This window comes from Micromonospora sp. NPDC005163 (genome assembly GCF_053599835.1).
Window position 1 is genome coordinate 1 of sequence record NZ_JBSFYP010000051.1, and the last position, 48,428, is coordinate 48,428.

Sequence of the window (48,428 nt, forward strand, 5' to 3'; positions counted from 1 at the left end):
GACGGTGCGGGGTTGCTGGTGTCGGGGCGGGCGATCCGCGCGGAGCACCGCATGCACCTGGCTGACACGAAAGCCCGCCGCCGGGCGGTCGCCCGGCGGGCGCCGAAGCCGGGTCAGCGGGGTTCGCGGCGGTGGCGCAAGTACCGGCGCCGCGCCCGTATGGTGGAGGGTCGGCATCGGCGCAGGGTCCGTCAGGCCCAGCACGAAGCCGCCCGTTCGGTCGTGTCTTGGGCGGTAGAACAGCGTGTCGGTGAGCTGCGGGTCGGGGACCCGCGTGGGGTGCTTGACATCGAGGCGGGGCGGCGGCACAACCTGCGGTTGCGGCAGTGGCAGGTCGGCCGGCTCTTGCAGGTCCTCACCGACAAGGCCACCCTGGCCGGCATCACGCTGCGCCTCGTGAACGAACGTGGCACGTCCTCGACCTGCCCTGCCTGCCTGCGGCGGGTACCGAAACCCCGTGGACGGACCCTGTCCTGCCCCCACTGCCGGTTTTCCGGGCACCGTGACCTGGTCGCGGCTGCCACCATCGCCACCCGTATCCCGGGCGGCGGACCCACCACCCCGACAGCCGTTGTGCTGCCGGAGGTGCTCACGCACCGTCGAGCCGGACGGCACCTTCCCGGTGCCGGCCAGTCCCGACGTGACCCCCGCCGCCCACGGGCGGCGCGAGGATCAGTTGGCCCGCGCAGGCCCGCCCCACCACCCGGAGGGGAGTCGCTCGCCCACAAGGCGAGGATCCACAACCACCACCGGACACCCGGTGAACGTTCGTGGACACCGCACTAGGTGACTAGAGACCACCTGGCGACAATCTGCCCTCGATCGGCCGGAGGCTTTTGAGCGGCGGTGATGGTGTGGAGGATTTTGTGCGGTTTTGGTAGAGGTTCAAATCTTCTGGGTGGGCCCGGATGGCGGCATCATCACGGCCTGCCCGGGTAGGCCGGAGAAAATGACAGGCCGGTCCTTCGGAGAGGAAGAACCTATGCGTGGTGTTGTCATGCATGCCCCTGGCGATGTGCGGGTGGAAACGCGGGAGAATCCCCGGATCATGCTCCCGACCGATGCGATCATTCGCCTGTCCGCGACCTGTGTCTGCGGTTCGGACCTCTGGCCGTATCGGGGCGTCGAAGCGGTCAAGGGGCCGTCCCCGATGGGCCACGAGTACGTCGGGATCGTCCAGGAGGTTGGCAGCGAGGTCAAGAACGTCAAGCCGGGCCAGTTCGTCATCGGCTCGTTCTTCGCCTCCGACAACACATGCCCGATCTGCCGCGCCGGCTACCAGTCGTCGTGCATCCACCGGGAGCCGGTCGGCGGGCTCGGCGCCCAGGCCGAGTACCTGCGTGTTCCGCTGGCCGACGGCACCCTCGTCGCCACGCCGGACATTCCCTCGGACGACCTGATCCCAAGCTTCCTTGCCGCCTCCGACGTGCTCGGCACCGGCTGGTTCGGTGCCGTGGCGGCCGAGGTCGGCCCGGGCAAGACCGTCGCGGTGGTCGGCGACGGTGCGGTCGGTCTACTCGCCGTGCTGGCGGCCAAGCAGCTCGGCGCGGAACGCATCATCTCGATGAGCAGGCATGAGCCGCGCCAAAAGCTCGCAGCGCACTATGGTGCGACCCACATCGTCACCGAACGCGGCGACGACGGCGTCGCACGGATCAAGGACCTCACCGACGGCCTCGGGGCGCACTCGGTCATCGAGGCGGTCGGCACCCAGGAGTCGATGATGCAAGCCATCAGGGCCACCCGTGCCGGCGGCCACGTCGGCTACGTCGGAGTCGCCCACGACGTCGAACTGCCCGGTGAGGAGCTGTTCTTCTCCCACGTGCACCTGCACGGCGGCCCCGCCCCGGTACGCCGTTTCCTGCCCGAGTTGATCGACCTGATCGGGACCCGGCAGATCGACCCGGGCAAGGTCTTCGACCTCACCCTTCCCCTCGATCAGGCCGCCGAGGGGTACCGGGCGATGGACGAGCGCCGCGCCATCAAGACCCTCCTCAACCCCTGACGAGCTGCGCCCCCCGGAAGGCCGCCGCCCTGGCAGCGCACACACCGCGCTGAGTGAGCTCAACCCGGAACGAACCAACGATGGACAGGACGGCCGGCGGCAGCTTCACGGGCAGGGTCGCATTCGTGACGGGTGCGGCGAACGGGATCGGTCGCGCCACCACGCTCGCATTCGCACGCGAAGTTGTGCCGGTGACTCCGCGACGGCGTACGCAGGCACGGATGGCTTCCCGCCAAGGGGAGGGCCAACGCCCGGCCTCGTCGTCGAGTTCGGCGAGGGTGCCGGTTAGCGCGTCCTGGGGCCGCATCGAGTGCTGCACCACGTGATCGGCTACGCAGCCGGTGTCGCGCAGCAGGTCGTTGCGGCGCCGGTCGAACCATGCCCAGCCCAGCCCAGCCCAGCCGGCGTGCTGCCGGCGCAGCTAGACGTGACGTCGTCAACGAGCACCGGACGGTCTCCGACATGGCTCCGGGTTACCTGATGGGGTTGGCGGGCCGCGCGTCGGTCAGGATGCTCGATGGTGGCGGCTCGTGTAGCCGTCGTCGTAGCTCGGCGGCGCGGTGGGAGTCGGTCATCATGACGGCGGCGGTGGTGGCTGTCAGGATGGTCAGTGCCCACAGCGGTGGCAGTGGGCTGGTCATCGGCGCGAAGATTGCCACGAGCAGGATTCCGGTGGCCCGGATCCAGCGGATCTCGCGCTGGGTGCGCCACCAGAATGCCTGGTTGGCGAGGAGATAGACGAGCACTCCGGCGAAGAGGGTGGCGTGCCCTAGCGGGGTGCGCGCTGGTCCTGACGGGTCGCTGATCACGTCGAGGGTCTTCCGCAGGCCGAAGGCGAGCAGTATCAGTCCGACGATCATGGGCAGGTGCAGGTAGGTGTAGGCGTCGCGGGCCAGCGCGGCCCGCTGGTTGCCGGTGCGGTCTTGCATGACGCGCTCTCCGACGATCGCGTCCGTGTCGAAGTACGCCCACCAGAGTGTGGCCAGTAGGACCATGCTGGTGGCGATGGCGACGATGACCGACCAGGAGATCGCGCGGCCGAAGACGGCCACCCCTGCCGAGATGATCGATTCGCCCAGTGCGACAAGGATGATCAGGGCGTACCGGTCGGTCCAATGCTTGGCCGAACTCACGCGCCAGAACTGCCGGACGACGAGGTAGCCCCCGGCGAGGTCGACGACGATGGCCATCAGCCAGAGGCTTGCCACGAGCTGGTTCAGCCCTTCGGGGGCATGCGGCCGCGAGGATGCCAGCGAGGCGAGCAACAGCAGGATGAGCGCCGCCACGGTCGCAATGCTCGCCCGCAGCAGTTGGGCCTGTGGTAGCCGGTCCGGGCGGACGACCAGCCGAAGCGTGCTCAGGTGCAGCACGCGCAGCACGATATAGCAGAGCACGACGATCATCGGGCCGGGCAAGCCGTCGGGTACCACGTCGAACGCCTGTGGGATGGCGATGCCGATCGTCAGGGTCAGGGCGACGACCAGTAGGACGCTCAACCGCACGGGGATGGACTCGCTGCGAAGGACGTTTCCCACCTGGGTGTAAAGGGACCAGGCGACCCAGAGCAGGGTGAGCACCGCCAGGGCCTGGGCGACCCCAACCCCGGTGGGGTGTCGGGTCATCAACACGGTGACCTGGATGAACGTGTAGACGACCACCAGATCGAGGAACAGTTCCTTTGGTGTGACTCCGGTAGCGGCGGCGCGGACCGACGCCTCCGCCGCCTGCCTGTGCAGCACATGATGCCGCTGGCGGAAGACGGTGAGGTCGGCCAGGACCATGCTGGTGAGAACGGCGGCGAGCAGGCCCACCGCGCCTACCGGCGGTAGGCGGACCGCAACCGGAACCAAGGCGGTCACCAGGACGATCCCCAGCAACGGGCTACGACCCAGCAGGCGGATGGTGCGGTGCTCGAGCGCCACCAGACCGAGTAGGTAGAAGAGGACACCTCCGTAGAGGACGAACGTGCTCAGTTGGTCCCACCGGTACGCGGTGGCGGGCTCGACGGAACTGAACGCGCGTTTGAGCCCCAGCGCGATGAGGACGAGACCGACGATCATGACAACGTGCAGGACGCTATACGCGTCCCGGCCCAGTCGTGATCTGGTGGCTGTCGGCTGGTGCTCCAGCGCCTGCTCCGCGGCGAATCCGGCGATGTCGAAGTAGCGCCACCAAAGCACGGCCACGACGACGAGGCCCAGGGCGGAACCTCCGATGACCGACCAGGTGATCGGAGGGTCGCCGATGAGGCCACGGCTGGTGCCGATCGAGATGATTGTCTCGCCAAGCGCGATGAGCATGATCAGCCGGTGCCGCTCGGCCCAGTGCGGCACGGACGCGATCCGCCAGTTGCCAGCGCCGAGCGCGCGCACGCCGATGAAGTCGACGACGGTGGCGGCGAAGAAGAGGGTCAGTCGGACGGTCCCATCGTCGACGTCCGGCGGCAGGTGGAGAGGGAGCAGCGCACCGCACAGCAGCAGGACGGCGCCGCCGGAGAACGGCAACCATGCGCGTAGAAGGGGTCCTCGAGTCCCGCCTGAAATGGTGTACGTCAAACTCATCAGCGCGCCGAACTGGGCCAGCAGGAACGCGACGACGAAGATCAACGGCCCGAACAGGCCACCTGGCCGATCGGCGAAGATCACCGGCGCGGCAATCCCGATCACCAGGATGGTCGCGGCTGCCCCGAAAATGAGTGGCCGCATGAATCCCCGATCCAACCTGACGACGTTGCCGAGCAACGTGTAAGAGCTCCAGCACCGCCAAAGCAACAGGACTACCAGCACGCCCTGGAACAGGCCCTCGATTCGGAAGTTCTCCGCCATGAGGTCCGTCACGCTCAGGAACGCGTATACGAACACCAGGTCGAGGAACAGCTCCAACCGGGTCACCCCGACGCCCCCGGTGGATAGCTGAATGCCTCCGAAGAATCGCGCAGCCACATGCAACGCCGACCGACCCCTGGTCACTCCTCACACTGTGCCATCCGGTCCGAGCCGGAGGACGGGTTTCGTCCGCCGGCTGCAGGTGGCCGGGATCGCATCCGCCAGGTACCTGCACAGACGTGACAACGCTCGCCCGCGCAGACGAGCAACATCAGATCCGACTCGGACGGGAACTCCAGCCCTCGCAGGTCAGGTCCAGCTCTCCCACGTGCAGCTGATTCTTCGACCGTCGCCACGCCGGCCGAGGTCGAGCTGCTCCTCGCCGGGCTGCCCCGGCCAGTCCAGGACCTCGTACCCGATGCTGCGCAAGCAGGCCGAGGCGTCCTTCGCCGCACTCCGCGCCGCCTGAGCGACCATCCCCCACGGCGGGGCGCAGGCCCCGTCCGTCGACGTGAACGAGGAGCAATGACCGACGACATCGGTTTCGTGGTCGGACGACGCCCTGCAGGTGATTCTAAAAGACGACTCGGATCGGGTGCCGTTCGGCGGGGCGTCCATCGTGATGTGTCGGGTCGGTCAAGATCCTGCCCGTCTTAGGGCGATGTGCCCCCGCGGTCTGACAAACCGCCCCTGACCCGGGGATCGCTGCCGGGCTGCTCGCGGTCGAGCAGGGCTCCGACTGGAGGGGCCCCGATGATCGAGTCACTGGTCACCTGGCCCTTCAGGCCTACGCCCGCCGGCCCAGGGGCAGGACGACGATACCGTCGTCGTCACTGTGAACCGCGGCGCCGGGATCGAAGGTGCAGTTTCCGAATGCCACCGGCACGTCCCGCTCGCCGGCCCCGGTCTTGGCGCTCTTGCGCGGGTTGGTGCCGAGTGCCTTGATGCCGATCGGAAGGGCGCGCAGGGCAGCGACATCGCGGACGGCGCCGTTGATCACCACACCCGCCCAGCCGTTCTCCGCCGCCATACCGGCGATCACGTCGCCCATCAGGGCCGTGTGTACGGACCCGCCACCATCCACCACCAGCACCCGCCCCTCACCCGGTGCGGAGACGACCGACTTCAGCAGGGCATTGTCCTCAAAGCACCGCACGGTGACTGCCGGTCCGCGGAAGGCGTGGAAGCCGCCGAACTGGCGCAGCTGCGTGTCGCACGAGCCGAGTTCGTCCATGTACCGGTCATAAAGGTCCGCGGTGGGCGTCCGCATGGTTCGTCCTTCTCTCACTTCGGGTATCGGATTCAGGGGCGGTGAACGGGCGTAGGCCGGTGGCGGCGACGGCCGCTGGTGCGGTTCGAGGCTGGCACGGGGCACCCTTCCGCTCCGGCTGGTTCGGGAAGGTGCCCCCGTGGACGGCAGGAGACGTCACACCCCGTCGATCTTGACGGCGAGCACCGGGCAGCGGGCGCCGAGCAGGATCTCCTGCGCGGTGGAGCCCATGATCAGCTTGCCCACCGGCGTCCGGTGCCGGATCCCGATCATCACCAGCGACACGTCCTCGGACTCGGCCAACTCGACGATCTCCTCGGCCGCGTCACGGCCCCGCACCAACTGCTGGACGCTGTGCCGCACGCCCAGCCCGGTCAGCTCCCGGCGGACACGCTCGAGGTCGTGGTCCTGAGCGAACCGCGGGTCGACGTACGCGTCCCCCGCGCGAGGTGTTGACCACGAGCACCGGCTCATCGCGGAACCGGGCCTGCTCAACCGCCGCGCACCGGACCGCCTCGCCCAACTCCGACGGCACGTACCCCACCAGCACGGTCATCCGGTCGCCAACCTTTCACGAAGCGGTCGTACGAGGAACCGGCCGAGCAGCGGCCAGAGCAGCACCACCAGCACGGTGGCGTAGATCAGCCAGGACACCCAGCCACCGAGCAGACCGGAGAGGTCGCCACCGGCGAGCTGCAGCGCCCGCCGGCCCTGAAGTTCCGCCCGGGGGCCGAGGATCACCCCGACGATCAGCGGCAGGATCGGCAGCCCGAAGCGCCGCATCCCGAACCCGATTAGGCCGAGGGTCAGCAACAGGAACAGGTCGAACGGCTGAGCGTTGACCGCGTACGCGCCCATCGAGGCGAAGAAGATGATCCCGGCGTAGAGGTACGGCCGCGGAACCCGCAGCAGCCGGGCCCAAGCGGGCGCGAGCGGCAGATTGAGCACGAGCAACAGCAGGTTGCCGACGAAGAGGCTGGCGATCAGGGTCCAGACCAGGCCGGACTCCCGCTCGAAGAGCAGCGGACCGGGCTGGATGCCGTACTGCTGAAAGGCAGCCAGCATGACCGCGGCTGTGGCATTGGTCGGCAGGCCGATCGCCAGCATGGGCACCAGCGTCCCGGCGGCGGAGGCATTGTTGGCCGCCTCCGGCCCGGCGACACCCTCAATCGCGCCCTTACCGAACTCCTCCGGGTGCTTCGACAGTTTCTTTTCGGTCGCGTATGACAGGAAGGTCGGGATCTCCGCCCCGCCAGCCGGCAGCGCCCCGAACGGGAACCCATACGCGGTGCCGCGCAGCCAGGGCTTCCAGGACCGCTTCCAGTCCTGCCGGCCCATCCAGGGGCGGCCCACCGGGATCACCTCGGCGGCCTTGCGCCGCAGGTGCGCGGCGATCCAGAGCGCCTCGCCGACGGCGAAGATGCCCACCGCGACCACCACCACGTCGATGCCGTCGGCGAGTTGCGGGATACCGAAGGTGAGCCGCTGCTGGCCGGTCTGGTCGATCCCGATCACGCCGATGGCCAGGCCGATCAGCAGCGAGGCGAAGCCGCGCACCCGGGACGCGCCGAGCACCGCGGTCACCGCCACAAACGAGAGCAGCATCAGCGCGAAGTAGTCCGGCGCGCCGAGACTGATCGCGAATGCCACCACCGGCGGGGTGACCACGACCAGCAGCAGGGTGGCGATGGTGCCGGCGACGAAGGAGCCGATCGCGGCGGTGGCCAGCGCCTGCGCGGCCCGACCCGCCTTCGCCATCTTGTTGCCCTCGATCGCGGTCACCACGGAGGACGACTCGCCGGGGGTGTTCAGCAGGATCGACGTGGTCGAGCCGCCGTACATGCCGCCGTAGAAGATGCCGGCGAACATGATGAACGCCTGCGTCGGCTCCATCCCGTAGGTGACCGGCAGCAGCAGCGCGACCGTCATCGCCGGACCGATGCCGGGCAGCACACCGACGGCGGTGCCGATGGTCACGCCGAGCAGCGCGATCAGCAGGTTCATCGGGGTCAGCACATTGGCGAACCCGTCGAGCAGGTGGCCGAAATTGTCCATCAGAGGATTCCTTGCAGGACGCCGGCGGGCAGGTTGACACCCAGCCCGATGGCGAACGTGTAGAAGGTGATCAGCGACAGGGCGACGGCGATCAGCAGGTTGCGGATGTAGTGCCGGTTGCCCAGCGCGAATGCCGAACCCCAGAACAGCAGGGTGCCGCTGATCACCCAGCCGAGCCGGTCGATCAGCACCGCGTTGACCAGGAAGGCACCGATCAGCAGGAGGACCGTCCGCCAGTCGATCGGGCTGCTCAGGTCGACGTCCTCGCCGGCCTCCGGCTCACCCGCGCCGCCGCGGGCCACGTCCACCGCGTAGATCGCGGCGACCACCAGCAGCAGTGCGCCGAGCAGGATCGGCACCGGCTTCGGCCCGATCGGGTCGGCGCTGCTGATCGCGTGCCCGATCCGGATCGCGTCGACGATGACCAGTGCGCCGACCACGGCGAGGAACGCACAGACGCCGTACTGCGCCCGGTCCGGCTTCGGCGTCCGCGCCGCGCCGTGGAGGGCGTCCGCAACCGGCGGCCGGTCGTCGGCCGCTGACGGCCGTGCCACCGCAGGCAGGGCCGGCGTACGCTCTGCGGTCGTCTCGGCTTCCCTTGCGGGAGACACCGGATCGGCAGCCTCCGCGGTCGGCTGCGTCGGGATCGGTGGTACGACGGAAGCGCTCGCCTCCGGCGCCGCCGGGCGGGGCGGCGGGTCGCCGCCCCGGTCCGGTCGGGTCGTCATGCCGGTCACGCCAGCCCGAGCTGCTTGAGCAGGTCGGCCACGGACGTGTCCTGCTCGGTGAGGAAGGTGGCGAAGGCGTCACCGGTCACGAAGGCGTCGCTCCAGCCCCGCTTGGCCAGCTCGGCCTTCCACTCCTCGGACTCGTGCATCTTCGTCAACGCGTCGATCCAGACCTTCTTGTCGCCGTCACTGATGCCGGGCGGGGCGACGATGCCGCGCCAGTTCGTGAAGACCAGGTCGATTCCGGAGGCCTTGAGGGTCGGCACCTCCTTGAGCGCCGCGATCGGCTGCTCGCTGGTCACCGCGAGGACGCGGAGCTGGCCCGCCTCGACCTGGTCGAGGAACTCGCCGAAGCCGCTGGCGCCGAAGGCCACCTTGCCACCGAGCACCGCCGGCAGCAGTTCACCGCCGCCGTCGTACGAGACGAAGTTGACCTGGCGCGGGTCGATGCCGACCGTCTTGGCGAGCTGCATGGGCAGCAGGTGGTCCGGGCCGCCCGGCGAGGAACCGCCGCCGACGGCAATCTTCTTCGGGTCCTTCTTCCAGGCGGCGACCAGATCGCCGATCGTCTTGTACGGCGAATCCTTCGGCACCACGATGGCACCGGCTTCCTCGATCATCTTGGCCAGGGGGGTCGTCTGGGTGAGCGTCGCGGACGACTTGGAGGTGTAGGAGGCGCCGACCACGCCCAACCCCATCTGCATGGCGAGCTTGCCGTTGCCCTTCTCATTCACCATCCGCTGGAGGCCAACGGTGCCGCCCGCACCGGGCAGGTTGAACACCTGCACGCCGGTGGCGATCTTCGCGTCCTCCATCACCTTGGCGGCGGTACGGGCTGTGGTGTCGTACCCGCCACCGGGGGTGTTCGGCACCATGATCCGCAGGCCGGCGACCGGCTTTCCGTCATCGCCGGACCCGCCCTCGTTCTGTCCGGCGGTGGCGCCGCAGGCGCCCAGCGCCAGCGCCGTCGCGGCGGCGACCCCCATGACCAGCACGTTTCTCCGAGTTGCCATTATGTTTCTCTTTCGTTTCGAAGGAGTCCGGCGGCAAGATGATGGCCTCCGGGCGGACTCCGTGTCTGCCTTCTGTCACCAGCGGAAATTGAGGTCTTTGTGGTCGCGATCACTTCCCGCCGCCGCTCCCTGGCCGGGCAGTTGCTGGTCCTCCAGCTCGCGATCATCGTCGTGGTGCTGCTGGCCGTGGCCGCCGTGTCCCTGGCTCAGTCGGCGGCGACCTTCAACCGGGTGGAGGGCCGCCGCGTCGCCGCCCTCGGCGAGCAGCTCGCCGGCAACCGGCTGCTGCGCGACCGCCTCACCCAGCCGGCGCCGGCGGAGACGATCGCGCCGCTGGTGCAGAACGTGCTGACCGAGGCCGCCGTGACCACGGTCAGCGTCGCCGACGCCCGCGGCCGGGTGGTCAGCTCCACCAACCCCACCCTGGTGGGCGCCGCGGTAGTGCTAGGCGATCCCCGAGTAACCGACGGCCGTAGCTGGTTCGGCGAGCTGGAGGTCGACGGATCGCGGGAACTGGTGGCCCAGGTTCCGGTGCTCGGCGACCGCAAGGAAAACCTCGGCCGCTACCTGGGTGCCGTGGTGATCGGTGAGGCCTCACCGACTTGGTCAGAGCGAATGGTCGGCGCCTCCTCGTACCTCTTCACCTATCTCGGCATCGCCAGCGCTCTCGGGGTGGTCGGGTCCTGGCTGCTGGCCCGGCGGATCAAGCGGCAGACCCTGGGCCTGGAGCCGCGAGAGATCGCCGGGCTGGCGGAGCACCGAGAGGCGCTGCTGCACGGCATCGCCGAGGGCGTCATCGCGCTGGACCCGCAACTGCGGATCACCCTGGTGAACGCCGTCGGGCGGCGGCTGCTCGACCTGCCCGAGCACTGCCTCGGGCGCAGCCTCGCCGACCTGCGCATCTCCGGCCGGCTGCGGGACGTGCTGGCCGGCACCAGCGACGGTCCGGAGGCCCGCGACGAGGTCGTCGTCCGCGCCGGCCGGGTGCTGGTGATGAACCGGATGACGGTCAACAAGGACGGTCGCCGGCTCGGTTCGGTGACCACGCTGCGGGACCGCACCGAGCTGGCCCGGTTGGAACGGGAGATCGGGTCATTCCGCAGCACCGCGGAGCTGCTCCGCGCGCAGACCCACGAGTTCGCCAATCAGCTGCACACCATCTCCGGGCTGATCCAGATCGGCGAACACGACGAGGTGGTCCGGTACGTGGACGCGCTGAGCCGGCACCGGGCGTCGCTCGACCTGACCGTGACCAGCCGGATCCACGACACCGCGGTCGCCGCGCTGCTGATGGCGAAATCCGCGGTGGCCGCCGAGCGTCGGGTGGAGCTGCGGGTCTCCGAACGGACCAGCCTGGAGCGGATGGAGCCGGAGATCACCGCGGACGTCGCCACGGTGCTGGGCAACCTGGTCGACAACGCCGTGGATGCCGTCGCCGCCGGCAGGGACGCCGGCCCGGCCGGCGGCGGCACCGGTGCGGCGGACGGACCCGCCTGGGTGGAGGTTGAGCTGCGCCAGGACGCCTCGTCCGTGGAGATCATCGTCCGGGACTCGGGGCCGGGGATCGCCCCGGAGCTGGCCCAGGAGGTCTTTACCCAAGGCTTCACCACGAAGGCGGCGCAGGGCGGCGAGCGCGGTATCGGGCTGGCGCTCACTCGGCTGGTCTGCAACCGGCGCGGCGGGGAAATCGCGGTGACGAACACCGAGGAGGGCGCGATGTTCACCGCCCGGATGTCGGTAGCCACCATGCTGGAGGGAGTTCGTTGATCGACGTCCTGGTCGTCGACGATGACTTCATGGTCGCCCGAATCCACCGGGGGTTCGTCGAGCGGATGGACGGGTTCCGGGTGGTCGGTACCGCGGGCACCGGCGAGCAGGCCGTCGCCGCGGTCGACGAGTTCCGGCCCGACCTGGTGCTGCTCGACCTTTACCTGCCGGACATGTTCGGCCTCGACGTGGTGACCCGGCTGCGCGCCGCACGGCACGACTGCGACATCCTGGTGATCAGCGCCGCCCGGGAGGTCGAGGCGGTCCGCCGGGCGGTCCGCTACGGCGCGGTCAACTACCTGCTCAAGCCCTTCGGGTTCGACGAGCTGCGCACCCGGCTGGAGCAGTACGCCGCACGGCGAAACTCGCTGCGTGCGGCCGTGGTAAGCGACCAGGCCGACGTGGACCGGGTGCTGTCCCGCAGCAGCTCGCACGTCACCTCCGCCCTGCCCCGGGGTCTCAGCATCGAGACCGCGGAGCTGGTGGAACGCGCACTTCGGGAGAACTCCGGCACCCTCTCGGCAGCAGAATGCGCGAACCGGGTGGGAGTCTCCCGAGTCAGCGCTCGTCGCTACCTGGAGCACTTCTCGGGTACCGGGCGGGCGGCGGTGACGCTGCGCTACGGCGCGGCCGGCCGGCCGGAACGCCGCTACAGCTGGGTCGGCTGACGGCTGCTGCGGGCGGCCTGTCGCCTGGTGAGTGCCGGCTGAATCGGGCGGCGTCGGCCAGGTGCAGGCTGCCGTAGACCGACAGCAGTTGCGGCGTGGGCTTGGCGAGCCGTGGTTCAAGAAACTGGGCGGCGGTGGCGGCGACGCCACGAGCCTGCGCGTATTCGCCGATGGAGACCAGAGAATGCGCGGCGGAGCGGCTGAGCGAGCCGATCACGACGTGATCATGGTTGGCGTTGGCGGCGGCCAGGCCCCGGCTGGCAGCGGTCCAAGCGAGGTCACCTTCGCCGAGCTTCGTGAGGAAAAGCGCGGCGAGCTGATGGGCGTAGGCGGTCATCGCGTGCGCGCGCTGACCGTCGTCTCCGTGGTAGGCCTCGGTGGCGGTGAGGCAGTCGTGGATGAGGTAGGGGAGTCGGCGGGCGAGAGTGCCGTACCGCGAGTGCTGGTAGGCGGTCCAGATCTCAGCGACGTCGTTCTCGATCTCGCGCAGGCCGGGAGCCTCGACGTCGGCTGTGCTGGCCAGCGTGGGCGCGAGATGCCGGTAGTCGTGCAGCGCGGCGCGCAGTGCGGGGATGGTCTCGCGACCTGAGTCGTCGGACCACTCGAACTGGCTTGGTGCGCCGATCAGGTCCCCCAGGGACACGTCGAGGGCTTTGGCGATCGCGCGAAACCGCCTACTACACGGTGTCCCTACCCGCCGACCAGGCCCAACCCGCCGACCTGCAGCACTGGGCCCGCCTCGAATGGCACCTCGAAAACCTGGTCCACCACGTCCGCGACGTCACTTTCCGTGAAGATCTCCACCAGGCCCGAACCGGCACCGGACCTGCCGTCCTCGCCACCCTGCGTAACACCTCGATCGGCTACCACCGCACCAACGGCCGACACCAACATCGCCCGCGCCGCCCGACGCGCCAACCGCCGCCCACACGACCTCATCACCGCGGCGACCAGCGATTACCCGACAACGCAATGACCCTGCGATTGGGCCAGGCTCAATCGCCAACTCGACCGTGTGCTCGGCGGGGTGGCGACGGTCCGAATAGACCGTACCGGCAGTACCCGGCGGGGCCGGAACAGCGGTACGCCGCGCCCCGCGAAGCTCGGGGCGCGGCGGATCCGCGGCAGTTACTTGGTCGTTGGGATCAACTGACCAACCAGTCCGTGCTGCTCGTCGTCCGGCCCGGCACTGAACCACAGAGTCTCTTCACCACCGGTGGTTTCGGTGCCCGGCAGGAGCGCCCACAGACCGTCGATGGCGATCGTCTTGCCGTCCTCGTCCCGCAGTTGGCCCTCGAAATCCTTGCCGTCGAACACGTTGATCCGGCCGTCGCCAAAGTTGCCGACCAGCAAGTCGCCGGTGAACTCGCCGAAGCCTTCCGGCGCGATGGCGAGACCCCACGGTGCGTTCAGCGTGCCCTCGCTGGCGATCCGCCGAACCTCCGTCCCGAAGTCGGTGAACAGGTTGACGAAACCGAGACCGGGGCCTTTCACGTCGTCCTCAGCGTCCGCATCCTGCTTTGCATAGGTGACGTAGACCCGTTCGCCTACCGCCAGTACGTTGAACGGCGCGAACCCGTCGGGGATGTTCGTGTCCCGGAAGAGGGAGTCCGGCAGGTCCGCCTTGTCGAAGTTTTCGTCGAACACATCGATGCGTGCGTTGTGGAAGTCGGCGGCGAGCAGGAAACTGCCGACGTCGGTCTTCAGTAGGGTCACGCCCTTGTAGATCGCACGGTTCGTGTGCGCCACCACGACGGCCGTGGTTTCCGCGTTCGGGTTCCAAGCGGTGATGTCACCGCCCTCGCTGACGAAGATGAAGCGTGCCGGTTCGTCACCGCCCGGCCCGGGCACCTCGAAGCCGTCGGTGTCGTTAAACACCGCCCCGGTCGGCGCGCCGCCGGGGATGTCAACGGTGAGGTCGACCTTCTCGACCGGGGCCCCGTCGACTCCGCCACGATAGACGGTGGCGGTGTTCGTGCCGTTGTTGGCCACCCACAGCGGTGTCGTCGGTCCCAGGGCCAGCCCCCACGAGTTGACAGCGTCCGGGTCGACGACCGCGGGATCTCGTTCTTCCTGATCGGAGACCTGGTTGATCACTTTGAACCGCGGGTCGCCCGCGTGGTGTCCGCCGCGGTCCTCGCTCCCCGCACGGTCGTGACCGCCCCCATCTCCCATTGCCGCCGTGGCAGTGACCGCCACCGCTGCGCTTACCACAGCCGCGACGGTCCACAGCCGCCCATGCTTTCTGATCACCTGACGCTCCTTCCATAGGCAAGTTTCCAAGCCTGGTCCGGTGGCAAACCCGACGGGTCGCCATATTGGGGATACAGACGCTCTAGGCACCGCTGGCCTCCGGAAATGGATGACACGCAGGCATTTCCCTCATTGGGGCGCCAACTAGTGCCTAGTACATGAAACATTCCCACAACGTCGGCAGCGGTTAGTCGCTTCTGCGATGTTGGGCCCGTTTTGTACCCGGACGGGTGTGACCCTGGGCACCGACTCGACGCCGCCGTCGGCGTGGTCCGTGACCGGTTCGACTCGTCCGCGCTGGGCTGGCACGGCGAGCCGCTGCTGGGCCGGCCGCCGGCTGCGGGTGCCTGCACGCAGCGGGCAGATCCTGCCGTACGGAATCAGGGTCGGCGCCGCGATGCTGGTGGACGACCTGCGAACTGGTCTCCCGCGACGCGACGAGCGGTTCGACCTGATCGACGTGCAGTGGGCGGTGCTGGAGCCGTTGCTGCCAGCGCCGAAGGGGCCGGGTCGATTGTCGTTGTGGAGCAGGCGGCAGTTGATCGACGGGATCCGGTGGCGCATCCGAGTAGGTGCCCCGTGGCGGGACGTGCCACCGCAGTACGGGTCCTGGTCGGCGATGTATGCCCTGTTCCGCAGGTGGCAGCGTGACGAGAGCTGGAAGAAGGTGCTTACCGCCCTGCAGGCCCTCGCTGATGCGGCCGGACGGATTACCTGGGACGTGTCCGTGGACTCGACCAGCGCCCGCGCTCACCAGCACGCTGCAGGGGCCAGGAAAAGGGGGATCTGCAGGCAGAACCACCCGGCGACCTCGTCCAGGTGATCCCGAGCCGCTGCGCGGTCTTGATCACCCGCAGGATCGTGACAGTCTCTGGCGGGTAGAGCCGGTGCCCACCCAACGTCCGATCCGGCTCGGCCACCAGACCTCGCTGCTCGTAGTAGCGCAGCGTCTGCTGGTTCACCCCCGCCGCCTCCGCTACCTGCCCCGACCGCAACCCCGGATTCACGCGACGTCCTGGAGCCCGGCGCGTGTGGCGAGAGCGTCGAGTACGTCGACGTGACCCGCCGGCACCGCGACGTCCAAGGCGAGCTGCCCGCCGGTCGCGGTCAAGGTGAACCGCTACGACAAGGACGAAGCCGAAGTGCGGTAGCCGACAGGCCGTCCGCACTACGCTGATGGCCTGCCTGCAAGCGACGCCCCGCCGTCGGATGAAACCGCGACCCGAGGAGGGCCCGACGTGCCCGCAGACAACCTCAACGCCTCAGACGCACTGATGCCCGCAGCGTTTATCGGCCACGGCAACCCGATGAACGCCCTCGAGGTCAACCGCTACACCACCGCATGGAAAGCCTTCGGCGCGGCGGTACCCCGCCCGCGCGCCATCCTGGTGATCAGCGCGCACTGGTATATCAACGCCACCGCCGTCACGGCGATGCCCAGACCGCGGACCATCCACGACTTCTATGGCTTCCCGCCGGCACTGTTCGAGGTGCAGTACCCAGCGCCCGGGCTGCCCGAGCTGGCCGCAGAGGTCAGTGATGTCGTTCATCCGACCTGGGTCGGCGCCGACGTCGACAGCTGGGGCATCGATCACGGCACCTGGTCAGTGCTGACGCATGCCTTTCCCGACGCCTCGATTCCCGTCGTGCAGCTCAGCGTCAACGCCGACAAGCCGTTCGACTACCACCTTCAGCTCGGCGCCAAACTCGCCCCACTGCGGCAGCGCGGAGTGCTCATCGTCGCCAGCGGCAACATCGTGCACAACCTGCGCGGGATGAACTGGAAGCTCACCGACGACGGCTATGACTGGGCACAGCGCTTCGACGAAGACGCCAAGTCTCGCATGCTGACCGACCCGACCGAGTTCGCGACACTCGACGCCCACCGCGACTTCGGCAACGCCGTACCGACAGCAGACCACTTCATCCCCGCGCTCTACCTCGCCGGCCTCGCCGGCGCCACCGAAGCATCCGACACCGAAGTTCTCGTCGACGGCTACGCCTACGGGTCATTGTCGATGACGGCCTACACCCTCGGCCTGTCCTGCCCCAACGCCGGTGACGGCGGATCCTCACAACCGCCCGCCGACCTCCCACCCGACGGCTCCAACATCTGACCCCTGGCCGGCCGCTGTACCGCAATCCGTGGCACCGGCGCGCGGCCTGACCAGATCCACCCGGGAAGCGCCGACCCGGCCGCGGGCCGCCGCCGTCCGTGCCGTCGCCGACGGCAACGAGACCGTGCACGTCGCCGGCCCGGCCGGTCAACCCCGCGCCAACCGTCGCCGAGTAGCGCCCGCAGCTGACTCACCCTTAAACAACCCTCCACGCTTCCAGGGGATTGACACTTCGGCGGGTCTGGTACTGGCCGGTACGTTCGCGGCGCTGGGATCGCTGCCGTTGGTGTTCGCGGCGCAGCTGGGGTTCGCGGTGGCGTTCGGCGTGCTCTCACCTGCACCCCAACATCCTCGATGATCATCCCCAACGGACAGACACCGGGGTTACGAGACGTCTCTTAGGCTGCCACGTAATGGTGGGAATCATGACTGGCCTTCTTCCGCCTGCTCCCTGATCACCGGGCCACCCGGCGCCCACTACATGCTGATCTTGAAGGGGAACCAGCCGCTCACCTACCAGGCCGCCCAAGCACTGCTGTCCGGCGCCGACACCGAGTACGCCGACCACATGAGCATCGACGAGGACCGGGGACACGGGCGTAACGAACACCGAACCCTACGGGTCGCACCCTGCGACGACAGCCTGTTCCCCGGCGCCCGGCAAGTCTTCCGACTACGCCGCGACACCGGCGGACTCGACGGCATCCGCACGAGCAAAGAAATCATCCACGGCATCGTCAGCCTGAACGCCGACCTGGCCAGCCCGCACCACCTCAACGCCTAACCCCGGGGGCATTGGTCCGTGGAGAAACGTCTGCACTGGACCCGGGACGTGACCTTTCGAGAAGCCGATTCCCAGCTCAGGACCGTTGCCGCGCCACGAGCCCTGGCCAGCTTCCGTAACCTGACCCTCAACACCTTCCGCCTCGCCGGACGCGCCAACATCGCCCATGCCCGCCGCGACCTACACGACCGCACCGACGCCTTCGCCGTCTACGGCATCTAACAAACCGTGATCAAACCGGACACTCCCGAACAACGCCGGGGCCGTGGAGCCGATCCGACGCACGGGGAGAGCCCAGCCCACGTCCGCGGGCGCGGGCTGCTCCACCCGAACCGGCCGGTCCTCCTGCCCGTCACTGGTGTCCCATCCATTGGACGGAGAACACGCTCGGACTTACCAGTCACACCACCGCGCAGGTACCGCCGCCGAAATCGGAGGAATGTCCTGCAGGGAAGCGGGTACGCGGCGACGCCAAGTTTGGGCTGAACAGCGAGGTGTGTGATGCGATCAGCACGGCTACTCCCACTTCTCGCATTGACCACCTTGGCGGCAGCGGCGGAGGCAGGGGCGATGAACGCGGCCGGCTTCGAACGCACCAGGGCGATCGCACCTCAATTCGCCACTATCTGGCCGTACGGCATGTTCCACGACCTGCGTTGGGTATTGGTCTACCACGACAGTTGGTTCAGTTTCGGCATCGGGCTGGCCTGCGCGGTCATCGTACGAGGGCTGTTCTGCGCTGGATGCGTCGCGCTTGCCTGGCCCACGGCAATCCCGCGGCCGCCACTACGCCGGCTCATCGGACGTAGCCTGCTCTTCGCCGTGTTCATCGCCGTGATTCTGCTGCCCTGGGCCGCGGTCGCGGTTGCCACCGCCCAATTCGCGTTGGCCGGGATCCTGTTCCTCGAACTGCTGCCAGTGCTGATCCTCGCCCCGCTCGTTGCCCGCGGCGGAATCGTGCCCGACTGGTGGCGTGGCCTACCCACGCTCCGACTGGCCGGCTGGTCGCTGCTCACCTTCACGTTGCTCACCGTGGGTGGCGCCGCAGTGGCTGCCACTCCAGGCTGGAGCGTGGTGGCAACGGCAGGCGCGGTAGGCGCGATCAATGGTCTACTTTGGCGACAAATGGTCCACGCCGCCCTCCGTCAGAAGCCAGTGCACTGGCGACTGGCGCCGGTAGCTCCGCTCGTCGCCGTCCTGGCAGTCGGCTGTTTGTATGCCGTCGATATTGCCTCGACGCGGGTCAGCAGCAAGCGGCCCGTACCGGCATCGTCGCTGCCCGACCTACCTGCCGTACCCCAGGCTGTGATCTACCTTGCTGGCTTCAACTCCGCCTACCCCGGTGATCCCGCGCCACCGACCGGACCGGTGATCCGCTTCTCCTACCGGGGCATCGATGCCGACGGCCGGGCTCGGCCGTACGGACCCGTCGACACCCATCAGTCGATCGTCGACAGCGCCAGCCTCCTTGCCGAGCAGGTGGACCGGGCCCATGCCATTACAGGCCGCCGGGTGGCACTTGTCGGAGAGAGCGAAGGGGCAATGGTCGTCCACTACTACCTCCGCCGACTGCGGAAGCCGGCGGTGACAAGCGCCGTCCTCACCGACCCGTTGATCCGGGCCGGCCGCACCTACTACCCACCGCCGGACGCCGAAAGCGGGTGGGGAATCGCTACCGGCTGGTTGATACGCACCTTGCTCGCGGTGCCCGGCGGAGCCAGCTCGGGCGCCCCGGACCAGCCGTTCCTGCGTTCACTTCTGGACAACGCGCCGCTGTTTCGCAACCACCTGCTCTGTCCGGTGCCTGGGGTAACGACAATCGCGTTCCTGCCGACCATCGAAACGATAGTCCTCCCGCCCTCGGGACGGAGCGTTCCGCAGATCCCCCTACTCGAGGCCAGCGGTATCCACGGCCAGCTCACCAATCGGCCATCCGTGCAGCGCGCCATCGGCGCCTTCCTCAACGGCCAGCCACCGGTCGACCCACAGCTGCATCGCTACCGCCGCGCCCGACTGGACTTCTTCGTAGCGTGGCAAGCCCCAGCCCTCCCGCTGAGACTGAACCCGATGTGGCGGACGCAGGCCCGCTCTGACGCCCTGTTCCAGCCGGCGGGCTGCCAGTCCTGACACATGCCACGACGACACCGCACCGCACGATCCGGTGCAGCGTTTCGAGCGCCGCCGCGAACACCAAGGCCCGCAGCGGCCCTGCGGCGTGCGCTGCCAGCCCGCCGATCAGGATCGCCGTCTTGCCCGGTACGACCAGCCCGAGCAGGGTCGAGGACTCCAGGGCCGGCAACACGAGCACCAGGGCCAGGACGAGGCCCGGCGGTAACCGGTGAGCACCGCGATTACTTTGTCCACCTGCTGATTGTCGCCCCTAGCGGGTTGATTTTCGGGCAAGAACCGATCCGCCCGCGGGCGGTCCGTAGGGTTCGGACCGACAGCGGGAATCGAGCCGGATGAGGGGTCAGCCGAGGATCGGTGGTAACGCGGAAGCATCGCCCGTCGCCGGCGCTGCTGGTCAGCCTGGCCGTCTCGGCCGGTCTGCTGGTCGTCGTCAGTGCCTTGGTGCGGCACCGACCCGTAGCGCTGTGGGAGCGGGACCTGTTCGCCCTGATCAACCACCTACCCTCAGGGCTGACGCCGGTGCTGGTCGTCGTCATGCAGGCCGGCTCGTATGCGGCGGTGTTCGTCGCCGCCGCGACGGCCGTCATCCTGCGGCGCACCGGCGTCGCGTGGCGTTTCCTGCTGGCCGGCAACCTCGCGTACTGGCTCGCGCTCGCCGTCAAGGCCGCGGTCGCCCGGCAACGACCGGCGGCGCTGCTGACCGAACTGACCCTCCGGGACACGATCACCGGAGCGCTCGGCTACCCCTCGGGGCACGTCGCGGTCGCCACCGCCCTGGCCCTCGTCGTGGCGCAGGCCGGCAACTCCCGCTGGCGCCGCCTGGCCTGGGCGGTGATCGCTCTGGTCGCCGTAGCGCGGATCCACGTCGGCGCTCATCTGCCGGTCGACGCGGTCGGTGGGATCCTCGTCGGTTGGCTCGCGGTGTGCCTGACCCGGCTCGCCGTCGGCGAGGTCGGACCGCAGCAGTCCGCCCGCGATCTACGCGAGACGCTGCGGCGACGCGGATTCGACGTGCGGCGGCTGGAACCGATCGGCGGTGACGCCCGCGGCTCCCACCCGTGGCAGGCGGTCACCACCGATGGACGGCGGCTGTTCGTGAAGGTGACCGGCGGCCAGCAACGCGATGCGGACTGGGCCTACAGGCTCTACCGGAGCCTGCGCTACCGGCACGTCGCCGACGCACCGCCATACCTGAGTCCCAAGCAGCAGAGCGAACACGAAACCTACCTGACCCTGCTGGCCGAACGCGCCGGCGTCCGAGTCCCGGCCGTCGTCACGACCGCCACCGCACCCGGCGGAAACGCCCTGCTGGTGCAGGAGTTCATCGACGCGGCCCCCCTCGGCGCCGTCGTCGAGCCGGTCCCGATCGCCGCCGTGCGGGACGCCTGGGGACAGGTGGCGCTGCTGCACCGGGCGGGCATTGCGCACCGCGACCTGCGGGCCGCGAACGTGCTCGTTGACGGCGACCGCGCGTACCTGGTCGACCTCGGGTTCGGCGTCGACGACGCCCCGGCCGACCAGCGGGCCCGGGACATCGTCGAACTGCTGGTCGCCCTCGCCAGCCGGGTCGACTCGGCGAGTGTGGTCGCAGCCGCAGTCGACCGACTCGGCGCCGAAACGGTCGCGGACAGCGTCCCGTTCCTGCAACCGCCGGTGCTCTCCCGCGCCGGCCGCAACGTCCTACGCGCCCACCCCGGCCTGCTGGAGTGCCTCCGCGAGGAGATCCTGCGGCGCTGCCCGGACCGGGAGCGGCCCCCGGCCAAGGTGGTCCGGGCAGCGCCGCGGGACATCCTCCTGCTGGTGGTCCTGGGGCTGATCGTGCTCCTCCTGCTCCCGCAACTTGGCGAAGTACGCACCGCAATCCACCTGATGGTGCACGCGAATCTGGTGGCCGTCGTGGCAACGCTGCTCGGCTCGGCCCTCACCTACCTGCTCAGCGCCGTCGTGCTCCGGTTGGCCACGGCCGGCAGGGTACCGCTCGGCGAGGCCACTCTGGTGCAGGTCGCAGCGTCGTTCGCCAACCGGCTGGCCCCCGGCAGCCTCGGCGGTGCCGCGCTCAGCCTGCGCTACCTGCACCAGAAAGGACTCGACACCGCGGCGGCGGTCACCGCCGTGGTCGTCTCCCGCACCGCCGGCGTGGTCTCGGTCGTGGTGCTGCTGCCGATCCTGCTGCCCTTCGCGCGGCAGCCCGCCCGGACCCTCACCCACGGCGCGACCAAGGTGCTGCCGCTGCTGCTGGGCGCCCTCGTCGCGCTGCTCGTCCTCGCGGCCGTCCTCGCCGCACCCCGGATCCGGTGCCGCGGACGCGCGGCGGCCGGCCGCGTCATCGCCGCCCTGCGCACCTTGATTCACCAGCACCGTCTCCGGCGGATCGTCGCCGCGTCCGTGACGCTCACCCTCACCTACGGCCTCTGCCTCTACCTCGCGCTACTCGCCACCGGCCAGCCCGTCGACATCGCGCTACTACCTCCGGTGATCCTGGTCGGCGTCATCGGCGAGGGCGTCGCCTCCGCCGCGCCCACCCCCGGCGGGCTCGGTGCCACCGAGGCCGCGCTCGTCTCCGGCCTGCTGCTCTACGGAGTGCCGCTGGACACCGCCGTCGCCGGCGTCCTGATCTACCGTCTCGCGACCTTCTGGCTCCCGGTGCCGCCGGGCTACCTAGCCCTCCGCCACATGACCCGTCACCGCTTGCTGTAACCACGACGGCGCAGAACGAGACGACGACCAGCGCTGCGGCCCACACTCGACGGGAGCGGACCACCAAGGGCACACGACACCAAGGCAACGTTGCACATGGTGCGATGTCCGGGTTCAGTGGCCGCGGCTGTAGCGCACGGCCACCCGATCGGCTGCGGCGAACAGCCATCCGTGGTGCGCGTCGTCGGTCTCCTGCCGCGCCCGGTGGTGCATCTTCTCGAACACCCGCGGCACGGCGAGAATGAACGTCGGCTGATATTCGCGCAACTGGTCCAGCACCCCGTGACTGCCGGATCAGCGATGAACACGAATACGAGACAGTTGGATTACGCGACCCTGCCAGTCCGTTGTGTGGCTTCCGCCGCCGGGACGGGCGGGGGCTGCCAGACTGGGCGGCATGAGCACCGGCCACTGGCGGGGTCGGATCCTGCCTGCCGCGCCGGGGTCCCGCGTCACTCGCCTGGAGTTGTTCTACGACCTGGTGTTCGTGCTCGCGTTCCTCAACGTCACCACCCTGCTGTCGGCACACCTGCACGTACGCACGCTGCTCGCGGGGCTGGTGGTGCTGGCCCTGCTGTGGTGGTGCTGGGTCTCCTTCGCCGCCCTCGGCAACATGGTCCGCACCGACCAGGGGGTGCTGCCGCTGATCGGCGCGGTGACGGTGGTCGCCCTGTTCGTGCTCAACCTGAGCGTGCCGGAGGCGTTCACGAACCGACCCGGTGGGCCGCCCGGCCCGCTCATCTTCGCCGCCTGCTACGTGGTCATCCGGGTGGTTCAGGTGCTGGCGCTGCTGACCCGCGCCGACGCCCCGGGCCGCGCGGCACTGCGGTCTGGCCTGCCGCTGCTGGCCAGCGTGATGCTGATCCTGGTCGCCGGGGCGCTGCCCCACCCGCCCCAGGTCGGAGTGACGTGGCTGCAGCTGGCGCTGTGGGCGGCCGCCGTGGGCATCGAGTTCACCGCCGGGGGCCTGGTCCGCAGCGCCGGTCTGGCGGTGGTCTCCGCCGCCCACTTGGCGGAGCGGTACGCGCTGATCCTGCTCATCGCGCTCGGCGAGTCGATCATCTCGCTCGGACTGGGAACCAAACCGGCCGCCGGCCTGCCGCTCAGCTGGGCGGTGATCGTGGCGTCGGTCCTCGGCGTCACCACCATCGCGGCGCTGTGGTGGATGTACTTCGACACCCTGACGCTCGACCTCGAGCAGAGGCTGCACGGCACCCGCGACCCGGACGCGCGGGCCGCCTACGCCCTTGACGTCTACGCGTACCTGCATCTGCCGTTGATCGCTGGGATCATCCTGTTCGCCCTCGGCCTGAAGCGCTACCTCGCCGTGATCGCCGACCCGCACGGTGACCCGTGGCGGGTGCGGGCGCTCAGCCTGGACTACCGGGTGCTGTTCGCCGGCGTGATCATCTACATTCTGGGTCTGCTGGCGTTGGGGGTGCGGGCCAGCCACCGGGTGCGCCTGTGGCCGACCGTGACGGTGGTGGCGCTGGCCGTCGTGCTGCTGCCCGCAGGCCGGTTGCCGGCGGTCGTCGGCTTGGCGGTGCTCGCCGCGGCCTGCGTCGCGCTGGTGCTGGCCGGGCTGCGCGCCAGTGACCCGCTGCGCCGCGAGGTGCGGCAGGTCGCGCTGCAGGAGCAGGTCGCCGCCGAGCAGGAGCAGTCCGAGTGGCGCCGCCGCCACCTGTGAGCCGAGGGGCCGGCCCTTGAGGATCAACGGCCGGAAATCCGGCGCTGTGCCCACACCCCCCGCCGACAACACCCCCCCCGGATCATACGTACGTGCGCGTGTGGCTGGACGACCCGCCGCGGGACCCCAAGGGCTGGCTGGTCACCGTGGCCGCCGTCCTGCGCCGGCAGAACCCGAAACCGCGCCTGGACTGGGCCGACCGGGCGGTGCTCGCGGCTCTGATCAGCCTCCTACCTCGGCCGTTGAAGACGCATCGGCTCGTCACCCCGGCCACGGTCCTTGCCTGGCATCGGCGGCTGGTGGCGCACCACTGGACCTATCCGAATCGGCCCGGCCGGCCACCCATCGACCCAGCCAACGCCGCCCTGGTTGAGCAGATGGCCCGGGACAATCCCGGCTGGGGCTACCTACGCATCCAAGGCGAACTACTCGGACTCGGCCACCGCGTGGGTGCCTCCACGATCCGCCGGATCCTCAAACGACTCGGCTTACCACCGGCGCCGCTGCGCCGCGACCACACCATCTGGCGGCGGTTCCTGCGCACCCAGGCGTTGACCATGCTGGCCTGCGACTTCTTCCACGTGGACTGCACACTCACCCTCCAACGCCTGTACGTGTTCTTCGTCATCGAGGTCGACAGCCGCTACGTGCACATCCTCGGCATCACCACCAACCCCAACGGGCCGTGGACCAACCAGGCGGCCCGTAACCTCCTTATGGACCTTGGTGAACGCGCCGACCAGTTCAAGGTCCTCATCCGTGACCGAGCCGGCCAGTTCACCGCCGCCTTCGACGCCGTACTGGCCGATGCCGGCGTGACCGTGTGCAAGATCCCCCCGCAATGCCCGCGGGCGAACGCGCATGCGGAACGGTTCGTCCTGACCGCCCGCAGCGAGGTGACCGACCGCATGCTCATCTTCGGCGAACGACATCTACGCCGAACACTCGATCAGTACGCACGTCACTACAACGGCCACCGTCCGCATCGGGCCCTGCAGTTGCAGCCCCCACGGTCCGACCGTCCCGTCGTTGACCTCACGCATGAGCGGATCAAACGCCGACCCGTCCTCGGCGGGCTGATCAACGAGTACGAACGAGCCGCGTAGAAGTCCAGCTCGGGCCCCATGACAGGGATTTGGCACCCCACAGGTCAACGAGTGCTACGCACAGGAGGCACTCGCAGAGGCGCGGCGAGCTCTTCGGCCGGGAAGCATGACCGGCTAACTGGCAAGAACGCGGCGGATCTCGTCACGCAGGCTGGCGGGGTGCGCGGCGCAGCGCTCAAGTTCGGCGATCACCGTCCGCTCGCGACAATGAATCTGCCCGGAACCTCTGCGAACAGACAGGATCAAGAGGGGACCAGCAGGTCGATAGGCAGCAGCACGAGCCAAATTCCTCGCGGACGGACCGCCTGGCCGCACCAGGTCGCCCGCTCACAGCCAGCCGCGGCGTTCCGCCAGGCAGCCTGCTTGGAACCGGCTCGACGCTCCGAGCTCGGTCATCACGCGCTGGAGCCGGCGGTACGTCGTCCGGGTGCTCCAGCCGTTCACGCGCGCGATCGCCGTGTCGGTCAACCCCGCCATCATCATCGTGAGCAGTGACCGGGTTTCCTCGTCCGGCCGAGTGAGGCCACCAAAAGCACTCGGCGTCACCGCGGACGCGTCGAGCGGGGCGGCCTGGGCCCATTCGCCCTCGAACAGAGCTTCGAGGGCGGTGAGCAGCGGGGAGCGCCGGACGAGGTAGGCGACCTGCAGGCCGCTCCGGCTGAGGTCGAACGGGATGAGGGCGTCCTGGTCGTCGCGGATGATCAGCTTGATGGGCAGGGTCCGCCGGGTCCGGGCTTCTTCGCCGCCGCGTACGGCGGGCAGGATGTCCGTTTCCAGCTTCTGGGGCCAGGTCACCGCGTCCAGGCTGTAGATCACGCGGTGCGCCACGCCGTCGTTCTGGTGGCGGGCGATCTGCGCCTGGGTGTTCCTGGCGGCGCCTGCGCCCCCGGGCACCTCGTAGTAGGGCGGCGTGTCGAACACCCGGACCTGCTGGTGCGCCTCGGATTCCAGGTGGGCGACGGCCGCGGCGATCGTTTCCCGGTCGGTCAGCTGCTCGATCACGAGTTCGGGGCTCGTCCGGTGCGCGCTGCGGTGAATTTCCGAGAGCGAGTGCACCTTCGCGCGCGCCGCGCTCAGTTCGCGCTCCCGCAGCTGCACGAGCTGGTTGATCGCGATGTCAGGGGGAGCGGCCAGGTACCGCGCCGGGCTCCCACTACCGGCCACCAGGTGCTTCGCGTTGAGGGCGGCAAGGGTCCGCTGCACCGGGCCCGCCGGGGTCGACAAGTGGTCGGCGAGCGCGGCGACCGTCGACCCGGGCAGGGCGACCAGCGCTTCGTAGACCCGCTCCTCGTCAGCGGACAACCCCAGGACTGCGAGCTTCATTGTCGAGATTGTGCCAGCTGGCAGTAAGCAGCCACGAGGGGATCTTGCGGCGTTGATCGACGGCTGGCACTGTTCGGCCGCAGTGGCGCCCGTTGAGCTGCGCCCGCGCAGGAAGGAACCCCACCGTTGAGAACTTCACGCACGCGTCGGGCCATCGCGGCGGCCGCATGCCTCGCGTTGTCGCTCAGCTCGATCGTGGTCGCCGGTTCGGCGTCGGCCGCTCCCGGCGGATCATCGGGGCGCACCGCCCCGCAGACCCACACTGTCACCCTGATCACTGGTGATGTCGTCACGGTGAACGCGACCGGTGACGCCGGTGACAGCGGAGGGACGATCTCGGTCAACGGACCGGACGGCGGACCCGCCGACGCGAGGATCTTGGAGTCGGCGGGAGACGTGTACGTCTTTCCGTCCTCGGCGCTGACCTACCTCGGCAAAGGCGTGCTCGACCGGCGGCTCTTCAACGTCACGGACCTGATCGCCGACGGCTACGACGACGCTCACCGCGCCGACCTGCCCCTGATCGTCTCCTACGCCACCCAGTCGGCGGGGTTCCGCGCGAACGCCGCGCCACGGGGATCGGCGCTGGTCCGTCCACTCACGAGTGTCGACGGTGCCGCCATCACCGAGAACCGCGTGCAGGCGCGCGATTTCTGGGCCGCGGTGACGGCAGGCACGCCGTCGTTCTTCGCGGCGGGTGAGGTGACCCCGGCTTTCGCGAACGGCATCAAGCAGATCTGGCTCGACGGCAAGGTGTACGCGGACCTGGCCGAATCGGTCGCGCAGATCGGCACGCCGGAGGTCTGGGCCAGCGGCGACACCGGGCAGGGCGTCGACGTCGCGGTCCTCGACACGGGTGTCGACGAAGGCCACCCCGATCTGGCGGGACGCATCGTCGAGACCCGCAGCTTCATCGCCGGCGAGGACGTCCAGGACGTCCGCGGCCATGGCACCCACGTCGCTTCCACCATCGCCGGCACGGGCGTCGCGTCCGGCGGCGCCGAGAAGGGTGTCGCCCCCGGCGCTCGCCTGCACATCGGAAAGGTGCTGGCGAACTCCGGCTCCGGCAGCGACTCCCAGGTCCTCGCCGGCATGGAGTGGGCGGCGGTCGAGCAGCACGCCAAGATCATCAACATGAGCCTGGGTACGCAGGAGCCTTCCGACGGTACGGATCCGTTGTCGCAGGCCGTGAACCGGCTCAGCGCGCAGACCGGTGCGCTGTTCGTGATCGCGGCGGGCAACACCTCCGGCCCCGGTACGGTCAGCTCGCCAGGTGCAGCCGACGCGGCCCTCACCGTGGGCGCCGTGGACAGCGGTGACCACCTCGCCGATTTCTCGAGCCAGGGTCCCCGGGTCGGCGACGGTGCGCTCAAGCCGGAGATCACCGCCCCCGGCGTCGACATCCTGGCCGCGCGGTCGCAGTACACCGCCGAAGGGGAGGGCTTTTACCAAACGATGAGCGGCACGTCGATGGCCACGCCGCACGTGGTCGGCGCTGCCGCGCTGCTCGCCGCGAAGCACCCCGAACTCACCGGCGCCCAGCTGAAGGACCTGCTGACCAGCACCGCCAAGCAGACTCCCGACTACACCGCGTTCCAGGCCGGCAGCGGCCGCGTGGACGTGGCAACCGCCGCCCGTGCCGGGATCTTCGCTTCGGCCACCGCCTCCGGCGGGCAGAACGAAGCCGGCCCGGTCCGCCGCCCGGTGACGTACACCAACCTCGGTGGCACGCCGACGACGCTCGCACTGTCGGTCGCGGCCTCCGGCGTACCCGAGGGAATGTTCCGGCTCTCGGACGACCGGGTCACCGTGCCCGCGCACGGCACCGCTACGGTCACCGTGACCATCGATCCGTCGGCCGCGCCCGGCGGGTCCAACGGCTTCAGCGCCCAGATCCTGGCCACCGAACCGGACGGCGCGCTCGCCGCGCACACCGCGGTCTCGGTCGGCGCGCCGGCGCACCTGCTGACCATCAACGTCAAGGACGCCGCGGGCAAACCCGCGTCGGCGTTCGTCATCGTGCTCCGGGCGGGCGATCCAAACCCGATACCGGTGCCGGTCGACGGCACGGTGAGCTTCTACACACCGGAGGACCAGTACTCGGCGCTCGGCTACCTGGCCGTGTCCGGGGTCCACGGCCCGAACTCACAGGGGCTGGCGCTGCTCGGCGATCCCGACTTCACGTTCACCCAGGACCGCACGATCACGCTGGACGCCGGCCGCGTCCGGCTGGTCGACGAGACCACCCCGCAGCCCGGCGTCCCCACCTACCTGCGGCTCGAGTACTCGCGGATGGTCCACGAGGACGGCCGCTGGCACGACTTCGTTCTCGCGAACGAAAGCGTCGACAGCCTGTGGATCCAGCCGCAAGGCAAGGTGACGCACGGCGACTTCATCGTCGGTGCGCGGTGGCGCAAGGAACAGCCGGCGCTGACGGTGTCCGCCCGGGGGACCGACTACACCGACGTCCTCCGGCAGCGGGGCGTCACCGCACTGCCCGACGGAACCCGGACCCTGCCGTTGGTCTTCGCGGGTGCGGGGGCGCCGTCGGACTACGCCGGCCTCGGCGCGAGGGGCAAGGCGGTGATCATCCGGCGGTCCGCGTCGGCGACCCCGTCCGCGCTCGCCGAGGCGGCGGCTGACGCGGGCGCCAAGCTGCTGCTGGTGGCCAACGACCGGCCCGGCCGGCAGAGCCTCTACTTCGGGACGGACTCGGGGCAGCCGAGCCCCGTCGACGTCGGGCTCCTCAGCTCCGACGAGGGCGAGAAGCTGATCGCCCAGGCCCGGCAGCGCAACGCGCTGCGCACGGAGTCGCACCCGGCGCCGGCCTACGTCTACGACCTCATGCACACCTGGGACAACGAGTTGCCCAAGAGCATGGTCGTCCGCGCTTCGAGCAAGAACCTCGCACGCATCGACCAGACGTTCGCCGGCACCGTCCCCGCTGGTGCGGGCGAGGAGTGGCGGTACGACTTCCCGACGTACTCGGAATGGGGTATCGGGAACTACGTCGCCATGGCCGCCAGCGACCGCCGCACGGACTGGGTCAGCACCGACGGTGCGAACCGGTGGGGCCACGAGGTCTACGACGGCCTCCTGGGCCAGTGGGGCGTCCGCCGGACGTACAAAGCCGGCACCGTGTCGGACGACGAGTGGTTCACGCCCATCCAGCGGCCCTACCTCAACAACAACTACCTCGGGCCGGCGCGTACAGAGAACGAGATGCGGATCGACGTGCCGGGGTACGGCAACGCCGACCACACCGGCGCGATCTCGGACTTTCAGCACGCGAGTCAGACCGTGACCCTCTACCAGGGCGACACCCAGCTGGGCACGTCCAGCAACGGGCTCATCATGTACCCGAGGGCACCCAGCGCCGGGCCGCGGCAGTACCGCCTGGTCGTCGCGAACCAGCGCGACGCGTCCGTCAGCCCCTACTCGTCCTCGACCACGACAGCATGGACGTTCACCTCCGCCGCCCCGAAGGTCCCGGGCCAACGGGACCTGCTCCCGCTACTGCAGATCCGCTACGCCGTTGACCCGGACGCCTCCGGATCCGTGCCCCGCGACTCGACGTTCGGCGTCACCGTCGAACAACGCGCCCCTGTCTCAGTCGGCCTGACCGCGGTAACGGTCGCCGGCGGCGGCACCCCTCGCTCGCCCGGCGTCGAGGTCTCCTACGACGACGGCGCCACCTGGACCCGCCTCCGCGACGACCACCGAGGCGCCTACCGCCTGGACGCACCGAAAAAGGCGCACTTCGCCTCCCTCCGGGTAACCGGCACCGATTCCGCCGGTAACTCCGTCACCCAAACAACCCTTCGCGCCCTCGGCCTCCACTAACCCTTACCCCTTGCGGCCCGCCCCAAGGGGCGGGCCGCAAGTACGCGAACCTCAACGTTCTTTCGCGGTCACTTGCCCTGTGGGGTGCCAAATCCGGGGCTGTCTCGCTAACGGTGTTTCCGGCGATCTTGGTTAGTAGGTTTCAGCGGCCGGGAAGCGGTCGCTGAAGGTGATGGCGAAGGCGTTCAACGCGGGTTTCCAGCGCATCGTCCATCGGGTTCTGCCTGCTCCGGTGGGGTCCAGGGACCGGGTCACCAGGTACAGACACTTCAACGCGGCCAGCTCGTTGGGGAAGTGGCCGCGGCCCGCGGTTCCGGATGTTCGATCCGGCCGCGGCCGCGGCGCTGCTCATGGTGCGAGCCGAACCGGGCATTCCGCCTCGTTTAGGAGCGAAAGTGTGTTTAGCTGTTGAAAAGGTGTGGTGCCCTGCGCCGGGAAGGGATTGGCATGCACGGACGTGAGCTGCGTGGTCTACTGCATCCGTTCCTCCTGCTCCTGATCTTCGAGCGGCCCGGTCACGGGTACGACCTGATCGACCGGCTCCGGGACCTGGGACTGACCGATGTGGAACCCGGCCATGTCTACCGCGTGCTGCGCGGCCTGGAACGCGACCGGTCGCTGGTCTCCGGGTGGGAGACCGCCGAAGCGGGGCCGGCCCGCCGGTGCTACCAGCTCACCGCCAAGGGCCGCGACGATCTCCGGTCGTGGACCGTCCAGCTGGCGCAGCTCGACCAGGTCATCGGCGCCTGTCTGCGCCGCTCGGCAGGCGCCTTCCAGAGCGCGCATCCCGGCGGCGCTGACCGGTACCTCGCTGCCCGACCCTGAACGGAGGAGCATGGAGTCGTCTGTCCTGCCGGCCGTTGGCCGCGCGTTCGCCCGCCGGGTGGCACCGGCGCAGGCGCTCGCCGGCGACGCGCCGCAGATCGCCCGGGCCTGCTACGAGATGGCCGTACGCTTCCATCGCGGCGGAAAGCTGATCGTCTTCGGCAACGGCGGGCCGGCGACCGACGCCCAGCACATCGTGGTGGAGTTCGTTCACCCGGTCATCGTCGGCAAGCGAGCCCTGCCGGCGATCTCGCTGACCAACGACGCCGCCACCCTCACCGGGATCGCCCGGGCGGAGGGCTTCGACGAGGTGTTCGCGGCTCAGCTGCGCCTGCTCGCCGCCCCGGAGGACATCGCGCTCGGCCTGTCCGCCGATGGCCGGTGCACCAACGTGCGGCGCGGTCTGGTGACGGCCCGCGACCTCGGTCTCCTCACCGTCGGACTCCTCGGTGGCGATGGCGGTGACATCGCTCGGGACGCCGTCGCCGACCACGTCGTCGTCGCCCGCTCCGAGGACCCGTGCATCGTCAAGGAGGTGCACGTGACGATCTATCACATCCTGTGGGAGTTGGTGCACGTGTTGTTCGAGCAGCCCGGACTGCTGGAGCCGGAGCTGGTCCGGTGAACCCGCAGCCGGTGACGACGACCCGGGCCATGCCCGAGTGCCACGACGACGTGTGCATCACCTGTTCCGATGCGGCGGTCGCCGTCCGGGTACGGGAGGTGCTGGCCGGCGGCTTGGCAATGGTCGACACGGACGCCGGGCCGGAGGAGGTCAGCGTGGCCCTGGTCGACGCGGGACCGGGCGACGTAGTGCTGGTGCACGCCAAGGAGGCCATCGCCGTCGTGGAGAAGCGGTCGTGAGCGCGAGGAGTGAGCCGGATCTGCGAATCCCGCAGCCGCGAACTGAGGTGGCCCCGTGAGCGCCGGGGTCGAGGGCGCGATCGGGGCGCTCTACCCGTTCCTGGACACCCGGCCGACCGACGTGGACGCGGTGCTCGCCGAGGTGGCGCAGTCTACCGCGGCGAAGGCGGCGGAGATCGTCGCCCTGCGCGAATCCCTTGTCGCCGAGCACGGGCAGCGGCTGGTCGACTGCGCCCGCCGGTGCTCCGCGGCTTTCCGGGCCGGCGGCACGCTGTTCGCGTTCGGCAACGGCGGCAGCAGCACCGACGCGCAGGACATCACGCAGTTGTTTCTGCACCCACCGGCGGTCGCCCGGCCGTTGCCGGCCATCTCATTGGCCCACGACGTCGCGTTGATCACCGCACTCTCCAACGACGTGGGGTTCGAGGTGGTCTTCGCCCGGCAGTTGGCGGCGTTCGGTCGGGCCGGGGACATCGCGGTGGGGCTGTCCACCAGCGGCGGATCGAACAACGTGCTGCGCGCATTCGAGGAGGCGTCCCGGCGCGGCATGCTCACCATCGGGCTCGCCGGGTACGACGGCGGCCGGATGGCCGAGTCCGAGTTCGTCGACCACCTGTTCGTGGTGCCGTCGGCATCGGTGCACCGGGTCCAGGAGGCGCAGACGACGGTCTACCACGTGCTCTGGGAACTCACCCAGCAGGCGCTGGCCGACGAACTCTGACCGGTCGTCATGGACCTGGCCAGCGTGCGGCGGGTGCACGTCCGCGTCGAGGGCATCGTGCAGGGGGTGGGCTTCCGGCCGTTCGTGCACGCACTCGCCACCGAGTACGACCTGGCCGGCTTCGTCGGCAACGACACCGCGGGCGTCTTCGTGGAGGTCGAAGGGGACGGGGAACGGCTGGCCGCCTTCGTGGCCGACCTCAGCCGGCGGGCGCCGACCCTCGCCGAGGTCGAGCGGCTCACCACCGAGCCGGTCCCGCCGACCGGCCGGCCCGGCTTCGCCATCGTCAGCAGCGTCACCGGCGCCGGCCGGGACGCCCTGATCTCCCCGGACACCGCCACCTGCCCGGACTGCCTCGCCGAGCTGGCCGACCCGGCGGACCGGCGCCATGGCTACCCGTTCACGAACTGCACCAACTGCGGCCCGCGTTTCACGATCGTCGAGGACGTCCCGTACGACCGCCGCACCACCACCATGGCCGGGTTCCCGCTCTGCGTCGAGTGCACCGCCGAGTACGCCGACCCGGCGAACCGCCGCTTCCACGCCGAGCCGGTGTGCTGTCCCGCCTGCGGTCCCGCCCTCCGGTTCGTCACCGCCGACGGCGCCCCGGTCCCCGGTGACCCCCTGAACACCGCCGTACGGTGGCTGCGGGACGGCCGGATCGTCGCGGTCAAGGGCCTCGGCGGCTACCACCTGGCCACGAGAGCCGACGACGATCGGGTCGTCACGGCGCTGCGCGCCCGCAAGCACCGCGAGGAGAAGCCGTTCGCCGTGATGGCCGCCGACCTGCCGACGGCGCGCACCCTGGTCGACGTGGCGCCGGCGGCCGAGGCGGTGCTCACCAGCGCCCGCCGTCCCGTGGTGCTGCTGCCCCGCCGCGCCGACGCCCCGGTCGCCGGGTCGGTGGCGCCGGGCAACCGCGAGCTGGGGGTGCTGCTGTCGTACACGCCGCTGCACCAGCTGCTGCTCGGGCGACTGGGCATGCCGATCGTGTTGACCAGCGGCAACGTCTCCGACGAACCGATCGCGCACCGTGACGACGACGCCCGTCGGCGGCTCGCGCCGATCGCCGACGGATTCCTCGTGCACGACCGGCGGATCCACGTCCGGACCGACGACTCGGTGGTCCGCGTGTTCCGCGGCCGAGAACTGCCGGTACGGCGGTCCCGCGGTTACGTGCCCGCCCCGATCACGCTGCCGTGGCGGTTCGACCGGCCGGTGCTGGCCTGCGGCGCGGAGCTGAAGAACACCTTCTGCGTGGCGAAGGGACGGCGCGCGTTCGTGTCGCACCACATCGGCGACCTGGAGAACTACGAGACGCTGCGGGCGTTCACCGACGGCATCGCGCATTTCACCCGGCTCTTCGACGTCCGGCCGGCGGTCGTCGCCCACGATCTGCATCCCGAGTACCTGTCCACGAAGTACGCCCTGCGGCGCGATGACGTCGAACTGCTCGGCGTCCAGCACCACCACGCCCACATCGCGTCCTGCCTGGCCGACAACGGCGACCCCGGCCCGGTGATCGGCGTCGCCTTCGACGGTCTCGGGTACGGCACGGACGGCACCCTCTGGGGCGGGGAGTTGTTCGTCGCGGACCTCACCGGGTTCGAGCGGGTCGGTCACCTCGGCGCGCTGCCGATGCCGGGTGGGGCCGCGGCGGTACGCGAGCCGTGGCGGATGGCGGCGGCCTATCTCGACGAGATCTACGGCGACGCCGTACCGGAGCTGGCGGTGCTGCGCCGGCACGAGCGGCAGTGGCCCGCGGTGGTGGCGCTGGCGCGGACCGGGACGAACTCGCCGCGTACCTCCAGCGCCGGCCGGCTCTTCGACGCCGTCTCGGCGCTTCTCGGACTGCACGACCGTGTCACGTACGAGGGGCAGGCCGCGATCGCCCTGGAGCAGCGGGCCCACCGTGACGAGCGGGGCGGCTACCCGGTCGAGGCGGGCGGCCCCGTGCCGCTCCTGGAGGCCGGGCGCGGGCTGGTCCGGTGCGTGGTCGACGACCTGCTCGCCGGCGTGGATCCCGGCCGGATCGCCGCGCGCTTCCACCATGGCCTGGCGGACGCCGTGGTCCGGTCGGCAGGAGCCGTCCGGGAGAACACGGGACTGACCACCGTCGCGCTCTCCGGCGGGGTCTTCCAGAACGTGCTGCTGCTCGACCTGGTGGTGAGCGGGCTGGAGCGGGACGGCTTCCGGGTGCTGGTGCACTCGCGGGTGCCACCCAACGACGGTGGCATCTCGCTCGGCCAGGCCGTGTTGGCCGCAGCGCGGGCCGTACCGGCCGGCTGACCTCGCGGCGCGATCAGCGGTGGCCGCGGCGCGCGCCGTGCCCGCCGGCTGGCCCCGCGACCGCCGTCAGCAGATGCGGGGGAGTGGGTCGCCGACCAGCATGTCGACCACCCGGGTGCCCCCGAACGCGGTCCTGAGCAGCACCATTCCGGGCGGGTCGGCGGCGACGCGGCCGATCACCGCCGCACCTTCGCCGAGCGGGTGGCCGCGCAGCGCCGCCAGAGCGGCCTCCGCCTGCGTGCCGTCCACCACGGCCACCAGGCGTCCCTCGCACGCCACGTAGAGCGGGTCGATGCCGAGCAGCTCGCAGGCGCCGGTCACGGCCGGACGCACCGGTACGGACGCCTCGTCGACGACGACGGAGACCTGCGCCGCCTGCGCCACCTCGTTGAGGACGGTCGCCACACCGCCGCGGGTGGCGTCGCGCAGCAGCCGAACCCCGGGAGCCGCGTCCAGCAGAGCGTCCACCAGCCCCGGCAGCGCCGCGGTGTCCGAGGCGAGGTCGGCGGCGATGTCCAGTTCACCGCGGGCGAGCATGATGGTGACTCCGTGGTCGCCGATCGGCCCGGAGACGACGACCGCGTCACCCGGGCGGATGTGCGCGGCGCCCAGGCTCAGCGGCCGCTCCAGCACCCCGACGCCGGCCGTGTTGACGTAGCAGCCGTCGGCCTTGCCCCGCTGCACCACCTTCGTGTCGCCGGTGACGACCTGGACTCCGGCGCGCGCCGCGGCGGCGGCCATGGAGGCGGTGATCCGCCGCAGGTCGGCGACGGGGAAGCCCTCCTCTAGGATGAACCCGGCCGACAGGTACAGCGGCCGGGCGCCGCTGACCGCGAGGTCGTTGACGGTGCCGTTGACCGCGAGGTCGCCGATGTCCCCGCCCGGGAAAAACAGCGGCGACACCACGTACGAGTCGGTGGTGAACGCCAGCCGGCCGGTGCCCACGGAGAGCACGGCGGCGTCTTCGAGCGCCTCCAGCGTCGGGTTGCGGAACGCCTCGACGAACAGCCCTTCGACCAGGCTGTGCGTCGCCTTCCCACCCGCGCCGTGCGCGAGCGTGATCCGGCTCTCCCGGATCTTCGGCGCGCGCCGGCGGGCCCGTTCGATGCGCTTCAGCACCTGCTGCTCCGGCGACAGCCGCCCCGGCTCGCGCTCGGTCGTCGCCTCCGCCTCGGCCACCGGGCGCTCGGCCCACCCGGCGGTGCGTTCGGTCGTCATGCCCGGACCGCCTCCGTCAGCCGCTGCCTCGTGAAGCGGCCGAAGTTGTAGTAGGCGGCGCACGCACCCTCCGAGGAGACCATGCACGTGCCGATGGGGGTCTCCGGCGTGCACGCGGTGCCGAACACCTTGCACTCCCAGGGCTTGAGTACCCCCTTGAGCACCTCGCCGCACTGGCAGGCCTTCGGGTCGGCCACCCGTACCCCGGGCACGTCGAAGATCCGCTCGGCGTCGTACGCCGCGTACTCGTCCCGCATCCGCAGTGCGGAGTGCGAGATGAAGCCGAGGCCGCGCCACTCGAAGTACGGCCGCAGCTGCATGACCTGGCCGATCGCCTCTAGCGCCCGCAGGTTGCCGTCCCAGGGCACCACCCGGGTGTACTGGTTCTCCACCTCGCAGCGCCCCTCGGCGAGCTGTTTGAGCAGCATGAAGACCGACTGCAGGAGATCCAGCGGTTCGAACCCGGCACACACCAGCGGTTTGCCGTAGTCGCGGGTGATGAACTCGTACGGCCGACAGCCGATGACGGTGGAGACGTGCCCGGGTCCGAGGAAGCCGTCGAGCCGCAGGTCGGGTGAGTCGAGGATCGCCTTGATGGCCGGCAGGATGGTGACGTGGTTGCAGAACACCGAGAAGTTATCGATGCCGTCGGCGGCCGCCCGCAGCACGGTCATCGCGGTCGACGGCGAGGTAGTCTCGAACCCGATCGCCATGAAGACCACCCTGCGGTCCGGGTTGGTCCGGGCGATCTTCAGGGCGTCCAGCGGCGAGTACACCATCCGGATGTCCGCACCGGCCGCCTTGGCGTCCAGGAACGAGCCGTTCCCGCCCGGGACCCGCATCATGTCGCCGAACGCGGTCAGGATGACGCCCGGCTCGTTGGCGATGGCGATGGCGTCGTCCACCCGGCCCATCGGGATGACGCAGACCGGGCAGCCCGGCCCGTGCACGAGTGAGACGTTCTCCGGCAGGTAGTCCTCGATCCCGTGCTTGTAGATGGTGTGCGTGTGCCCGCCGCAGACCTCCATGAACTTGTACTGCCGTCCCGGCTCGCACAGCGCGGCGATCTGGGTGGCCAACGCCTGGGCCTTGTCCGCGTCGCGGTACTCGTCGACGAAACGCATCTGGTCGCCCCCTCTAGGTGATGTCAGATTCGGCGAGCGCCTGCAGCTCGTCGGTGTACGCCTGCCCGAGGCCGGTCAGCAGCGCCAACGTGGCGGCCGCCTCGGCTTCGTCGATCTTCGACATGGCGAACCCGACGTGGACCAGCACCCAGTCCCCGACGCCGATCCGGTCCGCTCCGAGCAGGCCGATGTTGACCGCCCGCCGGACGCCCACGACGTCCACGACGGCCAGGTCGTCGTGACCGGCCTTGATCTCGACGATCTCGCCTGGGATCCCAAGACACATCGACTTGCTGGTCCTCTCCGGTCACATCTTCTCGATCTTGATGTAGCGCCGCAGTGCGGGAAGTTCCTTCCAGAACACCCCGACCACGGCGACGCCGGCCAGCAGCGCCAACAGCTTCCGCACAGCTCACCTCCTTCGGACCCGCGCCGGGCTCAGCCGGGCGGCAGGTTCGGCATGATCGGCAGGATCGGGCCGTGCTTCTCGGGCCGGATGCCGGTCGAGCGGCGGCCGTCCACCGTCCCGTCCGCGTTGTGGCCCGCCTGCTTCTTCCTCCGCGAGTTGCCCTCCTCGACGCCCTTGGTGTGCGCCGCCGCGTCGAGTTCGATATCGGGATCGCCCACCCGGATCTCGCCCATTACCGCCCCCTCCATCAGTTGTCGCCGGACGGCCCACCGTGCCGCCGCCCGAGATCGTCGAAGAACCCCGCGATTTCCCGCCACACCGCGCTTCCCCCGGACATGCCCGTCCAGTGCCGGCGGATGAGCGCCACGAGCCGGAAGCAGTCGTCGACCGGCACCACCCACTGCTGGCCGCCGCCGCGCGGCGTGCCCGTCCACACCAGGAACGCCTCGACCCGTGGCGCGAGTTCGGCCAGCGCGGGTGATCGTGCCTCGATGGCCCGCCAGGCGCCGGCATCGATCTCCGACTCGGTCGTGCCGAGCGGGCTCGGGAAGTGCCCGAGCACCCGGCCGTCCCGCTGCTTCACGAAGAACACCAGGCCGACGGGCACGCCGAGCTCGTCGGCGGACAGCCGGGTCAACCGTCTGCCCTCGGTGGGGACGAGCTGGTACCGGCCGCCGCCGGCCGCCTCGCGGTCGAACAGCAGGGAGCACGGCGTGCAGGCGCACATCAGCTCCCCGTCCTGCTCGTCCCAGACGTGCCGGTGCTCGGGGCCGACCGGCTCGGCGCACACGCCGCAGCGCTCGACCGCGGCCGCGCGCTCCCCGGCGCGGCGGATCGCCCGCTGCAGCGCGCTTGCCGTCATGCCGGGCCACCCAGCGCCACCGGCCCCGCAACGCGCCCCGCCTCGCGCATCGTCGCCACCTCGGGCCGGTCCGGCCGTTGCCACAGACTGGTGACCGGGATCAGCGGCGGAGCCGGCGCGGGTGCTACCACGTCGACGGCGGACAGCTCCGGCGCGAACGTCAGCACCTGCTGCTGCACCAGGTCCCGCAGGACGGTGCCGCCACCGCCGCACGACCTCGCGGACAGGCTGATCCGCGCCACCTCGTCCTGGACACCGATCAGCGCGATCTCGGCACCCTGCGCCTGCAGCTGCGGCCGAAGGTCGTCCACCGCACGGGCCACCCGCCGGTCCAGCGGATCCGGATGGACGCGGTGCAACAGCAGCAGGTGCCGCAGCAGCTCGTCGCCGGTCAGCCGGTCGAGCGCGCGAGGGTCGTCGGCGGCGAGGTCGGTGACCCGGGCCAGCGCCTCGCCGTACACCTCGGTCAGCACCTCGACGGCGTTCAGCGCCAGCTCGGCGGTGCGGCCGGGGGTCTGCTCGAGCTGGGCGAGCACGGCGTCCAGGCGGGCCAGCCGCGGCTCGACGGCGGCGTCGTCGAGCCGCGGGACGTCCGGCGGCTCAGCCATGCGACGCGCCGAACATCGGCGAGTGGATCTTCTTGAGGGTCTTGCCGCCGCCGACGTACATGTGCACCCCGCACGGCAGGCAGGGATCGAAGCTGCGCACCGCCCGCATGATGTCGACGCCCTTGAAGTTGTCCGGGCCGTTCTCCTCGAAGATGGGCGTGTTCTGGATCGCGTCCTCGTAAGGCCCGGGGGTGCCGTAGCTGTCGCGGGGACTGCCGTTCCACGGTGTCGGCGGGTACGGTTGGTAGTTGGCGATCTTGCGGTCGCGGATCACGATGTGGTGCGACAGGATGCCCCGGACGGCCTCGTGGAAGCCGCAGCCGATGGCCTCGTCCGGCACCTCGAACTCGGTGAAGACCCGCATGTCGCCGGCGCGCATCCGCTCCATTGCCCGCTCCAGGAAGTACAGCGACATCGCCGCGGCGTACGCGATGAAGTAGGCCCGCGAGCGGTCCCGCTCCAGGGCGTTCGACCATTTCGGGATCTTCCACTCCAGCGTCATCTCGGGCAGCTGCTGGCTCTTCGGCAGCGAGATCAGCACGCTGTTCCCTGTCGACTTGACGTACGGGGTGTCGACCATCTTCGCCAGCGCCGTGGTGTACAGCCGGGCGAAGCAACCGCCGCCGGTGTCCAGGGCGAGGTGCTCCCCGCTGCTCTTGTCGAACCAGCGGGGGCTCATCACCCAGCTGTACTTGTCGCTGAAGTCGCGCTTGCCGGGATCCGGGAGGGTGGTCTGGTTCCAGGGGTGGCGGATGTCGACCGGGTTGCCGAGCGGGTCGTACTTGACGAACGGATCCTCCTGGCCCGCCCAGTCCTTGTAGTAGGAGCTGCCGAGCAGGATCCGAATGCCGAGGTTGATGTCGACCAGGTCCGTGGTGAGCAGCTTGCCGTCGACGACGATGCCGGGCGTGACGTGCATGGCTCGTCCCCAGTTCGTCATGGTCTCGTAGCGGTAGTCGACGACGTCGGGGTTCTGGAACGAGCCCCCGCAGCCGAGCAGGACTCGGCGGCGGCCGACCTCCTCGTAGCCCGGCAGCGCCTCGTACCAGAAGTCGAAGATGTCGTCGTTCATGGCGACGGCCTTCTTGACGAAGTCCAGGATGCTGATCAGCCGGCTCAGGTAGTCGGTGAACAGCGACGGCTGGGGCATCGTGCCGACGCCGCCGGGATAGACCGTCGACGGGTGGACGTGCCGGCCCTCCATGAGGCAGAACATCTCCCGGGTCGTCCGGCTGACCTTAAGCGCTTCCTTGTAGACCTCGCCTTCGAACGGGTTGTAGGCCCGCATGATGTCGGCGATCGTCCGGTAGCCGTGGATGTCCCGGCCCGGTGCCGCGGTCTTTTCGGCCAGGGCGAGCACGCTCGGGTTGGTCTGCTTGACCATCGCCTCGCAGAAGTCGACGAAGACGAGATTGTCCTGGAAGAGGGTGTGGTCGAACATGTACTCGGCGGCCTCGCCGAGATTGATGATCCACTCGGCCAGCGGCGGGGTTTTGATGCCGTACGCCATGTTCTGCGCGTACACCGAGCAGGTCGTGTGGTTGTCGCCGCAGATGCCGCAGATCCGGCTGGTGATGAAGCCGGCGTCCCGCGGATCCTTCCCCTTCATGAACACCGAGTAGCCGCGGAACAGCGACGACGTGGTGTGGCATTCGGCGACCACGCGGTTCGCGAAGTCGATCTTCGTGTAGACGCCGAGGTTGCCGATGATCCGGGTGATCGGATCCCACGCCATCTCCACCAGTTCGCCGGGTTTCTGGCCAACGGCCGGCTTCGGTTCCGTCGCGGTCACGACTTGTTCCTTTCCATTGCCGCCTGTCGACGGGGATCTGCTGGAGCGTACGGGCGCCACCGGGGGTTGTAGCCGCTGGTGAGTTCCGGACCGTTGTGGTGCCACTTCGGTTCCTTGTTGGCGGTCGCGTTGGTGATGCTGCGCAGGCGGCGGATCAGGGCGCCGTACGGCTTGATCATCAGCGTGGAAAGGCTGCCACCGGGAGGCATGTCCATGAACGGCATGAACTTGTCGGGGAAGCCCGGCATGGTGCAGCCGATGCAGATGCCGCCGACGTTGGGGCAGCCACCCACGCCGCCCATCCAGCCGCGCTTCGGGACGTTGCAGTTGATGACCGGCCCCCAGCAGCCGATCTTCACCTGGCACTTGGGCGAGTTGTAGTCCTTGGCGAAGTCGGCCTGCTCGTAGTAGGCGGCCCGGTCGCAGCCCTCGTGCACGGTCTTGCCGAACAGCCACTGCGGCCGCAGCATGTGGTCCAGCGGCGGGGGCGGGGCCGAGCCAGCGGCGTGGTAGAGCACCCAGGTCAGGGTCTCCATGAAGTTCTCCGGCTGGATCGGGCAGCCGGGCACGTTGACGATCGGCAAACCGCCCTGCGACCGGAAGTCCCACCCGAGATAGTCGGCCAGGCCCATGCACCCCGTCGGGTTGCCCGCCATGGCGTGGATGCCGCCGTACGTCGCGCACGTGCCGGCCGCGACCACCGCCCACGCCTTCGGCGCCAGCTGGTCGAGCCACCAGTTCAAGGTCAGCGGCTCACCGGTGTGCTCGTCATTGCCGAACGAGGTCCAGTACCCGTCGCCGTTGATGTTCTCGTTCGGGATCGAGCCCTCGATCACGAGGATGAACGGCTCGCGCATCTCCCCACGGGCCGCCTTCCGGTATGGCGCCAGGAACTCCTCGCCGCCGGCGGTCGGCGACAACACCTTGTTGTGCAGGTTGACCTTCGGCAGACCGGGAACGAGCCCGAGAACGACGTCCTCGATCGCCGGCTGAGCGGAGGCCGTCATCGACACGGAGTCGCCGTCACAACTCATGCCCTCGGAGATCCAGAGGATGGTGACCTCGTCGAACCCGTTCTCCTGCGGGATCACCGCGGTGTCGCGTACGCCCTGTGTCATGTGCGTGGCCTCCCTTGGATCCGATCCCGCAGCCGGTCGTAGATGGCCGCCACCGGCACCGCGAGGGCCAGCGCCGGCGGCTTGTCCGGCGCGTGCGGGTGCGGGCGCGTCGGGGCCCGCTGCTTGCCGTGGTCAATCTCCTGGCCCAGCTCGCGGAGGGCCTGCTCGTCGGCCCGGACGCTCAGCTGCGGCATGAGCTCGTTCTCGTCGTCCTGCACATGCCGTGCGACGGCGGACGCCAGCCGCTCCATCAGCTCGTCCTGCGCGTGATCGCCGGTCCGGCAGCGGTCCAGCTCGAGGAGCAACTCCTTGATCGGCCGGTGCCCGGAGAGGTGCCGGTCGACCTGGCCGTCAGCCAGGACCTTCGCGGCGAACGGGTAGAAGAGAACTTCCTCGAGTGCGGCGTGCTTCGACAGCTCGCGAATGAGGATCTCCACGACGCCGCGGCGCTGCGCGTCCGATTCCGCTGCCTGATAGTCCCGAAACAGCTGTTCCACCACGCGGTGGTCGTGCCGGAGCAACTCCGTAGCGTCCATCAGACCGCCCCCCGTCCGGCGCTGTCCACCGTGATCGATTCCAGTACGACGTCGTCGCTGCCGGTGACGTCGATGTCGACGCCCCCGCACTGCGGGCAGGACACCATCGCGAGGTGGTCGTCGACCGGCCCGCTGCGGCCGCAGCCGTGGCAGGCCACCGTCATCGGTTCGAGCACCAGGTCGACGGCGGTGTCCGCGGCGACCGTGCCGGCCGCGGCCAGCTGGATGCCCTGCGTGACGACGTCGCGGTCGACCGGATGGCCACCGATCCGCACCCGCAGCCCGGTGACCCGGCGGCCGGCGGCCCGCCGTACCGCCGCCGCCACGATCGCCTCGGACAGACCTGTTTCATGCATGCGTGCTCACCCCCCGTTCGCTGCCGTCTGCGGGCGTGCCTGGTGCCGGCCCGTCGCCGCGCCCCAGCCGCGCGGCTTCCTCCCGTACGATCCCCGTCACCGTCCGGACCGCCTCGTCGAGCGCGGCGGACACCGGAGCCGACAGTCCCATGCGCTCGTCGAGGACCGCGGGACGGCAACCCACCACGAGGACCCGGTCGACGCTCCCGCCCAGGCCGCGCAGCAGGTGCAGCACCGACTCGGGATCCATGCCGTGCGCGTCGGCGGCCGGCGCGTCCAGCACGTCGGCCGGCCGTAGCGTCCAGCCCGGATCGTCGAGGTCCACCTGGAGTACGGCCAACGTCCCGGGCGGTTCGTCCAGCGGCAACGCGTCCACCAGGACCAGCACGTCGTGGCGGCCGTCCAGCAAATCGTAGGCCAGGTGTATCCCCCGGATGCCGTAATCGGACACATCCACCCCCGGTGGGAGGACCGCGTCCCGCAGCCGCCGGACGACCTCGACGCCGAACGCGTCGTCGCCGAGGAAGATGTTGCCGATGCCGGCGACCAGGATCCGCCCGCCGTCGGGGCTGCTCACGGCGCCGCTCACGGGGTCGCCACCTCTCCGGTCAACGGCTCGACCTCCTCGGGACGGAAGTGACGCAGCCGCCCGTACCACTGGTGCAGCTCCGCGCCCGGGTCGTCGTCCACCGTCACGGCCAGGAATCGTGACCCGTCCACGTCGAGCAGCACCTGCTCCACACGGGCGGTACGGCCCTCCAGGAACATGTCGTGGGCGTCCGTGCCCCGCCGGCGGGGCCGTAACCGGACCCGGCTGCCCCGCGCCAGCAGAGCGCCCGCGACCAGCACCGTCTCGGTCTCCGGCGCGATCCCGTCATCGGCGCCGGGCTCCCACCATGGCCGTTCCGGGTCGGGGGCGGCATCGCCACCCCGGCGTACGGGCGCCAGGGCCCGGATGGCGCCGTGCAACCGTTCGAACACCGCGGGCGGCATGGCCTCGACCCGGTCGACGATCGCGGCGGCCCGGGGATCGGTGGCCCGCGCCTCCCGCTTCTCGGCGTCGGAGAGCGTGAGCGTCCGCAACGAGAGGATCTCGTCGATCTCGGCCGCGTCGTGCAAGTCACCCGGGCTCTCCGGCGCGATCTGCGGGTGGTCGTAGAGGATGATGGGCGACGAGAGCAGCACGTCGGCGCTGCCAGGTTCGCCTGCGAGCACCGGGAACGTGTGCACGTTGCGGCACTCCCGGGCTGCGCACGCCGCCCACTCCGGCGGGTCGAGCAGGGACAGGAACCGCCCCCGGCTGACCGTGGCCAGCGTGTGGGTCGCCAGCAGGCAGTGGCGCAACGTCTCGTCCCGCGGGCTGTCCGGCGGGATGGTCCCGTCCGTGTTCTCGACGCGTATCGCGAGCCGCAGCAGGGGGAACGGCGCTTCGGCCGGGGCGGCGGAGACGGTGACCGACGCGGACAACGGCCAGCGCCGGCGCACCACCCGCCCGACCGGCTCGCTCCGGCCGTCGACCAGCGGCTCGACGTCCTCCCCACCCGGTAGCCGGACGTCCAGCCGGCGGCCCCGCCGCAGGTCACCCACCGACGCCTCGATGTCGAACTCCCGCGGCACCGCCTCGTCGAAGCTGAGCTCCGTGCGGCCACCGGCCTCGATCCGGTCGACCGGCCGGTACCCGCCGGCCGTCCGCTGCTCGGTCAGCTTGCGTTGCAGGTGCAGGAACCGCAGCCGGATTCGGACGTTCGCCGGGTCTGGCGCTTCCAGCAGGCACTCGGTCTGCTGCCACGGCGACTCCGCGGAGCCGGCCACGCCGCTGTCGACCAGGCCGTGCGCCGCCGCCCAGGTCGGGGGCACCAGGACCCCGAACTGCCAGCGGACCCGGTTCTTTCCCGATGAGCGCCGATAGGGATAGAGCAGGTAGCCCTCGTACAGGATCGCGTCCGCGACCGCCTCGGCGCGGTCGATCCGGGAACTGGGGCGATCGGTCGGCACGGTACTCAACCCCCTTCAGGGCCTGCTCGGAACCCGCTGCGGCAAGCGGTCACACTGGTCTAACCCGTCCCACCAGGCGGCCGTAAGTGCGTGCCGCCGGTACGTGCCGAGCGCACTCACCGGACCAGGTGACCCGGCAGCAGGTGTGCCCGCGCCGTCGCCGGGTACCCCGACGACCGGACAAGGAGGCGTCGATGACCCAGGAAGCACCGGACCACTTCCGGCCGGAGGGCGGCATGGTGCTCACCCAGCTGTTGATCGTCCGGGACGTGGACCGGTCCCGTGAGAGGGTGGTTCGGTTGCTTATGCCCATTGTGGGCTTGGCTTGACGCGTCGGTCACGGACAACGCGATCGGCGTGCGACTGCTGGACTCCGTCCTCGCGCACACCCCTTCGGTGACCAAAGGCATGGGTGGACGCCGGGTTTAGAGACGACGTCGCGATCCACGGCGCCGTGCGCGGTATCGACGTCGAGCAGGTCAACGCAGCGACATGGCGGCCGGGTTCGTGCCGGTCAAGCGCAAGAGCCGACCCGCCTCGGCGGTGACTCGCACCTGGTGGGCGTCCACAGCGAACCTGATCCGCCGGCTGACCGGCACCACTACCGCGTCCTGGCGCGACCCAGACCACCAGCGGTGACCCGGCCCTCGGTGCTGGACCTGCTCACCGAAGGCGAGACCGCCGCCGGCATGACGGCCGAACGGCTCCGTGAACAGATCGCCACGCTCACCGAGCAGCTCACCGCGGCCGGGACCGAGCTGGCCGAACTCGCCATCACCCGCAAGACGCTGCTGCGCCTGACCGGCCACGCCGTGTACCGTGCCAAAACTCATCGCACCTGGTGTGAGCTGATGTTTCGCGTCCCTGGCACAGGATGGGGGGCGTGTTGGTTCGGTTGCTGTACTTGAGCGCGGTGCGCGTGTTCGGCTGGCTGCGGCAGGCCACGCGGAGCGAGGCCGCGATGGTCGCGGAACTGCTGGTGCTGCGCCACGAGGTTGCTGTACTGCGACGCCAGATCGGCCGGCCGCGGCTGTCGTGGCCGGAACGCGCGGTGTTGTCCGCGCTGGTCCGGGCCCTGCCACGAGAACTGTGGAAGCACCGCTTCGTCACCCCGGCGACTCTGTTGGCCTGGCATCGCCGACTGGTCCGCCGACGCTGGACCTATCCGAACCAGCAGGGACGGCCACGGGTCAGCGACGAGATCCGTGACCTGGTGCTGCGCCTGGCCCGGGAGACTCCCGGCTGGGGGCACCGGCGCATCCAAGGCGCCTCATCCCGCCGCCGTCGCCGCAGCGAGCGCCAAGACGACCGCAACCGGATGGTCCCGGCCCGGCGACGACCGTTTTCCGAGGCCCCGCTCCTTCATGCCATCAAGAGGCGGCGAGGAGTGGTGTTCTAGGCTGGGGTTCGGCGGGTCCGGGAAGTGACTGTTCCGAAGTGTTGACCCTGGGGTTCGGGTCAGCCGCGCTGGATTGAAGAGTCGCCCCCACGTGTCCTCCCGGGCCCGTCTCGGCTTTCTTGGCGTCTTTGATCATTTGCTTGTAGACGATGTCGGACAACCGTCGCTTGAGTGCGCGCATGGCCTCCATCGGTGTTTTGCCGGCGGCGAGTTTGCGCCGGTAGTGGGCACGGCCTTCGGTGTCGTGGCGTAGCTGGACGACGGCCATGATGTGCAAGGCACGGTTGATGCGCCGGTTCCCGGCCCGGGACAGGCGGTGGCGCCGCTGGTCACCGGACGACGCGTCCAGGGGTGCGGTGCCGTTCCAGGACGCGAGGTGCCCGCGGGTGGCGAATCGGCTGATGTCGCCGATGTCGCCGATCAGGCGGGCGGCGCCGGAGGGGCCGATGCCGTTGAGGTCCTGCAGGCTGCTGCCGGTGGTCTCGACGAGCTCGGTCAGTTCCTTGTTCGCGGCCTTGATCTTCTTGTCGACCTGGACCAGTTCGGTGATCAGCTCGGACGCGAGCCGGCGGCGGGTGCTCCCGACCAGACCACGCGGCCGGACCGTGTTGAGCAGGGCCCGGGCCTGATCCTGCGACGCCTCGACTGCATCCTTGAGCCCGACCGGGAGGCGGTGCGCGCGCTGGCGGCGAAGTACGCTAACCCGAACCGGCTCAAGATCGAGGTCAAGAAGGCGACCGGCAGGCCGTTCTACAACACCTCGAACTACTCCTTCGCCAATCTGCTGGCTGACGCCGATGGGCTGGCGGACAACCTGGCCGACTACATTGACCGGTTTTCGCCCGACGTCGACGTGTTCCAGTACTTCGACTTCAAGAAGGAGATCCTCGCCCTGGACAAGGCGGGCTCCTGCGCGAGGTCATCACGTCCTTCAAGGCCGTCTGAGGTGCCACGGGTTCTCCGGACAGGGACCCCAAAGTAGAATTGCCCTGTCTGGAAGGAAGACTATTGCCACGCGCGAAGAGGAATTTCTCTCCTGAGTTCCATGAGGAAGCGGTGAAGATGGTGATCGAGACGTCTCGTCCGATCGCTCAGGTCGCCCGGGAACTCGGGATCGGGGAAGGAACGCTCGGGAACTGGGTCGCGGCGTACCGCCGGGACCACGCCGGTGACGAGCCGGCGCTGAACATCAGCGAGCGGGAAAGACTGCGGCAGTTGGAGCGTGAAGCGCGGGAACTGCGTATGGAGAACGAGTTCCTGAAAAAAGCCGCTGCGTACTTCGCCAAGGATCATCGGTGAGTGAAACGTTCGAGTTCATCGACGCCGAGTACGCGCACGATTCCATCCAGAACATTCTTACGGCGAGGCCGTCAATTGCCGCGATGTGTGCGTGGCTCGGCGTGTCCCGATCCGGCTATTACGAATGGCGTGACCGGCCAGAATCAGCGACCGCCCGCCGGCGGGAGGAGCTGAAACACCTCATCATCGTGTCCTTTGAGGAGTCCGACGGCACCTACGGGTACCGACGGGTGCACGCCGACCTGGCCGCGTGGGGTGTCACCTGCGGCCCGGAGTTGGTGCGGTCCCTGATGCGCGAGATGGGCCTTGTGCCCTGCCAGCCCCGGCCCTGGCGGCACAGCCTGACCGACAACGACGGCCAGGACCGGCGTCTGCCGGACCTCGTCGGCCGTGACTTCACCGCCGAGGCGCCTGGGCAGAAGATGGTCGGCGACATCACCTACATTCCGACCTGGCAGGGATGGCTGTACCTGGCCACCGTCATCGACTGCCACACCCGCGAAATCGTCGGCTGGGCCATGGCCGACCACTACAAGACCACCCTGATCGAATCAGCGATCACCATGGCCGTGCGCAACCACCCGACCGACGACGGCGCCATTTTCCATTCCGACCGCGGCAGCGACTACACCTCCGGTGACTTCGCCGCAATTCTGAAGAAACTGAGGCTGCGGCAGTCCGTCGGCCGCACCGGCATTTGCTACGACAACGCGATGGCCGAATCATTCTTCGCCGCGCTTAA

Annotated in this window: 46 protein-coding genes and 5 pseudogenes; 25 read left to right on the forward strand and 26 right to left on the reverse strand. The window is 69.7% G+C overall.

The window, feature by feature from the left end:
• The first annotated feature begins 159 nt into the window (after nucleotides 1-159).
• Nucleotides 160-786: a zinc ribbon domain-containing protein gene (locus tag ACWD6N_RS27470; RefSeq protein WP_450005270.1), complete on the forward strand. Its 627-nt coding sequence runs from the start codon at nucleotides 160-162 to the stop codon at nucleotides 784-786.
• A 211-nt stretch (nucleotides 787-997) separates the two neighbouring features.
• On the forward strand, nucleotides 998-2,005 hold the full coding sequence (locus ACWD6N_RS27475; RefSeq protein WP_449939593.1) for a zinc-dependent alcohol dehydrogenase family protein: 1,008 nt from the start codon (nucleotides 998-1,000) through the stop codon (nucleotides 2,003-2,005).
• 473 nt (nucleotides 2,006-2,478) lie between these two features.
• Here ACWD6N_RS27475 and ACWD6N_RS27480 read toward each other — a convergent pair whose 3' ends face one another.
• From ACWD6N_RS27480 to ACWD6N_RS27505, 6 genes are all read right to left on the reverse strand, one after another.
• Nucleotides 2,479-4,896 carry a low temperature requirement protein A gene (locus ACWD6N_RS27480; protein WP_450005259.1) on the reverse strand — a complete coding sequence of 806 codons (2,418 nt, stop codon included), beginning with the start codon at nucleotides 4,894-4,896 and terminating at the stop codon, nucleotides 2,479-2,481.
• 721 nt (nucleotides 4,897-5,617) lie between these two features.
• The gene (gene rraA, locus ACWD6N_RS27485; protein ID WP_354967815.1) at nucleotides 5,618-6,100 is read right to left on the reverse strand and encodes a ribonuclease E activity regulator RraA; all 483 of its coding nucleotides are present in this window, start codon (nucleotides 6,098-6,100) and stop codon (nucleotides 5,618-5,620) included.
• A 156-nt stretch (nucleotides 6,101-6,256) separates the two neighbouring features.
• Entirely contained in the window at nucleotides 6,257-6,574 is a 318-nt protein-coding gene (locus ACWD6N_RS27490; RefSeq protein ID WP_450005260.1) for a universal stress protein, read from the reverse strand.
• A gap of 78 nt (nucleotides 6,575-6,652) precedes the next feature.
• Nucleotides 6,653-8,155 (reverse strand): tripartite tricarboxylate transporter permease, encoded by a 1,503-nt coding sequence (locus ACWD6N_RS27495; protein WP_387329293.1) that lies wholly within the window; start codon nucleotides 8,153-8,155, stop codon nucleotides 6,653-6,655.
• The gene (locus tag ACWD6N_RS27500) at nucleotides 8,155-8,883 is read right to left on the reverse strand and encodes a tripartite tricarboxylate transporter TctB family protein (protein ID WP_449940122.1); all 729 of its coding nucleotides are present in this window, start codon (nucleotides 8,881-8,883) and stop codon (nucleotides 8,155-8,157) included. The genes ACWD6N_RS27495 and ACWD6N_RS27500 overlap by 1 nt, the downstream gene beginning before the upstream one ends.
• Before the next feature lie 5 nt (nucleotides 8,884-8,888).
• The gene (locus ACWD6N_RS27505) at nucleotides 8,889-9,896 is read right to left on the reverse strand and encodes a Bug family tripartite tricarboxylate transporter substrate binding protein (protein ID WP_449940125.1); all 1,008 of its coding nucleotides are present in this window, start codon (nucleotides 9,894-9,896) and stop codon (nucleotides 8,889-8,891) included.
• 99 nt (nucleotides 9,897-9,995) lie between these two features.
• On the opposite strand from ACWD6N_RS27505, the gene ACWD6N_RS27510 reads away from it, so the two are divergent.
• Nucleotides 9,996-11,663 carry a sensor histidine kinase gene (locus tag ACWD6N_RS27510; protein ID WP_387329299.1) on the forward strand — a complete coding sequence of 556 codons (1,668 nt, stop codon included), beginning with the start codon at nucleotides 9,996-9,998 and terminating at the stop codon, nucleotides 11,661-11,663.
• Nucleotides 11,660-12,331 (forward strand): response regulator, encoded by a 672-nt coding sequence (locus ACWD6N_RS27515; RefSeq protein ID WP_449940127.1) that lies wholly within the window; start codon nucleotides 11,660-11,662, stop codon nucleotides 12,329-12,331. The genes ACWD6N_RS27510 and ACWD6N_RS27515 overlap by 4 nt, the downstream gene beginning before the upstream one ends.
• Before the next feature lie 34 nt (nucleotides 12,332-12,365).
• Here ACWD6N_RS27515 and ACWD6N_RS27520 read toward each other — a convergent pair.
• Both ACWD6N_RS27520 and ACWD6N_RS27525 read right to left on the reverse strand, forming a co-directional pair.
• Nucleotides 12,366-12,998: pseudogene (locus tag ACWD6N_RS27520) on the reverse strand (XRE family transcriptional regulator); the annotation flags it as partial.
• A 461-nt stretch (nucleotides 12,999-13,459) separates the two neighbouring features.
• The gene (locus tag ACWD6N_RS27525; protein WP_449940130.1) at nucleotides 13,460-14,584 is read right to left on the reverse strand and encodes a TIGR03118 family protein; all 1,125 of its coding nucleotides are present in this window, start codon (nucleotides 14,582-14,584) and stop codon (nucleotides 13,460-13,462) included.
• 397 nt (nucleotides 14,585-14,981) lie between these two features.
• Between ACWD6N_RS27525 and ACWD6N_RS27530 the strand changes: the two are divergent.
• Nucleotides 14,982-15,391, forward strand: a pseudogene (locus tag ACWD6N_RS27530) (transposase); the annotation flags it as partial.
• Between the two features lie 71 nt (nucleotides 15,392-15,462).
• Here ACWD6N_RS27530 and ACWD6N_RS27535 read toward each other — a convergent pair.
• Nucleotides 15,463-15,591: pseudogene (locus ACWD6N_RS27535) on the reverse strand (MerR family DNA-binding transcriptional regulator); the annotation flags it as partial.
• 231 nt (nucleotides 15,592-15,822) lie between these two features.
• Between ACWD6N_RS27535 and ygiD the strand changes: the two are divergent.
• From ygiD to ACWD6N_RS27560, 5 genes are all read left to right on the forward strand, one after another.
• Nucleotides 15,823-16,701 (forward strand): 4,5-DOPA-extradiol-dioxygenase, encoded by an 879-nt coding sequence (ygiD, locus tag ACWD6N_RS27540; RefSeq protein WP_449940133.1) that lies wholly within the window; start codon nucleotides 15,823-15,825, stop codon nucleotides 16,699-16,701.
• Nucleotides 16,702-17,182: 481 nt separating this feature from the next.
• Nucleotides 17,183-17,485 carry a hypothetical protein gene (locus ACWD6N_RS27545; protein WP_449940135.1) on the forward strand — a complete coding sequence of 101 codons (303 nt, stop codon included), beginning with the start codon at nucleotides 17,183-17,185 and terminating at the stop codon, nucleotides 17,483-17,485.
• An 18-nt stretch (nucleotides 17,486-17,503) separates the two neighbouring features.
• Entirely contained in the window at nucleotides 17,504-17,707 is a 204-nt protein-coding gene (locus ACWD6N_RS27550) for a hypothetical protein (protein ID WP_450005261.1), read from the forward strand.
• A 312-nt stretch (nucleotides 17,708-18,019) separates the two neighbouring features.
• Complete coding sequence (locus ACWD6N_RS27555) at nucleotides 18,020-19,612, forward strand: esterase/lipase family protein (RefSeq protein ID WP_449940139.1); 1,593 nt, start codon at nucleotides 18,020-18,022, stop codon at nucleotides 19,610-19,612.
• Nucleotides 19,613-19,969: 357 nt separating this feature from the next.
• Nucleotides 19,970-22,312 (forward strand): lysylphosphatidylglycerol synthase domain-containing protein, encoded by a 2,343-nt coding sequence (locus ACWD6N_RS27560; protein WP_450005262.1) that lies wholly within the window; start codon nucleotides 19,970-19,972, stop codon nucleotides 22,310-22,312.
• Nucleotides 22,313-22,426: 114 nt separating this feature from the next.
• Here the strand turns inward: ACWD6N_RS27560 and ACWD6N_RS27565 are convergent, their stop codons facing one another.
• On the reverse strand, nucleotides 22,427-22,591 hold the full coding sequence (locus ACWD6N_RS27565; RefSeq protein WP_354967832.1) for a hypothetical protein: 165 nt from the start codon (nucleotides 22,589-22,591) through the stop codon (nucleotides 22,427-22,429).
• A gap of 118 nt (nucleotides 22,592-22,709) precedes the next feature.
• Between ACWD6N_RS27565 and ACWD6N_RS27570 the strand changes: the two genes are divergently transcribed.
• Together ACWD6N_RS27570 and ACWD6N_RS27575 are read left to right on the forward strand one after the other, a co-directional pair.
• Nucleotides 22,710-23,999, forward strand: a complete 1,290-nt coding sequence (locus ACWD6N_RS27570; RefSeq protein ID WP_449940144.1) for a low temperature requirement protein A — start codon at nucleotides 22,710-22,712, stop codon at nucleotides 23,997-23,999.
• A 92-nt stretch (nucleotides 24,000-24,091) separates the two neighbouring features.
• Nucleotides 24,092-25,105 carry an integrase core domain-containing protein gene (locus ACWD6N_RS27575; RefSeq protein ID WP_450005263.1) on the forward strand — a complete coding sequence of 338 codons (1,014 nt, stop codon included), beginning with the start codon at nucleotides 24,092-24,094 and terminating at the stop codon, nucleotides 25,103-25,105.
• A gap of 327 nt (nucleotides 25,106-25,432) precedes the next feature.
• On the opposite strand, the gene ACWD6N_RS27580 is transcribed toward ACWD6N_RS27575, so the two are convergent.
• Nucleotides 25,433-26,428, reverse strand: a complete 996-nt coding sequence (locus ACWD6N_RS27580; RefSeq protein WP_449939205.1) for a helix-turn-helix domain-containing protein — start codon at nucleotides 26,426-26,428, stop codon at nucleotides 25,433-25,435.
• A gap of 126 nt (nucleotides 26,429-26,554) precedes the next feature.
• On the opposite strand from ACWD6N_RS27580, the gene ACWD6N_RS27585 reads away from it, so the two are divergent.
• Entirely contained in the window at nucleotides 26,555-30,271 is a 3,717-nt protein-coding gene (locus tag ACWD6N_RS27585; protein ID WP_450005264.1) for a S8 family serine peptidase, read from the forward strand.
• Between the two features lie 132 nt (nucleotides 30,272-30,403).
• Here ACWD6N_RS27585 and ACWD6N_RS27590 read toward each other — a convergent pair.
• Nucleotides 30,404-30,574, reverse strand: a pseudogene (locus ACWD6N_RS27590) (IS256 family transposase); the annotation flags it as partial.
• Between the two features lie 144 nt (nucleotides 30,575-30,718).
• Between ACWD6N_RS27590 and ACWD6N_RS27595 the strand changes: the two are divergent.
• Genes ACWD6N_RS27595 through hypF form a run of 5 tightly spaced genes read left to right on the forward strand, consistent with a single transcriptional unit; the run spans nucleotide 30,719 to nucleotide 34,970 of the window.
• Entirely contained in the window at nucleotides 30,719-31,096 is a 378-nt protein-coding gene (locus tag ACWD6N_RS27595; RefSeq protein ID WP_449939210.1) for a helix-turn-helix transcriptional regulator, read from the forward strand.
• Between the two features lie 10 nt (nucleotides 31,097-31,106).
• Nucleotides 31,107-31,721 (forward strand): D-sedoheptulose-7-phosphate isomerase, encoded by a 615-nt coding sequence (locus ACWD6N_RS27600; RefSeq protein ID WP_449939213.1) that lies wholly within the window; start codon nucleotides 31,107-31,109, stop codon nucleotides 31,719-31,721.
• Nucleotides 31,718-31,960: a HypC/HybG/HupF family hydrogenase formation chaperone gene (locus tag ACWD6N_RS27605; RefSeq protein WP_354967840.1), complete on the forward strand. Its 243-nt coding sequence runs from the start codon at nucleotides 31,718-31,720 to the stop codon at nucleotides 31,958-31,960. Before ACWD6N_RS27600 ends, ACWD6N_RS27605 begins: the two co-directional genes overlap by 4 nt.
• Before the next feature lie 55 nt (nucleotides 31,961-32,015).
• A complete protein-coding gene (locus ACWD6N_RS27610) occupies nucleotides 32,016-32,681 on the forward strand; it encodes a D-sedoheptulose-7-phosphate isomerase (RefSeq protein WP_354967841.1) in 666 nt (221 codons plus the stop codon).
• Nucleotides 32,682-32,690: 9 nt separating this feature from the next.
• Nucleotides 32,691-34,970: a carbamoyltransferase HypF gene (hypF, locus tag ACWD6N_RS27615; protein ID WP_449939216.1), complete on the forward strand. Its 2,280-nt coding sequence runs from the start codon at nucleotides 32,691-32,693 to the stop codon at nucleotides 34,968-34,970.
• A gap of 66 nt (nucleotides 34,971-35,036) precedes the next feature.
• Here hypF and hypE read toward each other — a convergent pair whose 3' ends face one another.
• From hypE to ACWD6N_RS27680, 13 genes are read right to left on the reverse strand one after another with little or no spacing between them, the layout of a single operon-like run.
• Nucleotides 35,037-36,188, reverse strand: coding sequence for a hydrogenase expression/formation protein HypE (hypE, locus tag ACWD6N_RS27620; RefSeq protein ID WP_449939219.1), 1,152 nt, complete (start codon nucleotides 36,186-36,188; stop codon nucleotides 35,037-35,039).
• Nucleotides 36,185-37,312: a hydrogenase formation protein HypD gene (gene hypD / locus ACWD6N_RS27625; RefSeq protein ID WP_354967844.1), complete on the reverse strand. Its 1,128-nt coding sequence runs from the start codon at nucleotides 37,310-37,312 to the stop codon at nucleotides 36,185-36,187. The genes hypE and hypD overlap by 4 nt, the downstream gene beginning before the upstream one ends.
• 13 nt (nucleotides 37,313-37,325) lie before the next feature.
• The gene (locus ACWD6N_RS27630) at nucleotides 37,326-37,598 is read right to left on the reverse strand and encodes a HypC/HybG/HupF family hydrogenase formation chaperone (RefSeq protein ID WP_354967845.1); all 273 of its coding nucleotides are present in this window, start codon (nucleotides 37,596-37,598) and stop codon (nucleotides 37,326-37,328) included.
• A 21-nt stretch (nucleotides 37,599-37,619) separates the two neighbouring features.
• Nucleotides 37,620-37,721: a DUF6893 family small protein gene (locus ACWD6N_RS27635; protein ID WP_387329349.1), complete on the reverse strand. Its 102-nt coding sequence runs from the start codon at nucleotides 37,719-37,721 to the stop codon at nucleotides 37,620-37,622.
• A gap of 29 nt (nucleotides 37,722-37,750) precedes the next feature.
• Nucleotides 37,751-37,954, reverse strand: a complete 204-nt coding sequence (locus ACWD6N_RS27640) for a hypothetical protein (RefSeq protein ID WP_449939224.1) — start codon at nucleotides 37,952-37,954, stop codon at nucleotides 37,751-37,753.
• Between the two features lie 14 nt (nucleotides 37,955-37,968).
• Nucleotides 37,969-38,583, reverse strand: a complete 615-nt coding sequence (locus ACWD6N_RS27645; protein ID WP_449939226.1) for a DUF5947 family protein — start codon at nucleotides 38,581-38,583, stop codon at nucleotides 37,969-37,971.
• On the reverse strand, nucleotides 38,580-39,191 hold the full coding sequence (locus ACWD6N_RS27650) for a hypothetical protein (protein ID WP_449939229.1): 612 nt from the start codon (nucleotides 39,189-39,191) through the stop codon (nucleotides 38,580-38,582). The genes ACWD6N_RS27645 and ACWD6N_RS27650 overlap by 4 nt, the downstream gene beginning before the upstream one ends.
• Nucleotides 39,184-40,983, reverse strand: coding sequence for a nickel-dependent hydrogenase large subunit (locus ACWD6N_RS27655; RefSeq protein WP_449939231.1), 1,800 nt, complete (start codon nucleotides 40,981-40,983; stop codon nucleotides 39,184-39,186). Before ACWD6N_RS27655 ends, ACWD6N_RS27650 begins: the two co-directional genes overlap by 8 nt.
• Nucleotides 40,980-42,101 (reverse strand): NADH-quinone oxidoreductase subunit B family protein, encoded by a 1,122-nt coding sequence (locus ACWD6N_RS27660; RefSeq protein WP_387329363.1) that lies wholly within the window; start codon nucleotides 42,099-42,101, stop codon nucleotides 40,980-40,982. Before ACWD6N_RS27660 ends, ACWD6N_RS27655 begins: the two co-directional genes overlap by 4 nt.
• Nucleotides 42,098-42,637, reverse strand: coding sequence for a hemerythrin domain-containing protein (locus ACWD6N_RS27665; protein ID WP_354967851.1), 540 nt, complete (start codon nucleotides 42,635-42,637; stop codon nucleotides 42,098-42,100). The genes ACWD6N_RS27660 and ACWD6N_RS27665 overlap by 4 nt, the downstream gene beginning before the upstream one ends.
• Nucleotides 42,637-42,993 (reverse strand): hydrogenase maturation nickel metallochaperone HypA, encoded by a 357-nt coding sequence (locus tag ACWD6N_RS27670; RefSeq protein ID WP_354967852.1) that lies wholly within the window; start codon nucleotides 42,991-42,993, stop codon nucleotides 42,637-42,639. Before ACWD6N_RS27670 ends, ACWD6N_RS27665 begins: the two co-directional genes overlap by 1 nt.
• On the reverse strand, nucleotides 42,986-43,582 hold the full coding sequence (locus ACWD6N_RS27675; protein ID WP_450005265.1) for a hydrogenase maturation protease: 597 nt from the start codon (nucleotides 43,580-43,582) through the stop codon (nucleotides 42,986-42,988). Before ACWD6N_RS27675 ends, ACWD6N_RS27670 begins: the two co-directional genes overlap by 8 nt.
• Entirely contained in the window at nucleotides 43,579-44,988 is a 1,410-nt protein-coding gene (locus ACWD6N_RS27680) for a hypothetical protein (protein ID WP_450005266.1), read from the reverse strand. The genes ACWD6N_RS27675 and ACWD6N_RS27680 overlap by 4 nt, the downstream gene beginning before the upstream one ends.
• 194 nt (nucleotides 44,989-45,182) lie before the next feature.
• Here ACWD6N_RS27680 and ACWD6N_RS27685 point away from each other — a divergent pair, with 194 nt between their 5' ends.
• The 4 genes and pseudogenes from ACWD6N_RS27685 to ACWD6N_RS27700 all read left to right on the forward strand — a co-directional run bounded on the left by ACWD6N_RS27685 (nucleotide 45,183) and on the right by ACWD6N_RS27700 (nucleotide 46,387).
• Nucleotides 45,183-45,317, forward strand: coding sequence for a hypothetical protein (locus ACWD6N_RS27685; protein ID WP_354967855.1), 135 nt, complete (start codon nucleotides 45,183-45,185; stop codon nucleotides 45,315-45,317).
• Nucleotide 45,318: 1 nt separating this feature from the next.
• A pseudogene (locus tag ACWD6N_RS27690) lies at nucleotides 45,319-45,627 on the forward strand (IS5 family transposase); the annotation flags it as partial.
• A gap of 11 nt (nucleotides 45,628-45,638) precedes the next feature.
• Nucleotides 45,639-45,896: a hypothetical protein gene (locus ACWD6N_RS27695; RefSeq protein ID WP_354967856.1), complete on the forward strand. Its 258-nt coding sequence runs from the start codon at nucleotides 45,639-45,641 to the stop codon at nucleotides 45,894-45,896.
• On the forward strand, nucleotides 45,872-46,387 hold the full coding sequence (locus ACWD6N_RS27700) for a hypothetical protein (protein ID WP_449939243.1): 516 nt from the start codon (nucleotides 45,872-45,874) through the stop codon (nucleotides 46,385-46,387). The genes ACWD6N_RS27695 and ACWD6N_RS27700 overlap by 25 nt, the downstream gene beginning before the upstream one ends.
• On the opposite strand, the gene ACWD6N_RS27705 is transcribed toward ACWD6N_RS27700, so the two are convergent.
• Entirely contained in the window at nucleotides 46,359-46,811 is a 453-nt protein-coding gene (locus ACWD6N_RS27705) for a transposase (protein WP_450005271.1), read from the reverse strand. The two genes, ACWD6N_RS27700 and ACWD6N_RS27705, sit on opposite strands and share 29 nt — an antisense overlap.
• Between ACWD6N_RS27705 and ACWD6N_RS27710 the strand changes: the two genes are divergently transcribed.
• From ACWD6N_RS27710 to ACWD6N_RS27720, 3 genes are all read left to right on the forward strand, one after another.
• Nucleotides 46,704-47,369 (forward strand): type I restriction-modification system subunit M N-terminal domain-containing protein, encoded by a 666-nt coding sequence (locus tag ACWD6N_RS27710; RefSeq protein ID WP_450005267.1) that lies wholly within the window; start codon nucleotides 46,704-46,706, stop codon nucleotides 47,367-47,369. The two genes, ACWD6N_RS27705 and ACWD6N_RS27710, sit on opposite strands and share 108 nt — an antisense overlap.
• Nucleotides 47,370-47,395: 26 nt before the next feature.
• Entirely contained in the window at nucleotides 47,396-47,686 is a 291-nt protein-coding gene (locus tag ACWD6N_RS27715) for a transposase (protein WP_450005268.1), read from the forward strand.
• Nucleotides 47,683-48,428, forward strand: a 746-nt coding sequence (locus tag ACWD6N_RS27720; protein WP_450005269.1) for an IS3 family transposase, incomplete at its 3' end; no start/stop codon positions are given. The genes ACWD6N_RS27715 and ACWD6N_RS27720, both read left to right, overlap by 4 nt.

Coding starts and splice junctions, on each gene's coding strand:
- ACWD6N_RS27470 (WP_450005270.1), top strand. CDS start 160: ATGGTGGAGGGTCGGCATCGGCGCAGGGTCCGTCAGGCCCAGCACGAA.
- ACWD6N_RS27475 (WP_449939593.1), top strand. CDS start 998: ATGCATGCCCCTGGCGATGTGCGGGTGGAAACGCGGGAGAATCCCCGG.
- rraA (WP_354967815.1), bottom strand. CDS start 6,100: ATGCGGACGCCCACCGCGGACCTTTATGACCGGTACATGGACGAACTC.
- ACWD6N_RS27490 (WP_450005260.1), bottom strand. CDS start 6,574: ATGAGCCGGTGCTCGTGGTCAACACCTCGCGCGGGGGACGCGTACGTC.
- ACWD6N_RS27495 (WP_387329293.1), bottom strand. CDS start 8,155: ATGGACAATTTCGGCCACCTGCTCGACGGGTTCGCCAATGTGCTGACC.
- ACWD6N_RS27500 (WP_449940122.1), bottom strand. CDS start 8,883: ATGACGACCCGACCGGACCGGGGCGGCGACCCGCCGCCCCGCCCGGCG.
- ACWD6N_RS27505 (WP_449940125.1), bottom strand. CDS start 9,896: ATGGCAACTCGGAGAAACGTGCTGGTCATGGGGGTCGCCGCCGCGACG.
- ACWD6N_RS27545 (WP_449940135.1), top strand. CDS start 17,183: ATGCTGATCTTGAAGGGGAACCAGCCGCTCACCTACCAGGCCGCCCAA.
- ACWD6N_RS27570 (WP_449940144.1), top strand. CDS start 22,710: ATGAGCACCGGCCACTGGCGGGGTCGGATCCTGCCTGCCGCGCCGGGG.
- ACWD6N_RS27580 (WP_449939205.1), bottom strand. CDS start 26,428: ATGAAGCTCGCAGTCCTGGGGTTGTCCGCTGACGAGGAGCGGGTCTAC.
- ACWD6N_RS27595 (WP_449939210.1), top strand. CDS start 30,719: ATGCACGGACGTGAGCTGCGTGGTCTACTGCATCCGTTCCTCCTGCTC.
- ACWD6N_RS27600 (WP_449939213.1), top strand. CDS start 31,107: ATGGAGTCGTCTGTCCTGCCGGCCGTTGGCCGCGCGTTCGCCCGCCGG.
- hypF (WP_449939216.1), top strand. CDS start 32,691: ATGGACCTGGCCAGCGTGCGGCGGGTGCACGTCCGCGTCGAGGGCATC.
- hypE (WP_449939219.1), bottom strand. CDS start 36,188: ATGACGACCGAACGCACCGCCGGGTGGGCCGAGCGCCCGGTGGCCGAG.
- hypD (WP_354967844.1), bottom strand. CDS start 37,312: ATGCGTTTCGTCGACGAGTACCGCGACGCGGACAAGGCCCAGGCGTTG.
- ACWD6N_RS27630 (WP_354967845.1), bottom strand. CDS start 37,598: ATGTGTCTTGGGATCCCAGGCGAGATCGTCGAGATCAAGGCCGGTCAC.
- ACWD6N_RS27640 (WP_449939224.1), bottom strand. CDS start 37,954: ATGGGCGAGATCCGGGTGGGCGATCCCGATATCGAACTCGACGCGGCG.
- ACWD6N_RS27645 (WP_449939226.1), bottom strand. CDS start 38,583: ATGACGGCAAGCGCGCTGCAGCGGGCGATCCGCCGCGCCGGGGAGCGC.
- ACWD6N_RS27650 (WP_449939229.1), bottom strand. CDS start 39,191: ATGGCTGAGCCGCCGGACGTCCCGCGGCTCGACGACGCCGCCGTCGAG.
- ACWD6N_RS27660 (WP_387329363.1), bottom strand. CDS start 42,101: ATGACACAGGGCGTACGCGACACCGCGGTGATCCCGCAGGAGAACGGG.
- ACWD6N_RS27665 (WP_354967851.1), bottom strand. CDS start 42,637: ATGGACGCTACGGAGTTGCTCCGGCACGACCACCGCGTGGTGGAACAG.
- ACWD6N_RS27670 (WP_354967852.1), bottom strand. CDS start 42,993: ATGCATGAAACAGGTCTGTCCGAGGCGATCGTGGCGGCGGCGGTACGG.
- ACWD6N_RS27685 (WP_354967855.1), top strand. CDS start 45,183: ATGACCCAGGAAGCACCGGACCACTTCCGGCCGGAGGGCGGCATGGTG.